Annotated in this window: 53 protein-coding genes, 1 tRNA gene and 4 pseudogenes (2 of these 58 running past the window's edge); 31 read left to right on the top strand and 27 right to left on the bottom strand. The window is 40.1% G+C overall.

Going from position 1 to position 57,671, the window contains the following annotated elements:
* From ACX27_RS08490 to ACX27_RS32810, 6 genes and pseudogenes are all read left to right on the top strand, one after another.
* On the top strand, positions 1–142 hold the 3' portion of the coding sequence (locus ACX27_RS08490) for an EF-hand domain-containing protein (protein ID WP_062290895.1). 86 nt of this gene lie to the left of the window's left edge; 142 of the gene's 228 nt are visible here — the last part of the coding sequence; the start codon falls outside the window, past its left edge; the stop codon is at positions 140–142.
* Between the two features lie 601 nt (positions 143–743).
* A complete protein-coding gene (locus ACX27_RS08485) occupies positions 744–1,304 on the top strand; it encodes a COP23 domain-containing protein (protein ID WP_062290891.1) in 561 nt (186 codons plus the stop codon).
* A 6-nt stretch (positions 1,305–1,310) separates the two neighbouring features.
* Entirely contained in the window at positions 1,311–2,102 is a 792-nt protein-coding gene (locus tag ACX27_RS08480) for a S1 family peptidase (RefSeq protein WP_083468699.1), read from the top strand.
* 36 nt (positions 2,103–2,138) lie between these two features.
* Positions 2,139–3,776: a WD40 domain-containing protein gene (locus ACX27_RS08475; protein WP_062290889.1), complete on the top strand. Its 1,638-nt coding sequence runs from the start codon at positions 2,139–2,141 to the stop codon at positions 3,774–3,776.
* A 158-nt stretch (positions 3,777–3,934) separates the two neighbouring features.
* Positions 3,935–4,477: pseudogene (locus tag ACX27_RS33535) on the top strand (S1 family peptidase); the annotation flags it as partial.
* 306 nt (positions 4,478–4,783) lie between these two features.
* Positions 4,784–5,477: pseudogene (locus ACX27_RS32810) on the top strand (WD40 repeat domain-containing protein); the annotation flags it as partial.
* A gap of 156 nt (positions 5,478–5,633) precedes the next feature.
* On the opposite strand, the gene ACX27_RS08460 reads toward ACX27_RS32810, so the two are convergent.
* Positions 5,634–7,067, bottom strand: a complete 1,434-nt coding sequence (locus tag ACX27_RS08460) for a serine/threonine-protein kinase (protein WP_062290880.1) — start codon at positions 7,065–7,067, stop codon at positions 5,634–5,636.
* A gap of 111 nt (positions 7,068–7,178) precedes the next feature.
* Between ACX27_RS08460 and ACX27_RS30755 the strand changes: the two genes are divergently transcribed.
* Both ACX27_RS30755 and ACX27_RS08455 read left to right on the top strand, forming a co-directional pair.
* Positions 7,179–7,340: a helicase-associated domain-containing protein gene (locus ACX27_RS30755; protein ID WP_235526556.1), complete on the top strand. Its 162-nt coding sequence runs from the start codon at positions 7,179–7,181 to the stop codon at positions 7,338–7,340.
* Complete coding sequence (locus ACX27_RS08455) at positions 7,337–7,519, top strand: DUF6887 family protein (RefSeq protein ID WP_062290878.1); 183 nt, start codon at positions 7,337–7,339, stop codon at positions 7,517–7,519. Before ACX27_RS30755 ends, ACX27_RS08455 begins: the two co-directional genes overlap by 4 nt.
* Positions 7,520–7,773: 254 nt before the next feature.
* Here ACX27_RS08455 and ACX27_RS08450 read toward each other — a convergent pair whose 3' ends face one another.
* Positions 7,774–8,277, bottom strand: coding sequence for a methylated-DNA--[protein]-cysteine S-methyltransferase (locus ACX27_RS08450; RefSeq protein WP_062290874.1), 504 nt, complete (start codon positions 8,275–8,277; stop codon positions 7,774–7,776).
* Positions 8,278–8,426: 149 nt separating this feature from the next.
* On the opposite strand from ACX27_RS08450, the gene ACX27_RS35200 reads away from it, so the two are divergent.
* Together ACX27_RS35200 and ACX27_RS35195 are read left to right on the top strand one after the other, a co-directional pair.
* A complete protein-coding gene (locus ACX27_RS35200) occupies positions 8,427–8,759 on the top strand; it encodes a Uma2 family endonuclease (RefSeq protein WP_335337772.1) in 333 nt (110 codons plus the stop codon).
* A gap of 13 nt (positions 8,760–8,772) precedes the next feature.
* On the top strand, positions 8,773–8,970 hold the full coding sequence (locus tag ACX27_RS35195) for a Uma2 family endonuclease (RefSeq protein WP_335337771.1): 198 nt from the start codon (positions 8,773–8,775) through the stop codon (positions 8,968–8,970).
* Between the two features lie 142 nt (positions 8,971–9,112).
* Here ACX27_RS35195 and ACX27_RS08440 read toward each other — a convergent pair whose 3' ends face one another.
* The 3 genes from ACX27_RS08440 to cysS all read right to left on the bottom strand — a co-directional run bounded on the left by ACX27_RS08440 (position 9,113) and on the right by cysS (position 14,188).
* Entirely contained in the window at positions 9,113–10,456 is a 1,344-nt protein-coding gene (locus tag ACX27_RS08440; RefSeq protein ID WP_062290871.1) for a TldD/PmbA family protein, read from the bottom strand.
* 97 nt (positions 10,457–10,553) lie between these two features.
* Positions 10,554–11,993, bottom strand: coding sequence for a TldD/PmbA family protein (locus ACX27_RS08435; protein ID WP_062290868.1), 1,440 nt, complete (start codon positions 11,991–11,993; stop codon positions 10,554–10,556).
* Positions 11,994–12,745: 752 nt separating this feature from the next.
* Complete coding sequence (gene cysS / locus ACX27_RS08430) at positions 12,746–14,188, bottom strand: cysteine--tRNA ligase (protein WP_062298229.1); 1,443 nt, start codon at positions 14,186–14,188, stop codon at positions 12,746–12,748.
* Between the two features lie 269 nt (positions 14,189–14,457).
* Between cysS and ACX27_RS08425 the strand changes: the two genes are divergently transcribed.
* The 7 genes from ACX27_RS08425 to ACX27_RS33515 all read left to right on the top strand — a co-directional run bounded on the left by ACX27_RS08425 (position 14,458) and on the right by ACX27_RS33515 (position 19,339).
* Complete coding sequence (locus tag ACX27_RS08425; protein WP_062298227.1) at positions 14,458–15,606, top strand: CobW family GTP-binding protein; 1,149 nt, start codon at positions 14,458–14,460, stop codon at positions 15,604–15,606.
* A gap of 66 nt (positions 15,607–15,672) precedes the next feature.
* Positions 15,673–16,125 (top strand): D-aminoacyl-tRNA deacylase, encoded by a 453-nt coding sequence (gene dtd, locus ACX27_RS08420; RefSeq protein WP_062290864.1) that lies wholly within the window; start codon positions 15,673–15,675, stop codon positions 16,123–16,125.
* 416 nt (positions 16,126–16,541) lie between these two features.
* Positions 16,542–16,877: a photosystem II reaction center protein Psb28 gene (gene psb28 / locus ACX27_RS08415; RefSeq protein WP_062290862.1), complete on the top strand. Its 336-nt coding sequence runs from the start codon at positions 16,542–16,544 to the stop codon at positions 16,875–16,877.
* 170 nt (positions 16,878–17,047) lie between these two features.
* Complete coding sequence (locus ACX27_RS08410) at positions 17,048–17,551, top strand: MogA/MoaB family molybdenum cofactor biosynthesis protein (RefSeq protein ID WP_062290859.1); 504 nt, start codon at positions 17,048–17,050, stop codon at positions 17,549–17,551.
* A 148-nt stretch (positions 17,552–17,699) separates the two neighbouring features.
* Positions 17,700–18,065, top strand: a complete 366-nt coding sequence (locus ACX27_RS34620; protein ID WP_250635695.1) for a caspase family protein — start codon at positions 17,700–17,702, stop codon at positions 18,063–18,065.
* A gap of 73 nt (positions 18,066–18,138) precedes the next feature.
* Positions 18,139–19,245 carry a GUN4 domain-containing protein gene (locus ACX27_RS33520; RefSeq protein WP_335337770.1) on the top strand — a complete coding sequence of 369 codons (1,107 nt, stop codon included), beginning with the start codon at positions 18,139–18,141 and terminating at the stop codon, positions 19,243–19,245.
* The gene (locus tag ACX27_RS33515) at positions 19,163–19,339 is read left to right on the top strand and encodes a hypothetical protein (protein WP_235526555.1); all 177 of its coding nucleotides are present in this window, start codon (positions 19,163–19,165) and stop codon (positions 19,337–19,339) included. Before ACX27_RS33520 ends, ACX27_RS33515 begins: the two co-directional genes overlap by 83 nt.
* Positions 19,340–19,498: 159 nt before the next feature.
* Here the strand turns inward: ACX27_RS33515 and ACX27_RS08400 are convergent, their stop codons facing one another.
* A complete protein-coding gene (locus ACX27_RS08400) occupies positions 19,499–19,729 on the bottom strand; it encodes a DUF433 domain-containing protein (RefSeq protein WP_062290857.1) in 231 nt (76 codons plus the stop codon).
* A 213-nt stretch (positions 19,730–19,942) separates the two neighbouring features.
* Positions 19,943–20,351: pseudogene (locus tag ACX27_RS08395) on the bottom strand (hypothetical protein).
* 908 nt (positions 20,352–21,259) lie between these two features.
* Here ACX27_RS08395 and ACX27_RS35190 point away from each other — a divergent pair.
* Positions 21,260–21,658, top strand: a complete 399-nt coding sequence (locus tag ACX27_RS35190) for a hypothetical protein (protein WP_335337769.1) — start codon at positions 21,260–21,262, stop codon at positions 21,656–21,658.
* A 1-nt stretch (position 21,659) separates the two neighbouring features.
* Here the strand turns inward: ACX27_RS35190 and ACX27_RS08385 are convergent, their stop codons facing one another.
* Together ACX27_RS08385 and ACX27_RS08380 are read right to left on the bottom strand one after the other, a co-directional pair.
* Entirely contained in the window at positions 21,660–22,514 is an 855-nt protein-coding gene (locus tag ACX27_RS08385) for an HIT family protein (protein ID WP_062290854.1), read from the bottom strand.
* Positions 22,515–22,733: 219 nt separating this feature from the next.
* Positions 22,734–23,144: a hypothetical protein gene (locus tag ACX27_RS08380; RefSeq protein ID WP_235526554.1), complete on the bottom strand. Its 411-nt coding sequence runs from the start codon at positions 23,142–23,144 to the stop codon at positions 22,734–22,736.
* 298 nt (positions 23,145–23,442) lie between these two features.
* On the opposite strand from ACX27_RS08380, the gene ACX27_RS08375 reads away from it, so the two are divergent.
* Complete coding sequence (locus ACX27_RS08375; protein WP_062290848.1) at positions 23,443–23,715, top strand: hypothetical protein; 273 nt, start codon at positions 23,443–23,445, stop codon at positions 23,713–23,715.
* Between the two features lie 111 nt (positions 23,716–23,826).
* On the opposite strand, the gene speB is transcribed toward ACX27_RS08375, so the two are convergent.
* The 4 genes from speB to ACX27_RS08355 form a co-directional block, all read right to left on the bottom strand.
* Positions 23,827–24,864 carry an agmatinase SpeB gene (gene speB, locus ACX27_RS08370; RefSeq protein ID WP_062290845.1) on the bottom strand — a complete coding sequence of 346 codons (1,038 nt, stop codon included), beginning with the start codon at positions 24,862–24,864 and terminating at the stop codon, positions 23,827–23,829.
* Positions 24,865–24,921: 57 nt separating this feature from the next.
* Positions 24,922–25,377 carry a response regulator gene (locus ACX27_RS08365; RefSeq protein WP_062290842.1) on the bottom strand — a complete coding sequence of 152 codons (456 nt, stop codon included), beginning with the start codon at positions 25,375–25,377 and terminating at the stop codon, positions 24,922–24,924.
* Between the two features lie 176 nt (positions 25,378–25,553).
* Positions 25,554–25,976 (bottom strand): hypothetical protein, encoded by a 423-nt coding sequence (locus ACX27_RS08360; RefSeq protein ID WP_062290840.1) that lies wholly within the window; start codon positions 25,974–25,976, stop codon positions 25,554–25,556.
* A gap of 107 nt (positions 25,977–26,083) precedes the next feature.
* On the bottom strand, positions 26,084–27,721 hold the full coding sequence (locus tag ACX27_RS08355; protein WP_062290834.1) for a CTP synthase: 1,638 nt from the start codon (positions 27,719–27,721) through the stop codon (positions 26,084–26,086).
* An 89-nt stretch (positions 27,722–27,810) separates the two neighbouring features.
* Here ACX27_RS08355 and ACX27_RS08350 point away from each other — a divergent pair, with 89 nt between their 5' ends.
* Complete coding sequence (locus ACX27_RS08350; RefSeq protein ID WP_062290832.1) at positions 27,811–29,646, top strand: N-acetylmuramoyl-L-alanine amidase; 1,836 nt, start codon at positions 27,811–27,813, stop codon at positions 29,644–29,646.
* Positions 29,647–29,777: 131 nt separating this feature from the next.
* On the opposite strand, the gene crtC is transcribed toward ACX27_RS08350, so the two are convergent.
* The 6 genes from crtC to argZ form a co-directional block, all read right to left on the bottom strand.
* Complete coding sequence (crtC, locus tag ACX27_RS08345; protein ID WP_062290828.1) at positions 29,778–30,644, bottom strand: cyanoexosortase C; 867 nt, start codon at positions 30,642–30,644, stop codon at positions 29,778–29,780.
* Between the two features lie 37 nt (positions 30,645–30,681).
* Positions 30,682–31,290 (bottom strand): hypothetical protein, encoded by a 609-nt coding sequence (locus ACX27_RS08340; RefSeq protein WP_144427422.1) that lies wholly within the window; start codon positions 31,288–31,290, stop codon positions 30,682–30,684.
* 715 nt (positions 31,291–32,005) lie between these two features.
* Positions 32,006–32,344: a XisI protein gene (locus ACX27_RS08335; RefSeq protein WP_062290822.1), complete on the bottom strand. Its 339-nt coding sequence runs from the start codon at positions 32,342–32,344 to the stop codon at positions 32,006–32,008.
* Complete coding sequence (locus ACX27_RS08330; protein WP_062290818.1) at positions 32,335–32,745, bottom strand: XisH family protein; 411 nt, start codon at positions 32,743–32,745, stop codon at positions 32,335–32,337. The genes ACX27_RS08335 and ACX27_RS08330 overlap by 10 nt, the downstream gene beginning before the upstream one ends.
* Before the next feature lie 18 nt (positions 32,746–32,763).
* On the bottom strand, positions 32,764–33,276 hold the full coding sequence (locus tag ACX27_RS08325; protein WP_062290815.1) for a DUF2085 domain-containing protein: 513 nt from the start codon (positions 33,274–33,276) through the stop codon (positions 32,764–32,766).
* Between the two features lie 35 nt (positions 33,277–33,311).
* Positions 33,312–35,423: a bifunctional arginine dihydrolase/ornithine cyclodeaminase gene (gene argZ, locus ACX27_RS08320; protein WP_062290812.1), complete on the bottom strand. Its 2,112-nt coding sequence runs from the start codon at positions 35,421–35,423 to the stop codon at positions 33,312–33,314.
* A gap of 214 nt (positions 35,424–35,637) precedes the next feature.
* Here argZ and ACX27_RS08315 point away from each other — a divergent pair, with 214 nt between their 5' ends.
* Complete coding sequence (locus ACX27_RS08315) at positions 35,638–36,024, top strand: GNAT family N-acetyltransferase (protein ID WP_062290809.1); 387 nt, start codon at positions 35,638–35,640, stop codon at positions 36,022–36,024.
* Between the two features lie 44 nt (positions 36,025–36,068).
* Here the strand turns inward: ACX27_RS08315 and ACX27_RS08310 are convergent, their stop codons facing one another.
* The 4 genes and pseudogenes from ACX27_RS08310 to infC all read right to left on the bottom strand — a co-directional run bounded on the left by ACX27_RS08310 (position 36,069) and on the right by infC (position 42,614).
* Entirely contained in the window at positions 36,069–38,105 is a 2,037-nt protein-coding gene (locus ACX27_RS08310; RefSeq protein WP_418006800.1) for a U32 family peptidase, read from the bottom strand.
* Complete coding sequence (locus ACX27_RS35655) at positions 38,095–38,670, bottom strand: peptidase U32 family protein (protein WP_418006799.1); 576 nt, start codon at positions 38,668–38,670, stop codon at positions 38,095–38,097. The genes ACX27_RS08310 and ACX27_RS35655 overlap by 11 nt, the downstream gene beginning before the upstream one ends.
* 45 nt (positions 38,671–38,715) lie before the next feature.
* On the bottom strand, positions 38,716–41,739 hold the full coding sequence (locus ACX27_RS08305) for a hypothetical protein (protein ID WP_062290807.1): 3,024 nt from the start codon (positions 41,737–41,739) through the stop codon (positions 38,716–38,718).
* 340 nt (positions 41,740–42,079) lie between these two features.
* Positions 42,080–42,614: pseudogene (infC, locus tag ACX27_RS08300) on the bottom strand (translation initiation factor IF-3).
* 437 nt (positions 42,615–43,051) lie between these two features.
* On the opposite strand from infC, the gene ACX27_RS08295 reads away from it, so the two are divergent.
* Positions 43,052–43,972: an alpha/beta fold hydrolase gene (locus ACX27_RS08295; RefSeq protein WP_062290799.1), complete on the top strand. Its 921-nt coding sequence runs from the start codon at positions 43,052–43,054 to the stop codon at positions 43,970–43,972.
* A 20-nt stretch (positions 43,973–43,992) separates the two neighbouring features.
* Here ACX27_RS08295 and ACX27_RS08290 read toward each other — a convergent pair whose 3' ends face one another.
* Positions 43,993–44,355 carry a BON domain-containing protein gene (locus ACX27_RS08290; RefSeq protein ID WP_062290796.1) on the bottom strand — a complete coding sequence of 121 codons (363 nt, stop codon included), beginning with the start codon at positions 44,353–44,355 and terminating at the stop codon, positions 43,993–43,995.
* A gap of 267 nt (positions 44,356–44,622) precedes the next feature.
* Here ACX27_RS08290 and ilvN point away from each other — a divergent pair, with 267 nt between their 5' ends.
* The 5 genes from ilvN (at position 44,623) to ACX27_RS08265 (ending at position 49,363) form a co-directional block, all read left to right on the top strand.
* Entirely contained in the window at positions 44,623–45,141 is a 519-nt protein-coding gene (ilvN, locus tag ACX27_RS08285) for an acetolactate synthase small subunit (protein WP_062290794.1), read from the top strand.
* 822 nt (positions 45,142–45,963) lie between these two features.
* Positions 45,964–46,356: a hypothetical protein gene (locus ACX27_RS08280; RefSeq protein WP_062290791.1), complete on the top strand. Its 393-nt coding sequence runs from the start codon at positions 45,964–45,966 to the stop codon at positions 46,354–46,356.
* 70 nt (positions 46,357–46,426) lie between these two features.
* Positions 46,427–47,830, top strand: coding sequence for a hypothetical protein (locus ACX27_RS08275; RefSeq protein ID WP_062290790.1), 1,404 nt, complete (start codon positions 46,427–46,429; stop codon positions 47,828–47,830).
* Positions 47,831–47,952: 122 nt separating this feature from the next.
* Positions 47,953–48,027, top strand: a tRNA-Gln gene (locus tag ACX27_RS08270).
* A 232-nt stretch (positions 48,028–48,259) separates the two neighbouring features.
* A complete protein-coding gene (locus ACX27_RS08265) occupies positions 48,260–49,363 on the top strand; it encodes a hypothetical protein (protein WP_062290787.1) in 1,104 nt (367 codons plus the stop codon).
* A 138-nt stretch (positions 49,364–49,501) separates the two neighbouring features.
* Here ACX27_RS08265 and ACX27_RS08260 read toward each other — a convergent pair whose 3' ends face one another.
* From ACX27_RS08260 to petN, 3 genes are all read right to left on the bottom strand, one after another.
* Positions 49,502–52,606 carry a GAF domain-containing sensor histidine kinase gene (locus ACX27_RS08260; protein WP_062290786.1) on the bottom strand — a complete coding sequence of 1,035 codons (3,105 nt, stop codon included), beginning with the start codon at positions 52,604–52,606 and terminating at the stop codon, positions 49,502–49,504.
* Between the two features lie 807 nt (positions 52,607–53,413).
* Positions 53,414–53,575, bottom strand: coding sequence for a hypothetical protein (locus tag ACX27_RS32805; protein ID WP_190590647.1), 162 nt, complete (start codon positions 53,573–53,575; stop codon positions 53,414–53,416).
* Positions 53,576–53,582: 7 nt separating this feature from the next.
* The gene (gene petN, locus ACX27_RS30750; protein ID WP_083468698.1) at positions 53,583–53,672 is read right to left on the bottom strand and encodes a cytochrome b6-f complex subunit PetN; all 90 of its coding nucleotides are present in this window, start codon (positions 53,670–53,672) and stop codon (positions 53,583–53,585) included.
* A 141-nt stretch (positions 53,673–53,813) separates the two neighbouring features.
* Between petN and ACX27_RS08255 the strand changes: the two genes are divergently transcribed.
* The 4 genes from ACX27_RS08255 to ACX27_RS08245 form a co-directional block, all read left to right on the top strand.
* On the top strand, positions 53,814–54,257 hold the full coding sequence (locus tag ACX27_RS08255) for a hypothetical protein (protein ID WP_235526553.1): 444 nt from the start codon (positions 53,814–53,816) through the stop codon (positions 54,255–54,257).
* A gap of 727 nt (positions 54,258–54,984) precedes the next feature.
* Positions 54,985–55,644 (top strand): GumC domain-containing protein, encoded by a 660-nt coding sequence (locus tag ACX27_RS33510; protein WP_235526552.1) that lies wholly within the window; start codon positions 54,985–54,987, stop codon positions 55,642–55,644.
* Positions 55,645–55,675: 31 nt separating this feature from the next.
* A complete protein-coding gene (locus ACX27_RS08250; RefSeq protein WP_235526551.1) occupies positions 55,676–57,163 on the top strand; it encodes a polysaccharide biosynthesis tyrosine autokinase in 1,488 nt (495 codons plus the stop codon).
* A 169-nt stretch (positions 57,164–57,332) separates the two neighbouring features.
* Positions 57,333–57,671: the 5' portion of a SpoIID/LytB domain-containing protein gene (locus ACX27_RS08245; protein ID WP_062290781.1), read on the top strand. Its footprint extends 807 nt past the window's final position; the window shows 339 of its 1,146 coding nt (coding positions 1–339); the start codon lies at positions 57,333–57,335; its stop codon lies off the right edge, out of view.

Below are 57,671 nucleotides of genomic sequence, written 5' to 3'. Positions count from 1 at the left end.
AAGTCCTGGCTTAAGTGCAGTCATTTCATCACAAACAAATACCACTAGCCCCCAAGAGTTGATAGTACAGTATGATTCAGACAAAGATGGTAGTATTACCTTTGAAGAGTTAAAGCAAGCAGTCCAAGAAGCAAGTATTTAACCTAGTAGTTCACCAACCCAACATTGCCGTGTATACCTAGTTCTTGTGCAGGACGCAAGGGGGAGAATCTTTCCCCTCCGCTTCCTGCTAAGTGTAACTAATGATGATAATGATTCAGCAAATAACTAATTGCTATTTCTGTTTTTTTATTTTTTAGTAATAATTAATCCCAAAAAACTGTAATTTGTAGATATTTAAATACCCAACTTGATAGCAGACCCATTAGGTTCATATTGATAGTCATATCGCTGTTTTTTCCTGCTTCAGCAGGCATTGGTTCAATTTTTTTCTGCGATTACTTGGATTCATTAAGTTCCAATTTTAATGACATTTTATTTTTAATTAAATTGAGATAATTACTACGAAATTTTACTTTCAAATGTTCGTATATTATATTGAGTTTTAATTTCAGATAAATTAATCATAGCTTCTACCAATGGCAAATATCGATTATAATGTTCAAGCTTTAGCAATTAAAATTGCTGGTTGCAAGCAGGTTCATATGTGACTTTGTGAAACAAAATAAAGCAAATGCGAAAAAACCGGATTAAATGTTGTAGCTTAATTGCATAGGTGTATTTTAGCAATTAGTAGTTGGTATATGCAGCTAAGGTTAGTGGCTCAATTATTACCAGGATTAGCAGCAGCATCCGTGACTTCGCTTCTATTTTTGGGGATTTCTATAACTGAACCAAGTTACGCAGACGGTAACAAATTCTTCTGTACTCAAGAAGGAAATGTACCTGTCACCAAAGTACGCACTGCACGGGGAAATCAAACGCTGATTCGTTGGGTTGCTAACGACTTTAAAAAAGTATCCTCAGCACAACGTTGTAGGATAGTCTCTGCCAGATTTCAACGCTACTACGATAACGGCGCACTTTTCATCACCAGCCGAGATAACTTTAACGGCTACCCAGTATTGTGTATTTCTAACCGCCGAGGCGTACCTTGCACAGCAGACAATATATTAGTCACCCTAAAACCTGGAACTGACACCGGTAGAGTTTTACAGCAAATGCTGAGTTTGCGCCGGGATGCAGGAGGAGAATCAATCATTAATTTAAGTGGATGTCAAGCTTTTACTTATGACGAAGGTGATGTGTATGTTGATGTCAAGCAATTTTTAGACGGTCAAGAGTGTAGTTCATCGACTCCTTAATATTGCATGAACTGGCGGCTCAAACACAAAATTATTTATCTGGTGTGCTTGCTGATTTGTCTTGGTGGTGTTTCCTTTGCACTCTCAAAACAGCAAGGCGTTTCTGGCAAGTCTACCAGAGTGGAGCGATCTAATCGTCTTTCTGTCGAGCAATTGCAAAAATTAGCTCAGACTATCACCGTCAAAATTACCACATCAGAGTTACTAGGTTCAGGAACTTTACTACAACGCCAAGGTCAAATTTATACAGTAATTACCAATGCTCACGTTTTGAGAGCCGCTAAACCACCCTATCAAATTCAAACTCCAGATGGGCGTATATATCAAGCTACTGTCTTGCAGATTTCCCAGTTGCAGCAGGATGATTTAGCTGTGTTGCAATTTCGTAGTCCCGATATAGTTTATCCAGTCGCTAACCTCCCTAATGCGTCTCGTTTACGAGTTGGGGATGAGGTGTTTGTGGGTGGATTTATAGACAATTTAGCAACTCAAAAGCAGTCTACGCTGACTAAAACTCAGTTTGTCTTTACATCTGGGAAAGTCACCCTATTGTTAGACAAAGCATTAGAGCAAGGCTACCAGATTGGATACACCAATGATGTGCGAAAAGGGATGAGTGGCGCGCCATTGCTGAATATACATGGTGAAGTGATTGGGATTAATAGCTTACATCAAGATCCACTGTGGGAGACACCGGCAGTTTATCAAGATGGTTCGCAACCAGAACCCCACTTGCAGGAACTAATTACCCGTTCTAGTATGGCTGTACCGATTAAATCAGTGAACAGTGAACAGTGAACAGTTATCAATGTTGATGTGTGAGGGGAATCAATCATGAAGGTGGCTGGTGTACTATCGGCATTATTATTTGGTACAGCAATAGTCATAGTGCAGCCAGCCGCTACAGCCTTGACACCCTCAGAAATTGCTAATATCGCTCAACAAATCACCGTACGCATTGATGGCGCAAATACTGGCTCTGGAGTAATTATTGAGCATCAAGGTAATGTTTATACTGTTGTTACTTGTTGGCACGTAGTCCAACTCGAAGGTAGCTACACAGTACAAGCACCAGATGGTCGAAGATATACATTCAATCACAGCCAAGTAAAACAACTTCCAGGTGTTGATTTAGCTATATTTCAGTTTACTAGTAATCAAAATTACCGTATCGCCGAAAAGGGTAATTCTGACCAAGTAGCATTAGGGACAAATATTGCTGTAGCGGGGTATCCTCAAGGAACATCAGACATTGATTTTCGTAGGGGTGCAATTTCCCGTCTGGTGTCAAACCCAAAGGATGGTTATGCTTTTGTGTATGACATCGGTGGTTTTCCGGGGATGAGTGGGGGAGCGATACTCGATGAGCAGGGTAAATTAGTCGGGATTCACGGACGTGCTACAACTCGCCCAGATACGAATGCTACTACTGTGTTAGGGATTCCGTTGAGGACTTATTTAAGTCTTGCACCATCTGCACCAGCACCAAAGCTACCCAATCCGCCAGTTGTAACTGTGCCATCAGCTGCTAAGTTTACTCTAGCGAAGACTCTGATTGGTGATTCGCAAAGGGTGGTGTTTTATGAATTTGCTGGTATTCAAGGGCAATACACAGAAGGATCAGTTAATTCAGTTGCATTGAGTCCAGATGGCAGAACTTTAGCTAGTGGTAGTGAAGACAAGACTATCAAAATTTGGAACCTCACCACAGGGCAAGTAATTCGTACCCTCAATGGTCATTCTAAGTCGGTTAATTCAGTTGCATTTAGTGCAGATGGCAGAACTTTAGCTAGTGATAGTTACGACAAGACTATTAAAATCTGGAATGTCGCCACAGGGCAAGAAATTCGTACCCTCAATGGTCATTCTAAGTCGTTTCTTTCAGTTGCATTGAGTCCAGATGGCGGAACTTTAGCTAGTGGTAGTTTGGACGACAAAACTATCAAAATTTGGAACCTCACTACAGGGCAAGTAATTCGTACCCTCAATGGTCATTCTAAGTCGGTTAATTCAGTCGCATTTAGTGCAGATGGCAGAACTTTAGCTAGTGGTAGTTACGATAAGACTATTAAAATCTGGAATGTCGCCACAGGGCAAAAAATTCGTACCCTCAATGGTCATTCTGATTCGGTTCTTTCAGTTGCATTGAGTCCAGATGGCAAAACTTTAGCTAGTGGTAGTGAAGACAAGACTGTCAAAATCTGGAATATCGCTACAGGGCAAGAGATTCGTACCCTCAATGGTCATTCTCATTGGGTTGTTTCAGTCGCATTGAGTCCAGATGGCAAAACTTTAGCTAGTGGTAGTTGGGACGATACTATCAAAATCTGGAATGTTGCCATAGGGCAAGAGATTACCACCCTCAAAGGTCATTCTGAGTCGGTTAATTCAGTCACATTTAGTCCAGATGGCAAAACTTTAGCTAGTGGTAGCAATGACGCGACTATCAAAATTTGGCGGCTATCTGATTAGCTATTTAATTTGAGATTTTGGATGTTATCCCAATTAAACCAACCTTGTATTTTCAAATTTTCTAGTAATTTAATAAGGCATACAATCAGTTACATTTACTCTCGTATGGCTGTACCAATTAGACAAAAACCATTACAAAATCATCAGGGGAATCAATCATGAGGGTGGCTGGTGTACTTTCGGCATTATTATTCGGTACAGCAATAGTCATAATCCAACCAGTAGCCACAGCGTTGACACCCTCAGAAATTGCTGAAATTGCTCAACAAATTACAGTCCGCATTGATGGTGCAAATACTGGCTCAGGGGTAATTATTGAGCGTCAAAGTAATATTTACACTGTGGTGACAAATTGGCACGTAGTCCAACTCGAAGGTAACTACACAGTACACACACCAGACGGCAAAAAATACACTTTCAACCACAGCCAAGTCAAACAATTTCGCGGTGTTGATTTAGCTATATTTCAGTTCACTAGTAATCAAAATTACCGTGTCGCCGAAAAGGGTAATTCTGACCTAATAACATTAGGTATAAATATTTCTGTAGCAGGTTATCCCCAAGGAACATCAGACATCAAGTTTATCAGAGGTGCAATTTCCAGCCGAGTGTCAAACCCAAAAGATGGTTATGCCTTTGTGTATGACATTGGTGGTTTTCCAGGGATGAGTGGGGGAGCGATACTAGATGAGCAGGGTAAATTAGTAGGCATTCACGGAAGGGCTACAACTCGCCCTGATACAAATGCTACTACTGTGTATGGGATTCCGTTGAAGACTTATTTAAGTCTTGCGCCATCTGTGCAGCCAGTGGCTGGTGCGCCAGCACCAAGCCCACAAAATCGACTTGTTGCACCTGTGCCAGCACCAAGGAGAGCAAATCGACCTGTTGCAAATGTATCATCAACAGCTAACTTTACTCTAGCGAAGACGCTGATTGGGCATTCGCAACAACAGGGTTTATTAGCCGGCGTAGAAAGTTTTAATTCAGTCGCCTTTAGTCCAGATGGCAGAACTTTAGCTAATGGTAGTGGTGACAAGACTATTAAAATCTGGAATGTCTCTACAGGGCAAGAAATTCGTACCCTCAATGGTCATTATGATTTGGTTTTCTCAGTCGCATATAGTCCAGATGGCAGAACTTTAGCTAGTGGTAGTTGGGACAGTACTATCAAAATCTGGAATGTCTCTACAGGGCAAGAAATTCGTACCCTCAATGGTCATTCTTATGGGGTTTCTTCAGTCGCATTATAGTCCAGATGGCAGAACTTTAGCCAGTGGTAGTAATGACAAGACTATCAAAATCTGGAATGTCTCTACAGGGCAAGAAATTCGTACCCTCAATGGTCATTATTATGGGGTTTCTTCAGTCGCATTTAGTCCAGATGGCAGAACTTTAGCTAGTGGTAGTCAGGACAAAACTATCAAAATCTGGAATATCTCTACAGGGAAAGAAATTCGTATCCTCAATGGTAATTCTCGTGAGGTTTCTTCAGTCGCCTTTAGCCCAAATGGCAAAACTTTAGCTAGTGGTAGTAATGACAATACTATCAAAATCTGGAATGTCGCCACAGGAAAACAAATTTATACCCTCGATGGTCATTCTTCTTGGGTTAGTTCAGTCGCATTTAGTCCAGATGGCAGAACTTTAGCTAGTGGTAGTTGGGACAAGACTATCAAAATTTGGCGGCTGTCTAAGTAGCCATTTTATTCCATTTCTTTAATAAGTAGGTCAACGTTGAAAAAAGTAAAATAGAGACTCTGCGATTACATGGTTTCAGTAAGTTCCGCTTGTAATGACCTTTCACTTTTAATTTGAGCTACTTACTACAACCATTTTACTTTCAAATGTTCGCATTTATTGATTTTTAATTTCAAATGAATTAATCATTTTTTCAACCAATGGCAAATATCGATTATATTCTTTTTGTTCTGCTATATAAGTAATATAGTAAGCATTGCCTTCTCTGACTGTTCCAATTTCTAGAACTTGAAATTGACATTGATATTCTTGACGGGAATAAGTTAATCTGTAGGCATTGTATTGAGATAATGTAGTTGTTGAGTTGGTTGTATCAGTAATTTTTGTCTGAGAAGAATCTTGCTTAATTCGTTCTAAAATTATGTTTTTATATTCATTGAGAGATAAGACTTGTGATAATTCGGTTTTATTGACAGTAACTTCTGGGTTACAAGAATTTTCTTGTTGTAGATTTTGGGGGATTAATTGAATTAATTCACCACCAAAATCACCTGGCTTTTTGGTTATCCAGTTGTCTGGATATTTAATTTTGATATCAGATTGAGAATATTCGTTAGTTAAAGGCTGAGGTTGGGGGCGAATAGTTGAAAATCCTAGCCATAGAATGGCAGAGGTGATAGTTGCAAATATTCCCACACCCAGCCATTTTTTCTGTGAAATTTTTCTGCTTGGTGGCGTAGGCTGTGTTATGTCGGGAGGTAAAATAAGTGCATTCACCGCTTGTAGTGCTTCTGCTGCTGATGGATAACGCTGGTTGTAGTCGCGACGCACCATTTTGTCTATGATGTTAGCTAATTCTGGGCTAACTTGAGCGCGATCGCGCCAAACAATTTCCCCATTGTGTGGAGTAAAAATTGCTGAATTAGGGGGAAAAATCCCCGTTAAAGCTTGAATAGCAATTACACCAACTGCATATATATCACTGCTTAATACTGGATGACCATAACATTGTTCAATAGGTGCATAACCCTTACTACCTATAATAGTGGCGGAATTTAGCTGTCCTTGAAGATTAGCTATTTGAGTAGTGAGTTCTTTAACTGCACCAAAATCAATCAAGAAAATTTTATTATCAGATGCACGTCTTAAGATATTTGAAGGTTTGATATCCCGATGAATTAAATAACGTTTGTGAACAAAACTTAATACTTCTAAAATATCGTGTAAAAGTTGAATTACATCAGTTTCACTCAGTTGTTTACCATATACTAATTCCTGAGACAGATCATGACCTTGAATATATTCTTGTACCAAATAAAATTCTTGATTTTCTGTCAAGTAAGCAAGAATGCGAGGAATTTGTTGGTGATTTATTAACTCTTGTAGCTTTTGTAGTTGCTCTGCTTCCCGTTCAAATAATCTTTTTCCAACTTCCCAATTATCTGGATTTTGAGGTTTAAACTGCTTGACAACACATAAAGGATTTCCAGGTAATTGTCTGTCAACAGCTTTGAAAGTAATCCCAAATCCCCCTTGTCCAAGTTTTTCAACAATTTGGTAACGTCCACCAATCAGATTTTGCGATGTCATACCAGTTGCTTATTTACCTTATGTTCTTTTTATACTATTGCTCAACAGGATTACTATTGAGATTACAAAGAATTACTAAATTATATTTCGTAGGATTTAGCTGACAAAATTATGTCTTACATCCCAGAAAATGCGCTGATTGTGCAGAGCGATCGCACTATTCTTTTAGAGGTACATTCTCCCACAGCCGCGAAAGCCAGAGAAGCGATCGCACATTTCGCCGAACTAATCAAAAGTCCCGAACATATCCACACTTACCTGAGGTATTTATGAACAGCAAACCTAATTATAAAGCAATGTCTCCAGAGGAATTAAGGAAGTATATTTTAGAACATCGTGATGATGATGATGCTATACACGAAGCTGTTTTACGCATTCAACAAGACGGCACAACAGTAAATACTGATGAGTTTATTGAAATAGTAAAACAACGCTTAGAAATTCAACAATGAGTCAATCATACCTGTTTGCTAGAGTAATTGTTGGGTTCCACTTCGTTTCACCCAACCTTGTTTATATTAGTGGAATGCAAAATAAAAAACCTCCACAAATAGCACGGACAATATCATTTATTTCTCGTTTCCAGGCATTTTTATACTGCTTTTTTCCCACTACTAATACTTACCTAATTATTTTGTTGTTAGATTTATATGTGTTGTCATATTTCTCATAAACTAGAGATTCTCCGCATCTATCTTAGGTTACGCTAAATCAATTTCACGCCTTCATGATGAAGCAACCAACGCTTGCGTTCTAAACCTCCTGCATAACCAGTCAGTGCAGCATTCGCCCCTACAACTCGATGACAAGGAAGCACAATTGCAATGGGATTAAGTGAACTCGCCATCCCAACAGCGCGATAGGCTGTCGGCTTACCAATTCTTGCGGCTAACTCAGCATAAGCAATAGTTGTACCCCAAGGAATCGTTAGCAATGCAAGCCACACTTGCTGCTGAAACACAGTCCCACCAGTGTTGAGGGGAATATTATTTAAACTGGTGAGATCGCCTGCAAAATAAGCTTGAATTTTATTACTAATACCTTGGGGATTTTTTATATATTCAAAATTAAAGTTCCCATAACGCTTGTGCAGTAACTTCAGCATTCTTGACTCATAATCTGCAAAGTCCAGAGCGCAGAGTTTTTCACCATCAGTCACAATTAAAATTGTGCCGATTTCTGAATTGATTTTATCAATGAGTAATTTCATAATGTAATGCTGATTTTCAAAATTTCATCTTGTTGTATGATTCCAGCTATCAAAAGGCTCATATCCCTGACTTATTGAAGAATTCGGGGATATTTTTGTTGATAAAATCTACAATATACTCAAGTATGACAACAGAGTAAAATTCTGCAATGAAGACGCTGGCTAAATGGTCTGTTGATGATTACCATTGTATGATTCAAGCAGGAATTCTGCGCGATCGCCATGTGGAGTTACTGGCGGGTGAAATTGTTGAAATGAGCCCAGAAACACCAATTCATTATAGTACTGCCAAAAGAGGAGCGAAATACTTAGAAAACTTATTGACAGGTCAAGCTGATATCCGTTTCAACGGCCCAATTACCTTATCTAACTCAGAACCTGAACCGGATATTGCAATTGTGCGATTACCAGAGTCTAACTATAGCGATCGCCATCCTGCACCTGATGATATTTTTTTTTATTATAGAAGTCGCTCATACTAGTTTAAAGAAAGACTTGGAACTTAAAACATCAATTTATGCAGATGCTAATATTCCAGAATATTGGATTTTAAGCTTGTCAACCAAGGAAATAGTTGTTTTCCGCTATCCTCAAAACGGTCAGTATACTTCAGTAGAAACTATTGCGGAAGGAATAATTACGCCATTAGCATTTCCTGATATTCAAGTATCAGTTAAACAGCTTTTGGGCTAAATTTTGTCCACGATAGTAGTCATGTTTAATATGTGAATAAAAGAGATAAGATGACTTCCTGAAGGTGAAGACAAGAATTTATAAGAGTTTGAGAGAGTTTATACATAAGTCCTAAACGCTTAGAGATTCACAAATGATTAATCTACAAAGTGTAAGTAAAATCATTGACTAACATCCCAGGAACTAAACTACCGCCTAATTTACGGTTTTCATAAGTGTCAACTTCGGGAATAAATTCTTGGAAATTAGTGAAATCAACTAAATTTTCTCCCCAAAAACGATAGAGGCTTTCGTCAAAGCGGAGATTTTCGATAGGTGCAACGATTTCACCTTTTTCTACCCAAAAACAGGCGTAACGGGTCATACCTGTAATTCTACCCGTGGGGCGATCGCTCCAATTTAAATAATGCAAATTTGAGACGTATAACCCTGTATCTAAGTTGGATAAAATCTGCTCAAATTTTAAGTTTCCTGGACTGATTTCTGGTGTGCGTAAGGTTTCCGAACGGTTAGCACCATTCGCATCTTTTTGATATTCTTTGGCAGTCCGCGAGTTAACTAAGCTATTTACTAATACACCATTTTCAATGATTGCTAACTCTGGTGCTGCCATTTCACCTAGTTCATTAAAGCGCGGTACTAAGCCTAATTGGAAGTTTTCTTTTAAACTAAATTTGGCAGATAACTGTTTTTCTTTGCGAGATAAAGCGGCTAAAGCACTATTTCCTTGTTGGATATCTGCTTCACTTACAGCACCCCAAGAAAGCATTTGTAATAAATCAGCTACAGCCGCAGGTGCAAAATAAGTTTTATACTGACCTCTAGGTAATTCTTTGGCTGGATGCGACAGCAAATTTAGTTGTTTTTTGGCTTCGTTGATTTTTGCGGCGTAACTTGCTACATCCCAATTGCTGCCTGCAAATGTCCCTTTCACGGCTTTACCCGAACTAATAAACAAGGAATAATCTAAGGTAAAAGTATCAGTAGCAAACCAATGTTTTTGTCCGCTCGAATCACCATAGGCTTTAATTACTATACCCCCTGCATAAATGCCTGTAAAATCGAGTGCTGCTACTTCGGCTAAGATGCTAGAAACTACGTCATCTTGCGCTAATACATTACTATGATGAACTTCTCTACTCGTATTATTGCCGGAAGGCAAAACTAAATAAGGGTCAATTGGTAATATCGTTATTTCATCGCGTAATTCTTGTAAGGCTTGATGCGCCTTTTGCCAATCTTTTTCCCAATTTCCGGTAAAGGGAAACTGTCTAGAACTACTGCGTTGCTCTGCCATTAAAGTTAGTTCAATCGACCCATCAGCTACACAGCCAGTTTGTCTAACTTTCGCATGATTAAACCGCGTAAATTGACTTTGTTCACTGCTGAGTTTGAGGGTAAATTCCTCATGCTCTAATTTTTTGATGAGCAGAGTTTCTAACAACTGATTAAAGCTAGATTCTAAAGCAGTTAATTCTTGTTTCATTGGTATGACACACTCGACAAGGAAGATGAGATGGAAGCAAGGGCGATAATAAATAACTCAGCACTCAGCACTCAGTACTCAGTACTCAGCACTTTTTTCAACTCCCTCCCCCAAAGACTTCAACATTAGCAAATACACAAACGGGTGAACCATGTCCTACCCAAATTGCTTGATTTGGTTCGCCTTTACCGCAGTATGGAGTGCCGTACATTTGCCAGCTATCTTGATTACCGATTTTGATTAAGCTGCGCCAAAATTCTGGGGTTGTAGCTCGATAGTTGGGGTTGCGGAGAGTTTTTGTGAGTTTGCCATTCTCAATTAATTTGGCATATTCGCAGCCAAATTGGAATTTATAACGGCGATCGTCAATTGACCAAGAACGATTTGACTCCATGTAAACGCCATGTTCTATGTCGCCGATGATTTCTGCAAAGGAGGCGTTTCCTGGCTCTAGGTTTAAGTTAGCCATGCGGTCAATTGCTGGTCGATTCCAGGAACAAGCACGGGCGCAAGCTACTCCAGGCACTCCGGCTCTGGCTTGACTTTCTAAACTGCCTAAACCCCTTTGTAATACGCCTTCTTTAATCACATATTCCCTTGTGGCGACTGCGCCAGTATCATCAAAAGCATAGCTGGCATATTCACCCGGTACTGTGGGATCAAAGGTAATATTCATTAATGGTGAACCGTAGATTAGCTGTCCAAAGTCTTCGGTTGTGACAAAGCTACCGCCAGCATAGTTGCGCTCATCGCCTAAAATCCGGTCGATTTCTAGGGGATGCCCGACGCTTTCATGAATTTGCAGCATCATTTGGTCTGGGGCTAAGACCAAGTTAGTGCAGGTATTTGGGCATTCCTCGGCGGTTAACAGTTCTAGGGCTTGTTCTCCTACTTGCTGTACCCGTTGCCATAAATTTTCTTGTTTTAAAACTTCCCATCCACCTTGATAGCAGTGAGCTTGCCAACCGTTGTTGGTACGTTGTTGGACAATTGCGCCATCTTGAGCGATCGCACCATAATTAGTCCCCAAGGAGATAAACTTTTGATATACTTCGGAACCGTTGCTGCTGACAAACCAGCTTTCTCTCTCGCTTGTATTGATGCTGGCTGTGGTTTGCACAATTTTGTCATGTACTTTTAGTGTCCGGCACATCCGCACCAGTAAATCATTAATTTCTCCCGGACTCAGCGCGTCTAAGGGTTCCAAAAATGGTGAGTTGTATTCACCAACAACTTTCGGACGTTCGGTTTCTTTAAATGGATATATCAACCATTTACTAGCCGCAAGTGCTTGTTTATAAGCGATTTCCGCAGCAGATTCTAAAGATTCTAGTTGTAATGAGTTGGTAGCCGCATAACCAAGACAGCCATTCACTAAAACTTCGATCATGGCTCCCTCGGTGGTAGATTTACCGTTAGCTTGGGGAATACCATCGCGCACATAACGATTTGCGGCTGTTTCTCGGACGACTCTGATCCCAATCCAATCAGCCGGAATATGAAAACTAGCGATCGCTTTTGTTAGTTCAGACCACATAATAATTGAAAGGTAAATTTCCTGATTTTATGATTGACAATTTCGTTTTTTTATGAGTGTTTTTTCTTTTTCACTAATTCTGTATTAGCTATCAACTAACCAGATATTAGACAAGTTCTGTAATATACTCTGCTTTTATCGACAGCCTACAAAATTTTATGTTTTTTAACAAAATTGGTTGTATTTGATACTAATTTGTATCCTTTAACTTTTATCCTAATCGATGTAAATTATCAGACATGACTTGGTTTTTCAAGACTGTTCTGACCACCCAGTCTTAAAGTTAAATTTAGTGCAATAATGCAGAAACCAGCAATTAATCAAGAAACTGGGAAATTCCAGAAAAAATTGTTTGGTAAGTAATGTCATGAAAACATAACCTTAGGCAAAAACATAAGTTTTTGGTGATGAAAGTTTACCAAAAGAATAGCTTTTGTCTTTGAGTTTTTGTCCTCAACAAATTGCAATGTGAAGTTGACAAAAATCGAAATACAGTAATTATCAAACAGAATTCAGGAGTCAGAATTAATAATTCAGAATTGAATTCTGTGTAAAGATGACTAGATAGATTGCTATCTAATTACTAAGTTGGTGTAAGGGGTGTAAGGGTTTTTCCTGAATACAACCCTAACACTGAAAGCTACTCACACCCCAGGTAGAGACGTTGTATACAACGTCTCTAATTGTTTGGCTTGGTATAGCAGTTAAAACATCAATGATGACTAGTCCCTACTCAGAACTCAGCACTCAAATTAACTCCTATGCCAGCGTGTACCTTCAGGACTATCAATTAAGGTAATACCTTTGGCTTGTAGTTCATTGCGTATACGGTCTGCTTCGGCAAAATTCCGGGCTTTTCTGGCGGCTTGGCGTTGCTGAATTAAATCCTCAATTTCCGCATCACTTAAACCATCATTTACAGGAGTTTCGGCTTCTGGCTGGGCGGTTAAACCTAAAACCTCTGCTAAAGTGACGAGTGTTTGCCATTGTTTTTGCAGTTCCTCTGCGGGTGTGTCAGTTTTGCCTTCATGAACGATGATATTTCCTTCACGGCGGAGTTCTTTGGCTAATTCAAACAACACCGATACCCCACCAGGGAAATTAAAGTCATCGTTGACAGCTTCTTTGAAACGTTCAACAAATTCAGGGAGTGGGGAAGAATTTACTTCCCAGCCGAGTTGTTTGGCGTATTGATGACCAAACAGTAAACCTTCTTTTAGGGTGTGCCAACCGTTGGTGGCGGCGGCGATCGCATCATCGGTAAAATCAAGAGGCTTACGATATTGCGCCATTAGGACAAACAAGCGTAATGCCATTGGGTCAACGCCACGATCAAGTAAGTCGCGGATGGTGGTAAAGTTGCCCAAAGACTTGGACATTTTCTCACCGTCCACCTTTACCATACCGTTGTGTAACCAGTAATTTGCTAAAGGTTTACCTGTGACGGCTTCCGATTGAGCAATTTCATTTTCGTGGTGGGGGAAAATTAAGTCAGCACCACCAGCATGAATATCTATTGTCTCACCCAAGCGATCGCGCACCATCGCCGAGCATTCAATATGCCATCCCGGACGACCAGCACCCCAAGGTGATTCCCAAGCGGGTTCGCCGGGTTTCGCCGCTTTCCACAAAGCAAAATCAAAGGGGTCTTTTTTCTTTTGATATTCTGGGTCTTCTATATTAACGCGATCGCTTGCTCCAGCCTGCATATCTTCCAACTTACGACCAGAAAGCTTACCATACTCACCAAACTGGCGCACAGCATAGTAAACATCCCCATCAGAAGGGTAAGCAAAACCTTTATTTTCCAACTCGTGAATCAATCGCTGAATCCCGTTCATTGTATGTGTGGCGCGGGGATATTCATCAGCTTCTTTAATTCCCAGCCGTGCCATATCTTCAAAATAAGCCTTGATGAAACGTTCAGCTACAGCCTCCATTGAAGAGTGTTCTTGTCGTGCGCGGTTGAGAATTTTGTCATCAACATCAGTAAAATTCTGCACATAGCGCACTTCATAACCGATAAACTGGAGATAGCGGCGCACAACATCCCAAACAATGCAAGCTCTAGCATGACCCAAATGACAGTAGTCATAAACCGTCACGCCGCAGTAATACATCTTAACCTTGCCTGGTTCGACTGTTTCAAACGGTTCTTGACGACGGGTGAGGGTATTGTAAACAGTTAGGGTCATAACAGAGTAATGCGGCAATAGAGGGATACGCAATAATAGGGTTAAACAACTGGTAAGTTTATCCAGCATCCCTATGCTAGTGTTTTCTGGACTATCTGCGCTACCCTTTGTAAATGTAATAGAAATTATGAGTCAAAAGAGTTTGGATAAGCGGGAATAAGGGTGTGAGGATTTTAAACACCTACACCCTTATTCCCTTACACCCAACCCAACGGGTAGCCGCAACTTAAAGAAGTTTTCTATTTTTTGATTTGTTTGATAACCGCGTTATGCAATCAGCAGTGAATTCTGAATCTCAATCAATGGATGCGCCAAAACAAGGTTTACCAGTCACAATTATTACTGGATTTCTTGGTAGCGGCAAAACGACCTTACTAAATCATATTCTTACAAACCAACAAGGTTTAAAAACTGCCGTGTTGGTGAATGAATTTGGTGAAATTGGCATTGACAACGAGTTAATTATTGCCACCGATGATAATAACAATATGGTGGAGTTAAGTAACGGTTGTATCTGCTGCACCATTAATAATGATTTAGTGGATGCCGTTTATAAAGTATTAGAACGGGAAGAAAAACTAGATTATCTAGTAGTAGAAACCACCGGACTAGCAGATCCGCTACCAGTTGCCTTAACATTTTTAGGTACAGAACTGCGAGATTTAACTCGTCTAGATTCGATTATCACTGTCGTAGATGCAGCGAATTACAGCTTAGATTTATTCAACTCCCAAGCAGCTTACAGCCAAATTGCTTACGGCGATGTGATTTTGTTGAATAAAACAGATTTGGTTGATGAAGCAACTTTGACTCAGTTAGAGCAGAAAATCAACGAAGTCAAAGAAGGTGCGAGAATTTTGCGTACCCAGCGATCGCAAGTACCACTCGCTTTAATTCTCAGTGTAGGATTATTTGAGTCTGATAAGTATTTTGATACCGTTGATGAGCATGATCATCATGATCATGACCATCACGACCACGACCACGACCATTCAACCTGCGGTCACGACCACCACGACCATGACCACGACCATTCAACCTGCGGTCACGACCACCACGACCACGACCATCATCACCACCATCATTCCGACCACTTAGAAAATGATGGCTTCACTTCCATATCCTTCCAAAGCGACAAGCCATTTTCTATTAGGAAGTTCCAATATTTCCTAGATAACCAACTACCCACCAACATTTTCCGCGCTAAGGGTGTGATGTGGTTTGACGAAAGTCCCAAACGCCACATTTTCCACCTCTGCGGTAAACGCTTCACCTTAGATGATGATGAGTGGAAAGGCGAACCCAAAAACCAGCTTGTGCTAATTGGTCAAAATCTCGACCGCGAGACTTTAATTGCACAAATAGAAAACTGCGTTTGTCTACCTTCTGTCAGTCGTGGTAAAGGCTTCAAAAAGTAAAAAGTTAAAAGTCAAAAGTCAAAAACATTTCTTTTTACTTTTTCCCTTTTACTTTTTACTTTATTTATGCGCGTTATCATCCAGCGAGTGAAATCATCTCAAGTAACCGTTAACGGTGAAATCATTGGCAAAATCGGCCGAGGCTTAAACCTACTTGTAGGTATTGCTGATACAGATACAGATGCAGAACTCGACTGGATGGCGCGTAAATGCTTAGAATTGCGGCTGTTTCCCGATGATGAAGGTGGAGACAGATGGCAAAAAACTGTACAGGAAATTCATGGTGAGTTGTTGGTTGTAAGTCAATTCACCCTTTATGGTGACTGTCGCAAAGGTCGCCGTCCGTCTTTTGACCGTTCTGCATCACCTCAAACCGCAGAAGATTTATACAACAGCTTTGTTAACAAGTTACGCGCCAGTGGTTTAAGTGTCGAAACAGGCAAATTTGGCGCAATGATGCAAGTTTCCATCGAAAACGACGGCCCAGTGACTTTATTATTAGAACGGGAAGCAACGTAAAGAGGCAGGAGGCAGATGGCAGGAGGGACAAGATTGAAATTCAAACTTGTCCAATATGAGGGTACATATTAGGAGTATGGAGAATTTTAAAGCAGTTACGATATTAAGTCCGATAATACCATTTCACGAAAAATTTGATACAGATGTAAACCCTAAAAGCTTTGCTGTATCTAAGTTTTTTAATTGCGTTAGCGTAGCGGTAGCGAGCCTGCGAGCGTCATTGCGAATTGCGAATTGTGAATTGGTATAACAGCCTTAGAATTAGGACTAACCTAGAATTAAGACTAAAGCCCATTGTATAAATAAAGCCTTCTTCCCTTCTGCCTCCTGCCTCCTGCCTTTTTAAATAGACTACTGAGTTCTAAATGATGAGAGAATATTAAATCAATGATCACAAAACTTTAAATTCTTTCATCATGGCAAAAATCCAGTTTTCTAGAGGTGTTAACGAAGAAGTAGTACCAGATGTACGTTTAACGCGATCGCGTACTGGTGATACTGGTACAGCAACCTTTATTTTTACAAATCCCACAATTTTAGAGCAAGGCAATACAGATGAAGTCACTGGGATGTATCTGCTTGACGAAGAAGGCGAAATCGTTACCCGCGAAGTTAAGGTAAAATTCATCAACGGTAGAGCAGAAGCATTAGAAGCTGTTTACATTATGAAATCTTCTGACGAGTGGGATCGCTTTATGCGCTTTATGGAGCGATATGCTGAAGAAAATGGTTTGGGATTGAGTAAATCTTAAGCAACCGACTGAAGTGTGAAGTATGAAGTGTGTAGGCACCCTTTGGGTTACTTCCCGTTCGCGTAGCGTCTCCTTTTGGGAGAAGGGTAGTGTGAAGTCTGAAATAAACGCTTTAGCCTTCATTCTTCATCTTTTTTTACTAGTGAAACTCATTCAAAATGTCAACTCGGATGATCCAAACACCCCATCCAGATACAGCAGCAATGACGATAACTTGCGCTATAGTTACCGTCAGCGATACACGCACCCCAGAAACAGACAAAAGTGGACAACTAATCAAGCAATTATTGTTAGGTGCAAATCATAATATTGCAGCCTATGCAATTATCAAAGATGAACCAACACAGATTCAAGAACAAATAGAATCGCTGGGTAAAAATGCTAATTTAGACGCAATAATTTTTAATGGTGGTACAGGTATTGCACCGAGAGATACCACTTATGACGCTATTGAACAATTATTAGAAAAAACTCTACCAGGATTCGGAGAGATATTTAGATTTTTAAGTTATCAAGAAATTGGTTCCCGTGCGATCGCATCTCGCGCCGTCGCTGGTATTTACCAAAATAAATTAATCTTCTCTCTACCTGGTTCTAGTAATGCGGTGCGGCTAGGTCTGGAAAAATTGATATTACCTGAAATCGTTCATTTAGTCAGCCAGATGCGGAAATAGGGACTTATACAAATTTAAGTAGACTATCTTTTTTTTATACGAAATCGTAGAATTTTACTGTGTAGCATATTGCGGTGTGTATAACGCGACTCTGGAGCTTAAGATGACAGAAAAACCTACGATTCAATTTTTTTAGGCGATCGCAGCAATGGCTAAGAAGATAGCACTACTAATTGGAGTCAGTCAGTACGGCGAAGGTATCCCTTCCCTCTCAGCAGCACTCAATGATGTAGCAGCTATGGAGCGAGTTTTGCAAAACCCCAACCTGGGAGGTTTTGAGCAAGTTGAACGGCTGCTGAATCCTGATGCGATCGCTATGCGAACAGCAATTGAAAAGCTGTTTAAAGAAGCGAGTAGAGATGACTTAGTATTATTCTTCTTTTCTGGTCATGGTATTACTAATGATGAAGGTCATCTCTATTTAACAACTCGAAATACAGTTAAAGATTATTTTAAATCTACTTCTGTAGACGCAAATTTTATCCAACAAGAATCAAAAAAATTGCCGTGCTAAACGGCAAGTTCTCATTTTAGATGCTTGCTACAGTGGTGCTTTTGCCCAAGGTTGGCGAGCAAAAAGTGTTGGTGTGGATCTCAAACAGCAGCTAGGCGCAGAAGGGCGAGTTGTTCTCACATCTTCCAGCGCAACTCAAAAATCTTTTGAACAAGAAGGTTCAATACTGTCGCTTTACACTCAATATTTAGTAGAGGGAATTGAAACTGGCGCAGCAGATAAAGACAACAGTGGTTCTATCTTTATCCATGAACTGCATGATTATGCCAAGGCAAAAGTTCAAGCAGCCAAGCCGAACATGACACCAAGCATCATTCTGGATAGGGAAGGCTTTAATATTATCATTGCCAATGCACCAAAGAGTTCAGAGGCAGAGTATCGCAAGCTTGTTGAAAAATATGCTCAAAATGGTGTGCTTAGTGAATTTGCCTACCTAGTCTTAAAACCAAAACGCAAAACATTTGGAATTACAGATGAAACAGCCGAGCAAATAGAAACCGAAGTTTTAGAGCCGTTTCGTAGGCGTGTAGCAAATATCGAACTTTACAAACAAGCTTTTGCCAAGGCTGTTGAGCAAAAATATCCCCTGGATGAACATATTGTAAAGATACTGAAAGATTACCAGCAGGATATTTTAGGATTAAGGGATGAGGATGTAGTGCCGATTGAGTTAGAAATTACATCTGTTAAAGAAATAGAATATCAAAAACATATTGAGCAGATACAGAAACAAGAAGAACAAGCAAAAAAAGAATTTGTTGATGCTTTTCTTAAAGAAGTAGAAGAATCGGAGAAGCTGCAACAACAAAATGAATTAGCCTCTGATAGAGGTGTAGACTATGGGCGGTTGCGTGATTTCCTCAAAGCTGGACAATGGAAAGAAGCAGATGAAGAAACTCTAAAATTAATGCTAAAAGTTGTTGGTAGAGAACAAGAAGGCTGGCTTGATACTGGCTCAAGCGACAAATTTCCCTGCACTGATTTACGCACCATTGACAAACTGTGGGTAAAATACAGCAATGGGCGTTTTGGATTTAGTGTGCAGAAAAAAAATCTGGCTAGAAGTTGGGAAAAAATGGGTTGCTTTCTGCGATCGTGTGGGATGGCAGGTATCCACACAATGGTATTTTGGGGGATGGGTAAAAGAAAAAAGTATAAAATACAGCTTAACATCTCCTGAAGGACACTTGCCAGGAACCTGTAAAACCAGATCAATAGAAGAAACTCAACAATTGCGAGGTATCTTATCTCGCGTCCAGACTTGTAAACTGTAAAATATAAGGGCTTACACAAAATTGTCAAGATTTCCAAATAGGTCATTTCCTACGAAGTCTTGCAGTCTCTCCGTTTCCGATACCTAACACGGCGTTTTGCAACCAAAATATAGTACGTAGTGAAATTCCCATATCTGCCAAGAACTTCATAACTATTGGTTACGCACTTTTGAAGGGATAAACTTGCTCTTGAGTCAACCATGCTGCGTAAAGTAGAGATTCACGGATATCCTCTGGTTCTAAATCTGGATATTCTTCTAAAATTTCTTCTAAAGGTTTGCCATTAGCTACTAAATTAACAACAAGAGAAACCGGAATCCGCATACCACGAATACAAGCTTGTCCTGCCATAATGTTACGGTCAAATGTAATTCTGCTCAGATTTAACATAAAATTACTTACATTCTTTCTAATGGCATTTCTTTAATTAAATATAACTTCTATAGGGCATTTCCAAAGGAGAGCCAAACAAATCTCTTCCCTGCTCTTACCACAAAATGACTTGTTCAGCAAAGCATAACTAGTACAATCGGCGAAAATCAAGCACCCATTATAAATGCTCACTAGAAAGGTTTATCCACTTCAGACTTCATGCTTTTTGTACTAGTTAATCAGATAACTCCGCCAAACAGGTTGAGATTCTTTACTAGTTTTATCGGGTAGCAATAAGCGCCAAGTTTTACCTTCTTGTTGAATTTGCAAGTAAAGCTCAAAAGGCTGTTGCAGTTGCTTCAACTGTCGCTGTGGTAGGTTGATAATTAAATCGTATTTTCCTTTGATGCGGAAAGCCGGTAAATTTTTAATTGTCAGTGGCTTTTCTTCTGCAATTTTGAGCTGCTTAATTTCAAATCCCTGAAAATCTATATCTAATTTCTGGCTGAGGTCTTTTTTTGGTTTGCTCTAGCTCAAGTGCGATCGCTTTTTCTACTAACTCGCTAGTAGGCAGCAGTCCAATAGTACCACAAGCCGTTAACAACACCAACAAAACCATTGCAACAAACAATCGCACCATCACCATCTTTAGATATTCTACTCTTCAGGGCTAGTATAGCGGCATATATCTAAGATTTCGCTATTTACCATGTTAAATAGCGTGAATGTATTCAATTTTACCTGTCTAGCTAATGATGGCATTGAACTTATAACTAAAGTCAGACATCCTCTTAGCATTAATTCAATATCTTGATGAAGAGTCTTATCCAGCTTTGGATTCTGAGATATCTTCATCTAAACTCATCATAACTTTATAGATTTGTACATTTTTTCGAGCTTATTTAGGATAAGCATTTTCAGGGTAATTTGTATCTACCTCGAATATAGTAACTAATACACTCTTACAGATAGCTATATTTTGGAGCAATCACATTGATTCTTATATCTGGGTTATCTGTAATTTTCATGCCATCAATTAACTAGAAAATATATGCACTTGCTATTACCAAAATTCCAAAAAAGAATTCTAAAAAAAAATTTATCAATTTCCTCTAGTTAGATATAAAAATGATATCGCTTATCAAGAGGCAGTCAATCAACATCAACCCAACTTACCTGCAATTTCAAAAGATGATTTAGAATTAGTTGAAAAAATTCATCATGAAGGTGTTGCAATTACTTCGTTAGATGCTTTAGGAATTACACCTAATAATCCAATTCTGCAAACAGCAAAACATTTAGCTTCTCAAATCAAACCCGATATTAATAATGTTCATAATCAATATGTTATTCATGCTAGTCCACAACAAATAATGCAACATCACGAAATTTTTTTTATGGGGATTAGAACAACGTTTACTTAATATTATCGAACATTATCTTGGTTTACCAGTAGCCTATCACGGTACATATTTTCGCAGAGATATAGCCAACAAATTAGAACAAGGTTCTCGACGCTGGCATCTAGATCCCGAAGACCGCAAAGTATTGAAAATTATCATTTATGTTAATGATGTTTCTGAGAGCCAAGGGCCTTTTCAATATATACCCATATCTTTTACAGAAAATATAGTTCAATATTTGAAATATAACTACGGCTATATTTCAAATCAAACGATGCAAGGAATTATTTCACCAGATAATTATAAATCTTGTATAGGAAGTGCTGGTACAGTCATTTTTGCAGGGACAGGTAGCATTTTCCATCGAGGTAAACCGCCAGAAACTTCCGATAGATTTACGATATTCTTTGATTACACTTCTCGCAGAAAACGAGAGCTATTTTACATTAATAATACTTTGCCACATCAAGATTTACTGCAACTCTCGCAAAACCTGAATATGCGACAAAAACAATCTCTATTTTGGCAAGATTACTTATCTTAGATTACTGCCTTTTAGTGATCACATTCCTAATGCCACTTTTAGAACCCATATTATCACCTTGATAACGAGGTATGATATGAATACTGGCGTGCATAATATTTTGTCCAGCTTCTCGGTTAATATTCATACCTACATTAAAACCATCAGGTGTAAATTCTGTTTTGAGCATCTCTTGAACCTTGTTCACCATCCACCAACAAGCAGATTGTTCTTTAAAGGGTAGTTCAAAATAATTACTTACATGGCGTTTGGGAATAACTAAAACATGACCTTTGCTTACAGGATAACCATCGAATATTGCATAAGCTGTTGCTGATTCTGTTAATAGGTTTAAATTTTTATAGGGATTGCAGAATATACAATTATTCGATGAATTTCTTTGGTAGTTGTAGTGGTTATATTTATATATTTCTCGGCTTTCATCTAAATAAATAGAATGAAACGGTAGCTTAACTATACATTGATATGTTGGTTTTTTATGAACATAATGTTCTCTAAAGCCTTGTTTTTTAATATCTCGTCTGACGACATAATAAGCTTTACCACCTGGCTTTAACAGATGAGATACTTCCATTAAAACATTAGCTTGTTCTTCCGCAAACAAGACATTTAACACATAAAAACAAATTATTGTGTCAAATTTTCCATAAGGGTAATCAGGCAAATAATAAGGATCATATCCTGTAATATCAAAACCTTGTTCGCGTAACAATTTCACATCGTTACCAAAACCACAACCAAAATCTAGTATTTTCCCTCGTAGTAGCTTTTGATTTAAGAGAAATTTTGCTGGAAATGACAGGTATGTTCTTTCTATGGCTGTGAGATGACTAAATTGATTCTTTTGCTGCTGCATGAAATGACGATTTTTAGGTCATCCCTGTCTTAACACAACTAATATCATTTTGTGTTTTGAAGTAGTTTATTTGTTGGGTTTTACTACCCTGCGGGAAGCCACCCTTCAGGTGTCTACGTTTCACCCAACCTACTTATTTTCAATAATCTTAGATAAACAATAAAAAAGGATATGTATAGTAAAGTAATTTTACTATACATATCCTCTACTTTGCTTTATTTACTTAATAGCTAAAAGTTCTGAGACTACTGCATGTGCTAATACAACACTTGGTTCACTTTGAAGAGCAGCATAGTATTTTCTGGCAAACTCATTACCAACCTCAGAAGGTACAATTAAACTGCGAGCATTGGCAATTAAATTCTGCACATCTTCTAATGATATGGGTTGATCAGATGTTAGAGTTTCATCAATCTGCACGACTAATTCAGAAATTCGATGTAGCCAAGCAAATTGCTCATGTGCAATTACAAGTTGAAAGAGTTCACTAGTTGATACTCTGCCATGAATTTGCTCATAGTTAATGCGTTCTGTATCTAGTAACATCCGGTGAAGATGGAGTAATTTATTTCGCAAATCACGCAGATATTGATGTTGGTTGATTCGTTCGAGAAGTGTGTTTACTGTCAATTTAATCTATCCTCTTGTTAAGATATTTTAAGGAGCTAAAGTACTAGAGCCGCAGTTTGAGAATAGGTATAAAAGTTAAGATGAGTCAGATAGCTAGACGTAGACAGCAATCATACTAGTTTTGTGAATTTAGAAGTTAGTTTCTGCAAGCTGTCATGGAATTTACACTACTAGATATATTTCATATATGGTTAATCATAGATCAAATACCTGAAGCATAACAAATAGAGCTTACACTACTTTTATTTCGGGAAACCCTCGGTAGATTAAATAGGACGGTTTTTTGTCAAGCTTGCAAATGAATATGGGAATAATCGAGCCTTACAGTAGCGGGTTTTTAGAAATTTTACCAGAGGGTGAATGCAGCGACTATTGGTTGATTGCAGGGATACACATCAATGGCGAAGTTTTCTGTCCGAGTCCAAGGCTGTATCGTTCTGAACAGGTAGCACTAGCAAGAGCCGCACAACTGTATGATTGGATAGTTGACCACAAGCAGCAAATCGTTGCAGGAGATTACTTTTGTTCACAGTTGAATTTATCTTTGTGGTATCAACCAAAAGTATCGTAATGTTTGCTGAAGTTTGATGGCAATATCTATTATGGCAGGAGGCAGGAAGTAAGAGTCGACTATACTCGACGTTCGTGCTTTTTAAATATCCTCACCTATACTTCGACTGCATTATCGCTGAGATAATTCTATGAAATTGGCGAGTTTATAGACTACTCTCGCACCTACGTTGCCATCCCACTCTGCATCACCCACTTCACAAACATCAAAGCCAATAATTTTTCTACCGCTATTGACTAGTTCACGCAATATACAGAATGCTTGTTCTAATTCCAACCCACCAGCCACAGGTGTACCTGTGTTGGGGCAAAGTTTTGGATCTAAACCATCGATATCAAAGCTAATGTAGACATATTCTGGCAAATGGTTGATAATTTCGCGGCATATTTCTATCCAGGTGATGCCAGCATAAAGTTTTTGCTTGATGGCTGGGTCATAATAGGCAACTATACGACCATGAGATTGATCAATCATTTGCACTTCATCATGACTGATATCACGTAAACCTACCTGGACTAATTTAGAGATTTGCGGTAGTTTCACAGCGTTAAACATGATGGAAGCATGAGAAAATTCAAATCCTTCATAGGCATCGCGTAAGTCTGCATGTGCGTCAATGTGCAGAATGCCGTAGTCAGAATATTTAGTTGCCAGTGCTTGAAGAAAACCTAATGGAGAACTGTGATCTCCACCAATAACTGCAACTTGCTTACCCTGATTGATGGCTGCTTGAGACTGGGTAAATAACCACTGATTTACTTGTAAAGAAGCCTGATTAATTTCTGTGAGGATGGGAGTTAAATCGGGTACGTCTGTGAGGGGTTTACCTTCTGCCAGCCTTTCGATGATTTGGGCGGCTAGGGTGCGATAGTAATTATTTTTTTCTAAAATATCTTGAGGAATTTCAACCAAGAAAATTCCCTGTTTCCAGCCATCTGGGTTATCAAAGTCAAATAAATCTAGTTGTGTTGAAGCATCGAGGATTCTTTGGGGGCCGTTGGCTGTACCTGCACCATAAGAAACGGTGACTTCCCAAGGTACGGCAAAGACAATTAAGTTGGCTGACTCATAATCAAAGGGCAAACCAAAGAGGTTGCCGTTAATTTCACCGACACCACTGGGATTATAGTCTGGGAGTTGGTTTGTCATCGATCGCCTGCGAGATTTACCTGGGTTGTCTGTATGTATTTTAGCGATCGCTTTCAATCATTCACCATTTTCTCCTGGCGAAATTCCTAAAACTTTTGTAATTTCAGCGATTAACACACCAGCTTCAACAGGTTTAGGAACATAGCCTTGAAAACCAGATAACAATGCTATATTGTAACTTTCTTCCGCAGTCAGAGAAGTTAAAGCGATCGCAGGTGTATGCCGTTTTTGCCAGAGTAACATTTGTCTGGCTTTGCGAATTAAAGAATATCCATCTACTTTGGGCATCATAATATCAAAAATGAAAATATCAAATCTCTGATTTTTGATTAACTTGAGTGCTTCTAAAGCTGATGTTGCTGTTGTGACTTGCATACCATAAGTTTCTAAAATAAAAGTTGTCAAAATCAAACTATCGTCGCTATCATCTACTACAAGAATTTGCAACCCGTCTAAAGATTGGTTATTGTTTATCTCGTCTTGGAGATGTGAATCTTCGTAATTATTTGTCATGATTAGCTGTGCCTCCCTAGTTGGCCTGATCAATTACGGAGGATTTCCCAGTAGTAGTCAGCCGCAAACTGACACTACTGGGCAACTTTAATCAAGCTACCATGACATCACAGCACAAACCAAGATAGTCTGCACTTCTGAGTTTTGTATTCTGAATACTGACGATTATTTTTGGATTAAGACAAAGAATATCCTGTGGTATTTTTTACAAACTGCAAAACTTTCTGATAAGAATCTGGGTTATTGGAGGGGTTGATCACGATCGGGATAGTGCCATCTGGCAGCCAAAAAGTTATCCTGCCATTGGGTTCTTGACAGAAAGAACTAATACAATGCAGGTTAACGACATATTCATTTTTGCCGTCGATAATTTTTACCCAGTGACCACTGTCTACTTCGACATCGGTAACTTGTTCGAGATATTTGAGAACTTTTTGATAATCTTCTAAATTGTTTTGAGGATTAATGACAATTGGAATGGCGCTATCAGGCAACCAAAAAGTAACTCGGCCGTTCTTTTCATAGCAAAAAGCATTTACACGGTCAAAATTAATCACATATTCTTTCCTCTCGTAAAAGATTTTCATCCAGTACGGCACAACATCTCCTTAAGTCCAATGTGGAAAAATGATGCTAACCCTGTATAACAAAATATCTCTGTCCTAAGTCAATGTTGGTTTGGGTAAATTCAAAACTCAAGTTTGAGTTAAGAAACTTCTACAGGTGTTTGTAGATTAGTATTGGGGTAGTTAAGAGCGATCGCAGCCTGCATAAATCCCTCAAATAAAGGATGAGGATTGCTAGGACGCGATTGAAACTCTGGGTGAAATTGACAAGCGATAAAGAACGGATGATTGGGAAATTCGACAATTTCCACTAAGCGGCCATCGGGAGAAGTACCACTAATCACATAGCCAGATTCTAACAGCAGCTTACGATAAGCATTGTTGAATTCATATCTATGTCGGTGCCGTTCATAAATCACATCATCTTGATAAAGCTTTGCAGCTAAAGTATTGGGCAGAATTTGGCAAGGATATAGACCCAAGCGCATTGTCCCGCCTAAATCAACTACGTCCTGCTGTTCTGGCAAGAGGTTAATGACTGGATTAGTCGTATCAGGGTCAAATTCAGCACTGTTAGCATCTGAAAAACCACCGATGTTTCTAGCCCATTCAATGACAGCACATTGCATTCCTAAGCATAAACCCAAAAATGGGATATGGCGATCGCGGGCATACTTGATAGCAGCAATTTTACCATCTACTCCCCGCGTTCCAAAACCACCAGGGACTAGTACACCGTCCACGCCTTCCAAATAATTTTCGGCTGGTTCCGTTTCTAAGATTTCTGAGTTTATCCATCGCAGGCGCAAATCAGCATGGGTGGCGATAGCTGCATGGCGTAACGCTTCTACCACTGACAAATAAGCATCACTTAACCGCACATATTTACCCACAATGGCAATTTCTAAAGTCCGCTTTGGACTATATAGCCGTTCTACCATTGTCCGCCACTGAGTTAAATCAGGTATGCGTTGTTCCATTTGCAGTAGTGCTAATGCTTGTTCTGCCAAGCCTTCCCGTTCTAAAATCAGTGGCACTTCATAGATACTCAAAGCATCTTGGGAAGTAATCACACATTTTTCTGGTACATCACAGAACTCAGATAATTTTTGCTTTAATCCTGCGGGGATCGGGCGATCGCTCCGACAAACTAAAATATCTGGTTGAATGCCAATGGATCTCAATTCCTTCACAGAATGCTGTGTTGGCTTGGTTTTCATTTCCCCAGCCGAAGCAATGTAAGGCAATAAAGTGACGTGCATATACAACACATTCTGCCGTCCCACTTGCTTCCGCAACTGGCGAATTGCTTCCATAAACGGCAGAGATTCAATATCTCCTACCGTACCACCAATTTCCGTAATTAATACATCAGGGTTAGTGTCTTTAGCAACCAATGTAATCCGGTCTTTAATTTCGTTGGTAATATGGGGAATTACCTGGACTGTGCCGCCATTGTAGTCACCGCGTCGTTCTCTATTAATTACTGCTTGGTAAATTGAGCCTGTCGTCACACTGTTGAGACGTGACATTAAAGTATCGGTGAAGCGTTCGTAATGACCCAAATCTAAATCTGTTTCCGCCCCATCTTGGGTAACAAAAACTTCCCCGTGCTGAAAAGGACTCATCGTACCGGGATCGATATTAATATAGGGGTCTAATTTTAAGATTGACACCGAATAATCCCGTGATTTAAGCAAACGTCCTAGACTTGCTGCTACAATTCCCTTGCCGATACTGGAAACTACACCTCCAGTTACGAAGATAAACTTAGTCATAGTAATTTTGTATTTCTCTCTTGCGCCTTCTCAAAATACATCCCGTAATTGTGCCACAGGCACTGTCGTGAAATCTTCTGTGATTTGTTGTGAAAAAATTTATTGCATTAGTCTTATTCGGTTTAATTGCTACCTCCTCTGTTGCATTAGCAGATTCATCTCTTATTGTTGTTTTTCCACCACCTAACCACCAAACCAGTACGGAAAAAATATTTTTTTTGGGTACAGCCCCAAATAATGGACAAGTACTAATTAATGGTAAGGTAATTAACCGCAGTCAATCCGGGCATTTTGCTCCGAGTTTCCCGTTACAGTTGGGAGAAAATCTTTTTACAGTCCGTCACAACAATCAAACTGTTCAGATTAAAGTGACAAGGCAGGTAACTGCGCCTGTTGTCCCACAAGGCTTAGAATTTGCTCCAGGTTCTCTGACTCCACCAGGGGATATTGCTAGACTACCAGGGGAACTAATTTGTTTTAGTGCTGTTGCCCCATCTAATGCTAACGTCTCTGTAAACCTCGCTAATCAAACTATTGCCTTAGCACCACAACCCCAACAAGTACAACTACCTAGTAATTTGGCAGCACTTACGGGCAGAAACCAACCTACTTCTCAGCCAATTGCTGGTAAGTATGCAGGTTGCACTACGGTGCAGAAACCTGATTCTGAATCTTTCAGCCTACTTTACGGTAACAACATCATTTCTGGTGCTGTTGTCCGAGATGCTAATCAAGAGATAGATTTAGGTCAACCTCAGTTTAAACTGACGCTGAATGGTCAGACAATTACTCAACCAGGAACTGGCAAAATAGCCATTCTCTCCCCAGCACAGTTACCTGTGGCTGAAGTGATAGTAGATGCAGGTGTAGCCCGCACTGGTCCCAGTACCGATTATTCTCGCCTGACACCACTACCAAAAGGAACACAAGCTACAGTTACAGGTAAAGAAGGTGAGTGGTTGCGCTTAGACTACGGTGCTTGGATTAATAGCAAGGAGACTCGCATTTTACCGGGTGCAATTCCGCCACGCACAATTATTCGGAGTGTCGGATATCGTAGGCTGATTGATGCTACAGAGATAGTTTTTCCCTTACAATTTCCTGTACCTGTGAGCGTGCAGCAAAGTGATCAGACTTTGACTCTGATACTTTACAATACCACTGCCCAAACAGATATTGTTCGTTTAGATGATGACCCTGTGATTTCTCGCCTTGATTGGCAACAGCTGATTCCGGGACAGGTACAGTACACCTTTAACCTCAAACAATCGCAACAGTGGGGATATCAACTGAGATATGAAGGTACGACCCTGGTTTTAGGTTTACGCCATCCGCCTGCCGTTGAAAATCGGCGACGCAAGCCTTTATCTGGTATCAAGATTCTACTTGATCCAGGACATGGTGGTAAAGAATCTGGTGCATCTGGCCCGACAGGATATCTGGAAAAAGATGTGAATTTGGCGGTAGGGAAGTTGCTGCGCGAGAATTTGCTCGAACTTGGTGCAACAGTGGTGATGACAAGAGATGTTGACAAAGATGTATCTTTACCAGAGCGTCAAGCAATTATCACTCAAGAAAAACCTGCGATCGCACTTTCTATTCATTACAACTCTTTACCCGATGACGGTGACGCAGAAAATACCAAAGGAGTTGGGATGTTTTGGTATCATCCCCAAGCTCATAACCTAGCAGTATTCATGCACAACTATCTAGTTAAAAAACTCAATAGACCTTCTTACGGAGTGTTTTGGAATAACTTGGCCTTAACTCGACCAGCCGCCGCACCATCAATACTCATGGAATTAGGTTTTATGAGTAATCCCAATGAATTTGAATGGGTGACAAATCCGCAAGAACAGGAAAAATTAACCAAAGTTTTATCCGAGGGAATTGTTGAATGGTTTAAGAGTGTTAAACAGAAATAGGACTTACACACCAAGATTTGTTGTAGAGACTTGGTGTATGGGGTTAAGGGTAAAGGGAAGAATTTTGAATACTTACACCTTTAAACTCCTACACCCTTATACCCATTCTTGAAAGACGTAAGTCCTACTTACTAGTATGAGATTTGTGAGCAAAATCTAGTAGACGCATTTGCATCAACAGATAATAAAATGCTGTAAACATAGCTAAAGAAAAAAATTTGTCCGCCCCAGCCACTATGCCAAAAATCAAATGATTGTCCATCCCAATAAGCAACGGAAATTGCCAGCAATGTAATGCGGGCAGTGTTGAAGACAAAAGCAATCATACACCCCAATAAACTTATAATTAATATCTGTGAGGCTTTTAGTCTGTAAGCTATACCTATTAGCAGACTAGTCATCAACATTAAGACCATCAAATCAAATCCGTTACAGCCCCATCCTATATTGACGCTACCTGTAGGCAAGTTCACCCATGTTCCATCAATATTGCTAGGATAACCCATAGCGTGAAGTGCTAAATTCACACTCCAAGCTTGAATTTTATCCATTGTTCTTTCGGGAGTCAAGGCTTGCCATACATATCCCGGTAAAACATTAATACCGGGATAGATACTGAAAATTATCAAGAAAATTGGACGTAAATAGTATCTAAAGAACTTTATTCCCCAAGTGCTAATTACAATACCTATTAAAATTACTAACCAAAATAATGCTTGTTTCCACCCTTTATGAAGACTGAAAGGGAAAAATAAAACTCCACATACTATCAAAATATGACCTAATCTTCGTTGAATAGGTGTAGCAATGAATTTCGCAATTTTAATTTTATTCTGCCATAACTCTTGTAATGCTAAATAAACGGCAGTAATAGTCAATAATGGAAATGTGCTACCACCAATCAAAAACTTTACTAGTGTTTTTAACCAAAAAAACGAATAATAGTAAAAACCCACAATCAAACCACACCAAACAATGAGATTATGTTTTTTACTCATCTTGATAACTATTGACTTTTATAGGTAATCAATTCATCTATTGCATCTTTATTTGTTTCTGCTCTTGGCGATGTTTGCGGATTAACCCTAATCCAAAAGCAGTTAGTCCTGGTATTAATAAGGGAACAGGAACTTCTTTATAATTAGATGGGTGGTTTGTATTGTTTGACGTGTGTATATTGGAGCCACCTGTATTTATTGGTATTGGATGATTTGGGTGATTTGTGTCATTGTTAGATGAGTGGTTTGTACCGTTTGGTGTGTGTATGTTTGAGCCACCTGTATTTGTTTGTATTGGATGATGTGGGCGATTTACGTTATGGTTAGATGAGTGGTTTGTACCGTTTGATGTGTGTCTATTTGAGCCACCTATATTTGTTTGTATCGGATGACTTGGGTTATTTGCATAGGTAGCATCATCAATAACATTCTGGCTTCTGGGATGCTTAGAATGTGTATTCCATGTTGGCCAAGGTATAAATCCTAAAAGCCATTGAATTTCTAAAGACTTTGAACCTTGTGAACGGCTTTGTTCGGTTTGGGTTGCGCTGGTTTGAGCTAGGGCATTATCTGGCGTAACAGATATCATACCTGTAGCAATCAATGTAGCGATCGCCATACTTGCATATACAGTTGTAACTTTCATAGAATTATTATTCTCATAACAAATGTTTACAGAATAAATCTCTGCCATTTGTGATAATTGCAGCAATTATGCACCAGCTATAAGTCATCCATTTGATTTGGAAAACTCATAGTTGGCAATTATTTTTATTAGAGGAACACAAAATATTTTTTGCTTAGACTTAAGAGCTAATTCATCAATAGAATCTTAAGTAAATTCAAATAGTTACTAGCATTGAGTTTTAGGGAATAAATTACTTAATTTAAACCCTTACTAGACAATTACTGAACTTGAAGTTTACGAACTAGCTCTAACCTTATGGATGAATTTTAACTCCGCAAAGTTCCCATATCATAAGTCAAGTCTAAAGTATTTTGGGTAATGTTTATTAGTTTTTTTACTAACGTTCAACATTTCTCTACAAATTTTTACCTAAATATGAATGGAACTTCATCCATCTGTAGATATAAGGTGATACCTATTCTCTAGAGATACTTTTGTAGATGCTAATAGTTAACGCTTGAGTCAAGCAATTACTCGCTCATCATCAATTAACGCTGATATTTGCTAACTACTACAGCCATCAATTTTATTGAGAAGAACTTTTATGAATCAGCAGTATGCTGGCTGATTGATGGCTTGCTGAACTTGCTAAACCGACAAACTCAAAAGTTCTGCTATCTGTTCCACAATCAAAAATTACAAGTTTGGTTGATGCTCAAATCTAGAGTATTTCCTAACTGCCAAACCCAGTGAATTGACGTATATATGGTTCATGAAATGCCAAAATAATATCTTGTTTAGGAACTCCCATTTCCACCAATCTATTTGCAATTCCTTCTTCAGTACCATCATGTTGAATCCAAATTTTCCCATCTTTAATATCAAGATGTAAAATGCAGCCAAAATAGCGTTTATTGCCTCGCCAACCAACATAAAGTAATTGATAATGGTCTTGCTGTTCGTCAAAGATTGTCTGTACTTCATACTCTTCGACATTGCGTTTAATTGAGGCTCGTTGTTGCCGTTCTGTAAGAAGATGTCGAATATACTGCCTATATTTTTCTATAGCCATTGACGAATCACCTCTTCTTTTACATCGTAAATCATCAATCGCAATTGATATTTAGTAACTGCCGAGGCAATAAATTTTCTTTGGAAGAAACTTTCATAAATCGGGACGCGAACCGCTAAATAAAGTTGGCGTTCTGGTTCAATTTTATCTAACGCATCTCGATAGTTTAAAAATTGTCCCAAGGAAGTATGGAACTCTGAAACATTCGATGGACTAATAAAACTTTTAATTTCCACCGCTATTTTTCTGCCTTCTTGCTCTGCCGCTAACAATTCCTCTGCTGCTAAATCAATTTCAAAATCGACATCATCCACATTAATTTCATAAGGATCAGCCGTAACCTTCCAGCCATCTTTTTCTAAAGCGTTTCTGACAACATGATGAAATCTATCCTTTGCCATAGAAGACTCATATTTAATTCAACAAACCTTATCACGCTGCCCACCATGCAAAATTGGCATTGTAAACAACCCCCAAGCCAAGCCAGTAATTAACCCAAAAGGCGTAACCAGATAATTATTAAAATCCCATAAGCCAAAAACTTGTGCTGCTAATTCTAACGGATAAGCCATCATCAACACACTGGCGAACGCAGCACCATTCCAACCATATTGACTTAACCAATAAAAGCCTTTACCGCCAGTCACCGCATACAGCAGGCGGGTAACTAACAAACCTGTAACCGTACCATAACAGCGCATACACACAGCCATGATAAATGGGGGTGCTAAATCTAAGCCCATTTCTGGTTGCGGACATACATGATTTCCCATGAAATAGATGATGTTCGCAATACCCCCAAGTAACCATACTCCAGACGCAGCTAAGAAAGGAGCGACTGGCGGGCCAAAAACCATCCCCGCCAAGAGAAAATCAGCAATAAAACTGACCCAGTTAACTTGCAACTCTCTTGTGAAAGCTACTCTTGCCATTTCCTTTCTTTGCGTCTTTGCGAGAAACTATTCTTTTAACCTACCACCGCACGATAAGGACTTGTCAACTTATCAAGCTGCTGAATCAACAAACTGAGGAATAATCCCACATCTGTAACTACACCAACTGATTCAATCGAACCGCGATCGCTCAATTTAGTCACCACAGCCGGGTTAATATCCACACAAACCATTTTTACACCAGATGGGGTCATATTCCCCACGCCAATGGAGTGCAACATCGATGACAACATTAAAATCATCTCTGCACCTTCAAGATGTTTGGCATACTCTTCCTGCGCTTTAATCAAATCCATTTGGGTATCAGGCAAAGGCCCGTCATCCCGAATGGAACCAGCCAAGACAAACGGTACGTTATTGCGGACGCATTCATACATCACGCCGCTATTAATTGCCCCCGCCTCTACAGCCTTGGCAATGCTGCCATGACGACGAACGCTATTAATTACCTTCAGGTGATGGCGATGTCCACCCCGGACTGCGACACCCCGCTTCATGTCTACACCGAGAGATGTCCCCATGATATTCTGCTCGATGTCGTGGACTGCGATCGCATTTCCGCCCAGTAAAGCTTGTACATAACCTTCTCGAATCAAGCGGGAAAGATGTTCACCGCCGCCAGTGTGAATCACCACAGGCCCAGCCGTGACAACTACTTTACCACCAGCATCACGGATTTTACGTAATTCCCAAGCGACTTGTTCCACCACTAACTCAACGCGGCGTTCGCTGGAAACACCCGCCGACATAAAGCTGAATTCTTGGGCGTTGCGTTGTTCCCGTGATTCGGTTTTGCGGATGGTGCGGATACCAAGTACATCAACAACTACTTGTTCCCCAACTTCCAAATCCCGCAGAATTTTACATCTTGCTAGGATACCATTGGCTGTTTGAGTAATGGCGATCGCACCGTCCATCCGTTGATTTTCTACCTTCACCCATTGCCCATTAATCCGCACCTCTGTGGGATAAATTGTGCTGACGTAGAAATCATCAGGGGCGACACCAGCCAAAGTCACAGGTTCCAGTTTGGCATCCCGTTCATCTTGGGGCAAGTCTACCGCACCCAAATCAATTAACAACGAGATGATTTCTTCCATCACCTCGTGAGATGGTGCAGATACCTTCACCTCAGCCGCCGATGTACTTTGGCGCTGTTCTCCCAAATTGAAATTCAATACTTGGAAACTTCCACCTGTATCTACAATTAAATCTAGGGCGCGGTTAATTAAACCAGAATCTAACAAATGTCCTTCTAAACGAATAATCCGACTTTCGACAGAAACATTGGCATGAACTTCGTCGCGGACTGGTTCTGTTACCCGTAAAGTGAGACATTTAGCTGCACCACCAGCTTTGAGAAATTCGGTGAGGGGTGTTTCTAGAACTTGAAAACCAACTTCAGCCAACCGAGATTTTAAAGCATCGCTGGCTTTGTTCATAATCACGATACTCTCAACATTCACCGCATTGCAAGCGAAGTTGACAGCATCGGCTTCAGCAAGGGCTATGCGCTTTTCTGCGGCGACGCGCATTTCAATTAAGCGGTTGGAGTAAGAATCAAACGCGCCGGGATAATACAGTAAATAGCCGTTCGCTAACGGACAAAAGCAAGTATCTAAGTGATAGAACCTTTCATCAATTAAACGCAGAGATAACACTTCAATATCCAGCCACTTAGCCAGATATGGGTGCGAATCTAATTCAGAACGGAAACCATATCCCGCCCATAACCAGCGTCCTTCTCTATCTAGAAGTGCATCACCCGCGCCTTCAAATGGTAAATCTTTTGGTAGTTCATATACTGTATAACCATTTTCTTCAAACCATTGTTTGAAATATGGTTCTTCTCCCTGGCGTTCTTTGTGTAAGAAGCGGCTGAGAACGACGTTTTCCCCCAGAACTAAACCAGCATTAGCTGTAAAAACTAAATCAGGCCAGCCTTTTTGCGGTGTAACTAAATCTACAATGGCATGTTCTTTGAGAATTTGATATAAACCCTGCCACTGTTCAACAGCGCGATCGCGTGAGGATTTGTGAATATTCCCTTCCATCCAAGGATTAATCACATAATCTACATCATAGTGGTCAGGAGGACACATTAAAAAGCGAATCCGGGAATTCATAAAAATCTTACTAGCGTTATAGATGCTACAAACCTAATTTGGGTATAGTGTCAAATCCGCTACAAAACCTCTACCTTGAGATAGTTGAAGGATTTACAAAGGCTTTACACGGAAAGACAAAAGTTACGGCAGTGCGATTCCGTGTTATTCTAGCGCCATTTAGTACGAATGATTCAGATGAGTGATCTAAAAATTACAATCGATCATCAACCCGATGCAAAAAAATATTCGTACTGTCATCAACCATCTGGTGGAATATAACAACAGTCAGACACAGCCAGATGTACATGAGCCTTTGGCTATTTGGGTGCGAGATGCTGACAGTACTATTGTGGCTGGATTAGTTGGTAAAACAAATTGGGAATGGCTGTATATTTCGCATCTTTGGGTATCCGAAACACTGCGCGGTCAAGGATATGGTAGCAAAATGATGCTAGAGGCTGAGAACTTAGGTAAACAACGCGGTTGTGGACACGCATACCTAGATACCTTTAGTTTTCAAGCCTTGGGATTCTACCAACGTCTCGGTTATCAAATCTTTGGTGTTCTAGAAGATTTTCCCCCCGGTCATCAGCGATATTTTTTAGCAAAAAAACTCTAAAGCCATCACTAGTGTGACTTTGAACTCCTGCCTTCTGCCTCCTACTACAACTTCCTCCCACCGCCGACTGTAGATAACCCCAAGGGGCCGCGAGTGACACCCAACTGATTTTGTAATTGCAACTCTCGCCAAAGTTGGGAACCGGAAATTTCGCCTTGGAGTAGCTGACGGTAACGTTGTATAGTTTTTGTCACTTGTTCTGGTGTTTCATTGACAAACTCAATGCGGAAGTGGCATAAACCCAGTTCTAGTAGACGCTGTACGTACTCTGCTCCGGTTTGGGCTGTACCATTAAATACAGTGTTACGACAACCGGCATCGGCTTGGAGGACGTGTTCACTACCAACGCGATCGCGTAATTTCACTTCATGTTGCTCACAAGGTCTGCCACAGTTGGTATAATCAGTACCTTCAGAAAGAAAGGCACAAAAAACACAATGTTCCATGTGAAACATTGGTATGCGCTGGTGAATTGTCACCTCAAACCATTGCGGTGGACAACTGCTGAGTAAGTCTTCTAATTGATTAATATTTAAATCGTAGGATGCAGTTAGTCGTTCTAAACCAAAATGCTGCTGATAATAATCTGCGGTTAAAGGGTTGGCAACATTGAGAGAAAAATCACCAACGCATTTCTCTGCACCAAAGAATTGTAACTGATCATAATTCCGCACCAGATAACCGTCGGCATTTGCCGCCCGTACTTGTTGTAAAATCCAGTTTTCTCCAGGTTTGGTAATGCGGGGAGGTGCAACCCATATCTGAGGGAGTGGGGAGTGGGGAGTGGGGAGTGGGGAAGTTCTGTGTTGATGTACTAGTTGTACGGCTTGGCGGTAGGTGCGGGGGTCTTCAAATTCACAGTAGAGAGTTTCCACACCAGTATTCAAGGCTGCTTGGAGTTGCTTGAGGTTGCGGACTAGAACTATGAGTGAAGGAGATGTGGAAGATGGAGGAGAAACAGATGGAAGTAAATCTTTTAAGGAAACATCAGAGCGTAATTTCCAGCGTTTGGGTTGACTGCGTAACTCTTCTAACTGGGCGACAATTTCTCGACGCATCCGGTTTAACTCACTGACGGGAACCATTACAGAACCCTGTAAATGATTAGTTAAAGTTCCTAAACAAAAGGGAGTATTCCCCAGACGACCGAATTGTTCTCGCAAACGGTCGGTATCTAAAGGTTTAGTGTGCGCCTGGGCTAGTGCGATCGCAGATTCTACTTGTACGATGTTACCAAGTTCATCGCGGGCGATCGCTATCAACAATTCCCCAACTTCGCCATAAATTTCCAACGATATCGGACGCTGAAATTGGGGGTTATCGCCAGCAAAACTCTGACGCAGTTGTTTATCCAGTTCTGGGTCACTGGTTTTCCACACCTGATCACCCACATGCACCCGCCGGAAATTCAGGCTATCTTTGCCAAAAGTGAGTACAACTTCCTGACCTTTAGGTGTCACCGTGTAAACCCGACCGCCTTCTTCCTTCGCCTCTGGATGACCGCAGTCAAATACAATTCCGTCTCCTGGTTTGACTGGTGCTTCTAACTTAATCGTCACCTGTTCGTTACGAATGCGAGTAACTTCACCCAAATAAACCCCGCGCTTCTTCCCAAACCGCGCATGAACTAATTCTTGATTATTAATTCCGTTAAACCAACCAGTGTATAGTCCACGGGAAAACGCCATTTCTAAGTTGTATTGTTCTTGACCTCTCCCCCAACCCCTCTCCGAAGCGGAGAGGGGAGTTTTAATTCCCCCTTCCCTACGAGGGAAGGGGGTTAGGGGGTTAGGTCTTTCCAACTCCGCCATTACCCTATCTAATGCTTCTCGATAAACGCGGGTGACATTCGCCACATACTCCGGCGCTTTCAACCGCCCTTCAATCTTGAGACTAGTTACCCCAGCCTTGACCAAATCTGGTAATACTTCTAACCCCGCCAAATCTTGGGGACTGAGTAAATATTTGCGTTCTTGTAAATCAACAATTTCACCATCAACGATTAAATTGTATGGCATCCGACAAGCTTGAGCGCATTCACCCCGGTTTGCCGAACGTCCACCCAAAGCTTCACTCGTCAAACACTGACCAGAATAGGCGACACACAAAGCACCGTGAACAAAAAACTTCTAATGGTAAAGTGGTGGCTTGCTGAATTTTTTGAATTTCTTTAATAGAACATTCCCGCGCCAAAACCACCAACTGACAGCCGAGAGATTTGGCAAAATCCACACCAGCCGCACTGGTGATAGTCATTTGAGTGGAAGCATGGATAGGAAAATTTGGTGAGAGGTGACGAATGAGACGACAAATACCAACATCTTGCACAATTACTGCATCTACACCAGCCGCAATAATGGTGCGGAGATATTGCTGTGCTTCGGCTAGTTCTTGCGGAAAGATCAGGGTATTTACAGTAACATAGCCTTTTACACCCCGCAGGTGTAAAAACTTCATCAATTGCGGTAAATCAGCTTCAGTAAAATTTTGCGCCCGCATTCTGGCGTTAAATCTATCCAAACCAAAATAAATCGCATCAGCCCCGTTTTCAACAGCAGCTTTAGCACATTCCCAGTTACCTGCTGGCGCAAGTAGTTCAGGACGTTGAACAGAAATTTGTGGGTTGTGTGTGCGATCGCTTTTCATCAGACTGAGATAGATTTAAATATCACCATAGTGATTCTATCTAAGTTAATGGGGGATGGTAGCCGAAGGACGACGAGTCGAGTATTTTTTCATTAATTCTTTGACTTGAGTGGCTACTAATGGATGTGTATCTTGTTGTAATTTTGGCAGGAGTTCTAAAAGCACGCGATGGGAAACTGCATTTAAATATGCGATCGCAGCTTCTCTTACAAAGCCTGTAGGATGACGTAAAGCTAGTAAAATTTCCTGACTAGTTAAGCGGATACGGCTAATTTGCGCCAGATGAAAACAGCAGGCTAAACACCAATCAGACAAGAAATTATCTAAACTCAGCATTCTCCGCAATCTTTCACTGACTTGCATTGGTTCATATTCGACCAATTCGGCTTCTACTAAATAATGCAGTTTTTCTTGGTGCGATCGCTTATCTAAAATATTCAACAATAAAGATTTGACTGGCAGTGTCACTGTATGCTCTAAAATTTCTAAACCCCGTGCAATGTTCACCCCAGAATTAGACCTTAAATTAAAAGCGGCTGCTTGCATTTTTTCTGCTGAATAAAGCAATTTTAACAGCAACAGTAACCGTTCTCGTCCATCAATTTCTAGTTCTAATAACGCTTTTTGTAATAAATCACAAACAATGGCGGCTCTTTGGGATGTGGCATAATTATCGAGAGTTTGTGGTTTTTGTAAGTCCAAATACGCGGCGTAAATTTCTCCTAAAAACTTTAATTCTTGGTCAATTAAAGTTTCAACTCGCGTTTGATAAAAGCGGTCTACTCGACTGTTAGTTTCTGGTTGTTTCTGTACTTTGAGTAAACTACGCAAAATTTGATATCTAGTAGCACCCCAAGATTTTTCTAAATGTAACCATAGGGCTTCTGTTGCTTGTAAGGTAGGAATTTGGGCAATGGTTCGCCACGCATACATTCGTACTATTTCTGGCTTATAAGTATCCGTAGCCAACTGTAACAGCATATCCAAAGCATCATTTTCCAGTTTGGCTAAGGCACGCATCGCCGTGATGCGAGTTGATTTATAGTAGAGTGCGGCAATTAAGGCAGAATAGTAATCTTCTAAGCGAGTGGCTGCAATCATTTCCAATACAGCACAGCGCACCCGCAAAGATTCATCCTGCAACAAATTCGGGATATGAATCCGCAAAGCTTGGAGGTATATTGTTTCTCTGAGAGCTTTGACTCCATTAATGCGTTCTCTTTCTTGTTTATGGGTCAACATTCTTTGCAGCGTTTTGGTGGCTGCTACCTTTTGGATTGGTGTTCCTTGACGCAAAATTAAAGCGGCGGCGGTGGCGCGAATTAAAGAATGGTGTCGTGCCTGCAAATATTCTTCTAATTGACTCAAGTTAGGATTTTCTTCCGCCAGCCACACATAACGCAAAGCCAAAGCCAGCACTTCTGGATCAATTTTTTCTGGGGGTTGGTCAATTAACAACCGCACATCCCCAGCATAAGCCGGATTCGCCCCACCAATAAACATCACTTCTAAACTTTGGCGCTGCAATTCCGGCGGTAACTTTAACAGCAGTGGGGCTAAAACTTCGGCGGCTCCATGCGGATCAATTTGTGCTAGAAGTTCAATACAAGAATGTTTATCTGTGGTACTACCTTTTTCGCCTAAAGCTTTGACTACTCCTTGTTTAAAGACACGTAAACCGACATTAGAAGCACTGAGTTCGCCCCGTTCGGCACTTAAAACTAATAAATCAACATAACGCGATCGCAGTACCCAAACCACCCTTAAACAAGTAGCAGCCGCCAATACAGTTTCGCCGACAAATACCCATTCTTGTAATCCAGGGGGAACAAATCGATTACATACAAACAAAGTCGCCAAAATCAGTAATCCCGCCCCTCCTGTCGCAATTGCTTCGGCTGTTCCCCCAGATAATGCTTGCATGTGGCTGCGTAGCCGTTCGGGGATGGGTTGGTATAACACTGGCCCACTACTAACAACAAAGGTGTAGCGCAGCAATTCATCGCAAAATTTTAACCCCACCAATCCCCAAAAAATGCCATAGGAATGCAAAGCCGGGAATAAATTTAATAAAGCGATCGCAGCTGGGACAACAAAGCCAACACTAATCGGTAAAAGTGCGGCGGTGAAAAATACACCAATTCTTTCAATCAGGCGGCTGGAAACAAACCATTGAGTTCCCAACTCACACAAACCGACAATTCCGCCAAATAGACCTAAAAAACTCGCTAGATCGCGATCGCCTAAATTAGATTTCAGTTCGCGGAGATATTGAAAATCGACTAACAATCCAATAACTTGTAACAGCCCCACAAACGCAAATAACTGCCATGTGTAACGGCGTAGGGGCGCTTGAATCCGCCGATATCGAGAAGCTTGTTCATGGGGTACTTGACGTTGGGGTGCATCTGGAAAGGCAGCACGATATTGGTTACTTAAATAAGCTAAGATAGCTGATCCTAAAACAATCAATGCACAAGCAATCAAGATCACTTTCTCTAGTTTGACGAATTGCAAAATCCACGGCAAACTAAAGCCACTCATAACATCTGCTACTAATAAGCCACTGCTAACTAGCGGGTAAGTACGTTTAATTTCGCGGATGTTGAAAATTTGGTTAGCAACAATAGAGGTGTTGAGGTCATTGACTACATAAAGTGCATCGACCCACAGTCGCAGGATGAATACCAAAATTACTGCTAGGTAAGAAACATGCAATCCTTCACGTAATAATACCAAGAACATTAGTGGCACAACCATACAAGGTGCGATCGCCACTACTACCCAGCGCAACGGAAAAATCTTTTGTAACCAAGAATAAACAAAAACTAACCCTGCACCCATCGCTGCACTAGCAATGTACATCCAAGGTAACGGCCCCGCACCATATTGATCTAAAAACAGTGCTACCGTACTATCCTCAGCCCATCGCAACCCAATAGATACAGTTGTGTAAAAGGCAAACATGATCAAAGTCCGTTCGCCTTCCTCTGGCCGCAGATTTACCCACTGTAGCAGTCGTGAAACAACACCTTTATTGACAACCAACGAGTAATTTTTCAGTTCCATGCAGTTTAGCTTTCTGATATCACCCTGCAAAAGACTGCTCAGAGATAGAGGGAGACAAGGGAAATGAGGGAGACCTGGAAAACCATCGAGATCAGTAAGATTTGAGAGACAACAAAAATATAATTTTTATCCCTCTTATCTTCCTTGTCTCCCTTCCCCACGTTTATACCCTCTCTCCTCATCCACCTTGGCTCTAAAAAAGCAAGAGTCCTGAGCAACTGAGTATTATGTTTCCCACTCAGCTCTCAGGACTATCAATTTTTGATAAACTTCTGTGACCTTTAGGTCTTTATGCTATTTTTAGCAGTGAATTGTCCGTTGTGTTTCGCAAAGTTAAAGGTTACTTTTTGGGCGAAATCAGCATCATCATATTTCTACCCTCTTTTTTCGGTGCTTGTTGCACTTCACCAAAGGGTTCTAGGTCTGTCGCCATGCGCTTGAGTAAATCTTCTGCTAAGTCACTGTGTTGAATTTCTCGACCCCGAAACATGACAGTCGCTTTAACTTTATCACCGTCCTTCAAGAAACGCTCTGCTTGTTTCACACGCACGTTATAGTCGTGTTCCTCAATTTTGTAGCGCATCTTTACTTCCTTGACATCGGCCGTGTGCTGCTTCTTCCGGGCTTCCCGCGCCTTTTTCTCTTGTTCAAACTTGTATTTCCCGTAGTCCATAATTCGGCAAACTGGCGGGTCAGCCTTATCACTCAGCAGCACTAAATCTAGCTCTTTTTCTTCAGCTAATTGCAGTGCTTCCTGAGGAGTGATAATTCCTAATTGGGAGCCATCAGTATCAATGACTCTAATTTTAGGGAAGCGGATTCTTTCGTTGATTTGGGGCAGATCGCGAGTTCTTTTTTTTCTCAATCACAGGCATTATGATTTTTGGAAGCTCTCTTTTTAGAATATAGTTTGGTTTTGCTTGGTATGCCTCAGAAGCACAATACTTAAATAACTGAGGACTTAACAACGAGTCTTGATAGTAACTAATCTATAGCCTAGTTACTAATGGCTGTATTTGTCATTCTACTCATAATGAAGAGAATTTCTCTGCAATAGTTAACTTAAATTACACAATCAAGAACAGTGTTATCTATTTTAACAATTATTTTCTAGATTATTGACAAATTGGTATAAATATACATTTGTTAGAGTTAGGGAGTAGGGAGTCGGGAATTGGGGGTTTAAGCGTGTAAGGGGATAGGGGTGTAAATTGTGTAGGGATTGATGGGACTATTATCTGGTTAAAAACCTATACTCATAAGCCACTCCCTACTCCCCAATCCCCACTCACTAATTTCTCTGGAGGTAAACTTGACGACAGCGATACACTGGCAGCAACGAGTTGGTAATCAACGAGATTGGGTTTGGCGAGGTTGGCAAACGCGTTATACCTATATCCGCCCTAGTGACACAGACCTTAATTCCACGCCTTTGATTTTGCTACATGGATTTGGTGCTTCTATTGGGCATTGGCGGCATAATTTAGAAATTTTGGGTGAATATCATACGGTTTATGCTTTAGATATGCTGGGTTTTGGCGCTTCCGAAAAAGCCCCAGCCAATTACAGCATCGAACTCTGGGTTGAGCAGGTGTATGAGTTTTGGAAAGCATTTATCAGACAACCTGCTGTATTGATAGGTAATTCTAATGGTTCATTAATTTCTTTGGCGGCGGCGGCGGCGCATCCTGATATGGTGCAGGGAATTGTGATGATGAGTTTACCTGACCCATCATTAGAAGAAGAAGCCATACCCCTGATTTTGCGACCAATTGTCAAAACCATCAAAAATTTTGTGGCTTCCCCATTGATATTACAGCCAGTATTTAAATTCGTGCGTCAACCCAGCGTCTTGCGGCGCTGGGCGAGTTTGGCTTATGCAAATCCCGAAGCTATTACCGATGAACTGATAGAAATTTTGGCAGGGCCTCCCCAAGATAGAGGTTCGGCGCGGGCTTTTAGTGCCTTATTTAAAGCGGCGATCGGTGTTAATTTTAGTCCTAGTGTCAAAGCTGTATTGCCAACATTAACAATTCCAATGCTGTTAATTTGGGGACAAAAAGACCGATTTGTACCGCCTATATTGGCTAGTCAATTTGCTCAATACAACGAAAAACTGGAACTACTCAACCTAGAGAATGTCGGGCATTGTCCCCATGATGAGTGTCCCGAACAAGTTAACCAAGTCATTTTAGATTGGATGAGCCGTTGTTTTGGCGATCGCCAGCCATAAAATTAAGGCAGCATATTTAGTTAGCCTATTTGGACTTGGGTAGTGTCCACATTTGTTGCTCCATTCACAGAACGGGCTACAGAAACCATTTTGTTGAGAATATCTTGACTGGGAACTTTGCCTTTGAGAACTACAGTACCACCAGTCTGAGCGACCCATAAGGTATCTACATCATCAAGCTGCTGATCTTGATCAAAAGCTAATGCTACACGCTTGGCTAAACCACTTTGGTCATATTCTCCATTCAATCCGATTCTTTCTGGTGGGATAGATTGAGTCGCTGTAGGTGCAGCAGTCGCAGCTTGCGGTACTGCTTGGGGAGCAGGGTTTACTTGGGCATTTTGTGGTTTTTCTAAACCAAATAATCTTTTTAACCAACCCATAAATGCTAATCTCCAATGAATATTCCATAACATTATGAAGATAAAGGTTTTGACTAATCATCTTCATCTGTCAAGGAAAAGATTTGTCTTGATTAGGCTTTCCACTTTGGGGATGATTTGCTGAAAACTTCTGTGTAGAGAGTGTAGGTATAAGTTTAAAATAGAAAATCACACTTATCAAAACATTTAGTTTAACAGTACGTGTAGGGTAGTCATTAGCTAGTGTTTGCGTTAGTCATAATGCTACCTGAGCCTGTGTTGGCAAAGATGAAACATACCCTTTCTGTTCTGGTAGAAGACGAAGCGGGTGTTCTTTCCCGCATTTCTAGTTTGTTTGCCCGCCGTGGCTATAACATAGAAAGCCTTGCTGTTGGCCAAGCTGAACAGGGAGGAGTCTCCCGTATTACAATGGTTGTCGCTGGTGACGATCGCATAATCGAGCAAATCACCAAGCAACTATATAAGCTGGTCAACGTCCTCAAAGTTCAGGATATTACGGAAATTCCTTGTGTAGAGCGAGAGTTGATGCTTTTGAAGGTGAATGCTACTAGTACTAACCGTTCTGAAGTCATTGAACTGGCTCAGATTTTCCGAGCGCGAGTTGTAGATGTCGCAGAAGATTCCCTCACTTTAGAAGTGGTGGGAGACCCTGGAAAAATGGTAGCAATTGTCCAAGTGCTACAAAAATTTGGTCTCAAGGAAATAGCCCGGACTGGTAAAATCTCCCTGACTCGTGAATCTGGTGTGAATACTGAGTTACTCAAGTCTTTGGAAGCCAAGGTCTAATTTTCTGCGATCGCATTGCTGTGTGCTAGGTAGCTTAAATAATTAAACTACCCCAAAAATTATCGCAGCTATTACCCCCGCAATTTGACGGGGTTTTTTCATAGTTTAGGTCAAAAGAGGCAGGGGTGCAGGGGGCAGAGAGAATTGGGGAAATATTCTCCCCCTTTCTCCCCGCTCCCTGCTCCTTGTCCTCTTCATCTCTGCCACAATATTATTCAGTGTGTTTTCTACTGAAGTATCTGGACTATGAATCTTTTTTTGATAGTTGCTCACGGAATTTTTTTCGCAAATAGCCTTGTGTTTAAGATAACTTTTTTATAAAAAAAAATACTTAAGCTAGTATACTTGAATTAATAAAAGCTAGTATTAATACTTAAATTAGTCTTAATACAAACACATAAAGTTCACACAATCAATACAAATTTACGGTAGCCATTGATGAAATTTTCACTAAACTCCGTCTGTAAAGACTGTGATGACGAATGAATCCAAAGCAGTTAAACTGTTTCCCAAGAGATTAGAGATTAGGTAAAGAGCTGAAGTTGTAAGATATCAGCTTTTCAAATAGGGTTAGAGTTCAGTAATATACATAGAAAACCGTAGCAGTTCCCCTACGGTTTTTTTATTATGTGAAATATTGCGTAAAAAGACTTAATTTTGCCGGATTTTAGATGTATCAGAAAAGAAAATTTAGCAGATAGAAACAGCGCGATTTTGCATACAAATAGATTTATATCAGCAAATTTTCCAGTGATTTTACCGCACCAAAAATCAAGAAAATATGAATAAAAAAGAATATATAGTTCAACAAATTTACAGCCTATGTTTTTAAAGAGCTTTGGTGGCGTTGTAGTAGCAATGACTTTGTTAGTAGGTAATACAGCTATTGCTCAAACTACTGAGACCCAGTTAGCGTTTCATATACAAGTAGGCTCTGATAATGATGGTAATCCGATTATTTTAGATGCAGGATCGGTGCAAGGAAGTGAATATACGATTTTACAAAAACAAGGTAATGGCTTAACTAAAACTACTTTTCGTGCGTCTTGTGCTGAGGGGCGCTTGTTTTCTGAAACGGCTGCTAACTACAGTGCAGACGGCCAGTTAATTAGTGAGAAACCCACTCAGCAAGAAATTACACCCCAACCTGGAACTCCCGAAGCTAATTCGATGGAGATTGTTTGTCAAACTGCCAGTAAAGAAGGTAATCAGTAAGCATCTATAAAATGAAACTTTTCCGAGATTTCATCAGTCTGAGGTTTCAAATTCTGTAATAAAAATATCAATGTCATCTTCTAATCAGGGTATTCCTGGATTACCTGATCTGACTCATCCAATAGAACTACTCCAGTTTGGCAACCAACTGCTCAAAGCCTCAATTTTATTAGTTTTTTTAGTCATAGCTTTGGGTGTGGCGATCGCACTAATGAGTTTTGCCTTGCGTCGCCATCAGCAAGAAAATGTAATTTTTCTTGATCAGTGGGTTGTGCATTACTCCCAAATTTTACGGGGTTTACAGCACCTAACCTTGGTATTAGTTCTATTGGTAGTCGGATTTTTTCTTTGTTCGACTTTAGGTAATCGCTATCATCACTGGGAACAAGCAAAGGTGGTGCAAGTTGTCCAAACAGTCGACGGCGATAAATTAGAGCAAGCCGCACCGCAAGTCCGCTATGTGATTCAAGAGCCATTCACCTATAACAACCAAGTCAACGGCAAAATAGTCAAGGTCAATGACACAAGGGAAGTTACGCGGTTTCTGGCCTTAGCAGGGTCGCAGATTCAGGTCAAACTTGAGCAGAACACCGATGTGCAAGGTCGTAGTGCCGTTTATCGCATAGATTACAGTGCAGATTACAAAGTCGTCAATCGACTTAAAGATAATCAAAGTTTTTTCTTTGAAGCACCACCACCCGACGGCTATTCACTGCTGGCTAACTACAAAGTGGAACGTTCTGGGACTCGACTGGAACCGCCTAACCCTGGAGATTATGGATTTCCCTTTCGTTTGTCGCCAGGAGAGACTGCGAACTTTCGCGTCACCTATCAAGCTCAAAGCGGGCCACGCTGGGTTTACAATGCTACAGGACAAATGCTGACCAATTTCCGCCTGACAGCAACGGCTAATTTTGCGCCTGTGGAATTTGCGAGTGGGATTGTACCAAACGAAATTAAAGCTGATGGCCGCAGTACTAAGTATAGTTGGATATTCAATGACAATGTTTCGGTGAAAAATCCCTTTGGAGTTTTTACCAACACTGCACCTATCCGTAATACGGGGATTCTACCCAGGTTATTATTATTAGCACCAGCAATATTTCTTTGGTGGATATTGCTGTTGTATTTGTCAGTACCCATGAGCTTGAAAAATGTAGCGATCGCATCTGGGATATTCTTTGCCTGTATTTTAACCTTGACCTATCTGGCTCGCTTCATGAATCCTGAACTAGCCTGGACAATGATTTCCCTGATTTTCCTCACATTGAGTTGGGGATTAGGTTCAAACCGCATCGCTGCTATTGCTGTGATCATTTGTTCGATTGCTGGGGCGGTGTTACCTGTGTTTGGCTTGTTAGTTCCATTTAGTGGTTTAACCTTAAGTGGAGCAGCTTTACTCTCAGCAGTGTGGTTAGCAGTCCGTCACTGGTATAGCTGGTACAGTTTTCCTCTAGAAGACCGGGTGAAGTAACTGCAAACAGTTTGCTAGAACCATTGCTATTCAATAGCATTTCCAACGTTTTTCCAAAATTTCCTAGCAAAACACTTGACACTCACCCACCTCGGACTGCTATATTAACAGAGGTGAAGCGATGGGGCGTCGCCAAGTGGTAAGGCAGCGGGTTTTGGTCCCGCCATCCCTAGGTTCGAATCCTAGCGCCCCAGCCATTAGAAAGGTAGGTTTTTCTACCTTTTTTTTATGTTTAAAATTGCTGGCTGATTTTATTCAGTCGAAGATTTTTTGTTGATGTGATGGTTTTCAGCAACTTTAGCTTTCATAGTTTTACCATCAACTGCTCGCCATTCTCCTGTATTTTTAGATATTTTTAACTTGATTCAAATCAGTTCTTAAATATCTGCTGTCATCCTGAGTTTAATTGATCATCCAGGGTGAGAACAGATGATTTGGAAAAAAGTTTTGCTGATGGCGCTTGGGATGACGGTAGCAATTGCCCTTGGTACTTTAACAGAGTTGAAAGGAATTGCCCAAACTCCCACAGATTTAGATTTAGCGGCTTATCACGCGCCAATTCACTATCAAGATACGGATAGTACCAAATATAGCAGTGACTATATTACACGGTTTAACTATGACGGAGATTGGCGAGGAACAAATAATTGGGATAATCTGACGGCTTATCCCTTAAATGCTTATGCTTACTATTCTGTGGCTGAGACTTGTACTCACAGATTTATCACCTATTCTTTTTTTCATCCCCAAGATTGGACTGATACTCCCTTCGACCAAGAACACGAAAATGATCTAGAAGGTTTACTGGCGATCGTGCGTAAGGATGGTTCTACTTATGGCAAACTCGAAGGTGTTGTTACTGTCTTCCATACCGACTTTTATTCCTTTACGCCAAGTACTAGTCCTTTGACCAATGGTTCCGAAAGTATTGATGGAACCCTGACTCTGAGTAGTTATAACGGTTCTCTGCATCCGTTGACGACTCAGGAAGCTAAGGGACATGGCTTAAAAGCTTGGCCTTACGCCGGCAATTTTGATGGAAACAGCAGTGCAGATGGCATTATCTACTATCCTTCTACAACTACTGCGGAAGTACCCGCATCGGGTAATGATCGCAGTGTATTGTATTCCTTAATTGATGTCTTTGCCTCTGGTGGTTTGTGGCAAAATCAATTAAACCAAGCCTCTAGTTCTACAGGGATAACTTATGCCAACTGGGGAACCTTCAGAGGAGATTCTAGCGGTGGCTGTGGTGCTGGTTTACCAACTTGTAGCAACAATTCTGCCAATACACCTTGGGGTTGGGATGATTCCAATGATGGTGCAGTTTACAGAGGTGAGATGGCTTTAGATCCGGCTCACTTAACAGATGTGTATTTTAATGGTTTGGGTAACTTTGATACTACCTATATTCGTAATCGCTATATCCAAGATTTACGCGATCGCGGATACAATTCCAGTAATCTTCCTCTAGGCTGGCCTAGCCAAATCAATCTCAATACCTTGAGTGGTAAGCTCAAAACTCAATGTTGATTTGACAGTATGAAACCCAACATGATTAAAAATTTGTTGGGTTCCCACATCTATTGTATTTTTCAATTATAAATTAATTACCAATGACCAAGGACAAATGACGACCATAACTATTTAGCCTAATTTTTACCAACATACTTACAAAGGAATTTCGATTAACATTTCACAACCCTTTCCTGATGAAGAAACACACTTGATGTTCCCACCATGTTTATCTACAACAATTTGGTAGCTGATGGATAAACCTAAACCTGTACCTTGGCCTGGTTGTTTAGTGGTAAAGAACGGTTCAAAAATGCGCGATCGCAGATTATGGGGAATACCACAACCATTGTCGGCAATTTTTATTTGAATAGTATTTTCTTCTGTAACTTTTGTCCGAATCCAAACTTTCGGCGGGTCTATGATTTTGCCATTCTTTACCGCATCTTCTAACGCATCAATAGCATTATTGAGAATATTCATAAATACCTGATTCATCTGCGCCGCGTAGCAAACTACACTTGGTAATTCACTATATTCCTTAATAACTTCAATTCCTGAAGAATGATCATTTGCTTGCAGTCGATGTTGCAGAATCAACAAAGTACTTTCAATTCCTTCATGTAAATCCACAGGTTTTTTTTCTGCTTCATCCAATCGAGCAAAGGTGCGTAAAGATAAAACTAATTGCGAAATTCTATCCGCTCCCATTGTCATAGAATGAAGCATTTTCGGCAAATCATTAGTAATAAAATCTACATCTATTTTTTCGGCAAATTCTCGAATTTCAGCTTTAGCTCTGGGATAATGTTTCTGATACATCCTTAGCAAGGTGAGTAAATCTTCAGTATAGTCATGTAAATAAGTAATATTGCCAAAAATAAAACTAATTGGGTTATTAATTTCGTGGGCTATGCCTGCAACTAATTGCCCTAAGCCAGCCATTTTTTCACTTTGAATTAATTGGCTTTGAGTTTGCTGTAATTCTTCGAGAGTTTGCCGGAGTTCTTCTTTTTGCGTTTGAGTTTGTTCTAATAATTCTGCTTGCTGGAGTCCGACACCTAATTGATTACCAATCTGCACTAATAAATCGATTTCATCTTCTTTCCAATTGCGGGCTGCGGTGTTGTGATAAGCCGCTAGTAATCCCCAAAGTTTATCACCTTGGAAAATCGGCACAATCATATATGATCGCGCTTCCATCAATTGGCTCAAAGATATATATTTATGCGCCTCTTGATTGTTATAAATATCTCTGACTACCAGAGTGTGTCCCTTAGCAAAATCTCCGCCTTGGGTTGCTTGTAAGTAGTCATTGGCAATGACACTCAAAAGTTTGCGGACTGAAGCCCAGCCTGGGGCTGCTGACTCAGCCACAAATTCGCCACTCCAATCAGGACGAAAACGATAAATTGTCACCTGATCTACTTCTAACAACCGCTGCACTTCTTTGGTACTGGTGACAAAAATTGTATTTAAGTCCAGAGATTGGCGGATTTTCTCAACTGTAGCAGCTAAGGCTTTTTCTCTTTCTGCGGCTTTGCGTTCGCGTTCAGCGGCTTTTGCTAGTTGTTCAGCTTGCAACTGCACTTGTTTTAAAGCTTCTGCTTGCTGTAATGCGACTCCTAACTGTATACCAACCTGCGCGAGTAAGTTGATTTCTTCATCTTGCCAATAACGAGGCTGGGAGTTTTGATAAGCTACCAACAATCCCCATAACTTTTCGCCTTGGGATATTGGCACAAACACTTCGTGACGGGGATATTTACCAGCTTGGGTTTCTTTTAATAAGACACGTTCTGTCACTGGCTGGGGTTTAACAATTGGTGTCCAACCATCCACAATGGAATCAGCGACAAATTCACCACTCCAGTCAGGATAGAAGCGATAAATTGCGACTCTTTCCACATCCAAAAATCTTCTCACTTCTTGGGTAGTGGTTTTAAAAATCGCGTCAATATCTAGGGATTGGCGAATTTTTTCAACGGTATTTGCCAGCGCCCTTTGACGTTCAGCAGCTTTACTCAGTTCTGCTGCTTGCAGCTGCATTTGTTGTAAAAATTCTGCTTGTTGTAAAGCTACACCTAGTTGAGTACTAACTTGGGTAAGTAAATAAACTTCATCTTCTTGCCAATCGCGGCGACCGGAGTTTTGATACACTGCCAATAAACCCCATAGCTTTTGACCGTGGTAAATGGCAATAATCACATAAGCTCTGGCTTGATAGCTTTCTAATAGTTTGATGTAACAGTCAGTAAAACCATAATCATAAATATCACAACAAATACGATATACTTCACTTCTGGCAAACATCCCCCCTTCTGTATCTTGTAAATACGTATCCATGATGGGGGTTTCAGCTAAATCTTTGACGCTACACTCGCTGACATTTTCTTTTAATTGTGGTTGATTTGACTGTTCATCAATCAGCGAAATCCAACCTTCTGCTACTGATTCAAAGATAAATTCACCACTCCAATCAGGATTAAAGCGATAAATCGCGACGCGATCCGCATTTAACAGTTGTCTGATTTCCACGGTACTGGTGCGGAAAATGCTGTCTAAATCTAGAGATTGGCGAATTTTTTCCACAGTGATGGCAATGGTTTTTTGCCATTCGGCTGCTTTTGCCCTGGCTTGTGCTTGTGCTAGTTGTGTTGATTGGATTTTTACTTGTTCGAGATAATCAGCTTGCTGTAAAGCAACTCCTAAATGTGCTGCGATCAGTTGCACAAACTCAATTTCTGATTCTTCCCATTGGCGAGGGTTACTACATTGATGAATACATAACAACCCCCATAATTCTTTTCCTTTCATCAAGGAGGCTGCGACGTTAGCTCGGACTTGGAATCGCTCTAAAATTTCGACATGGCAATCACTGACACTAGCTTGATATATATCTGCTATTGCATGAATTCGTCCTTCTTGATATAGTCCGGCAAATTCCGCAGCAAAGCAATGATCGCGTAGTTTAGCCGATAGTGCTGAAACCCATTCGGAACCGACATCTTCATAGATGAATTCCCCTTCCCATCCCAATTCAGGATAAAAACGAAACACACCCACGCGATCAGTTTTGAGTAATTGTCGGACTTCTGTAACTGTAATTTTAAATATGGTATCTATGTCTAAAGTTTCTCGAATCCGGGCAATGACTCCAGATAAGGCCTTTTGCTTCTCACTCTGAACTGAGAAGAATGGGTTTTCTGATGGATATTCTGTTTGTTTTGAATCTGATTTTATGGTGTAAGAGTTTTCCATTCCTGGTAGGACTTTAAATATTGAAAGTCTTCTATTGTAGAGTTCCCTAATTTCTCAAAAAGATAACATTCAAAGATTTGATTTATAGATAAATTAATTTATGATGATTTACGTGAATTAAAAGTTACTCAGTAAGAATAAAATTGATCATTTTAGATTTGATTATCCAATCTTATATTGCTCAGGATTTTTTGGTGCGTTACCCATTGCTACAACACACACGAAAATTTAAGGGTTACTTAATAAATCATCTCTAAGTTGAATTTATTAGAGGATGTTTTAAAAGTCATGACTGATGTATCAAATATTTTTTACCCCACCCTAACCCTCCCCTTTACAAGGGGAGGGAACTTAGATTTTCTTGTTTCCTCCCTTTTCAACGGGGGACTAAGGGGGGTAAAAATGTTATTTTAATCACAGCCTATCACTTTTAAAACAACATCTTATAGAACTCTGATTTTTTATAAAAAAATAAATTTGTATCCCAAAAAGTAATCTTTACAAGTTCCTCATCCTAGACTATACAAATAATTTAAACAATCAAAACAAATTCTGAAAGATTTTATGTAAATTTAACAAATTGATTAATAAGTAATGTGATGAACAAGTAATGAGAGTAAGTTAAGCATAAAAATTAAGATTTATATTAGTCGATTTTGTTGCTAATTCAGCAGTTTTGATTGATATCAAAATAGTACAAAAAATTTTGTTTGCGATCGCTATTGTCTTTGAAATAAATACAAACAAGACAGGAATGCGATCGCTAATATCGCATTCCTGTAAGAAAATAATTCAACTGCGATCGCATTATCGCTTTTTGGGCGATGCGCGGCGCTGTTCTCGTTTTTCGACTTCCCGAAGACGGCGATCGCGCCAATCCGCCAAGGTTAAGTAACCAACGCCACCAGTAACTGCGATTAACAGTACTAACGCCAGTAATGCCAGAATACTCAGAAATGGACTTTCCACGATTCTCCTACAGTCCGTTGCGTCCCCAAACTACCATTGCGATCGACCAAGTGAACACAACTAACAATGATACCCATCCCAATGTCAAAATTCCCATAGTTTTAAATTTTGCAAATCATTACAAAAGGTCTCTAATATTTATCATACCTGGAACTGGATACGAGGAAGTCTGAAGTGTGAAGTCTGAATCAGATTGTTCCTACTCCCCATTCTCCACTCACTACTCCCCATTTCGACCATGAAAATTTCCGATCCACTACTGATGGCTGAACGCTTGGAGTCTCTCAAAGCAGGGATAATTGGCGGTTTATCGCTGGGTGTTATCTGCTTGATAACAAGTTTACTTAATACTCTGGTGTTGGCAAGATATTTTGAGATACTGATTAGTTTACAAGTGAAGTGGGATTGGCAGTTGTTGATCAGTTGGGCGATCGCCACTTTCTCTGGTTTACTGTTTGGTGTCACTTACCGTTATATCATTCGCCAAGACCAAAATCCGCAACTCAACGCTGGTGGGGTGATGGCTTTTGCTTTAGTGCGGGGGTTAGCACAGCTAGAACTTGACTGGAGTTTGGCGGGTGTTGTGTTAGCTGGTGAAAGTGTGCTGTGGTTTATTGTAGCTGCGATCGTTTTGGATAAAGCTCTTCAATCAGGTTGGGTTAAACCTTTCCCATCGATATAAGCATATCCAACTGTGAACAACTTGGGATAAGCCAAATTTTGTCCATACGCGCTACCTCAGCGTTTACCAGGAAGAATCTCGTAAGTTTATAAATTTTTTCACTTAACTTATTTATTACAACAGCTAAAAAATAACTTTTTTTTATTCATTGCCAGTAAAAAATAGAATACACGGTTATTAACTAGTTATATTTTTTCGAGATAATTACTATATTGTTCTATACAAATAATTGTGATTTTCAATTCTGGCTGACAGATATTTTTCCAACATTTTACATAAAATATTTTCGTTAATTTACTTAGCCAAACTAAGTCTGATATTAGATAGTGAGCTTATTTTACTCATGTTTTATTGAAACATCTAAGTATTGTTCTTTACTTGGGTTAATTCAAACTGCCAGCAATATATCTTTCTACTGTAATACCAGCATTATTTATCACTACTAGGATATTGTGATTTAAATTATCTTGGTTGTAACAAAATTTTCATTAGTAGCATCTAATGAAGATTTATCGAGAGTATTGACTATTGCTTTTGAATTATTTACGCTCAAAAAATATTTTTATTGAATCAATAGATTCATAAGTGGCGAAAACTCTACCAAATTAAATTGCATAATTTGATTTTCTAATTTATAAAAATCAAATATTTTTGTAATTACTAAAAATATTCCTGGATTTGATTATAGTGAATCGATTAAATAAGTAAATATTTCGTAGAGGCTAAGATGATTTTTAATCAACAACAAGTTACTCTAAACTTACCATTTCACAAATTTAATATTAAACAAATATCTGCTATTTTGCGTCGTCGGCGCTATTTAGTATTAGGTGTTTCTTTTGCGGCGATGTCTGTGATTAGTTTAGTTGCAATTAATAATAAAACTAATTACCAAAGTTCTATGCAGTTACTTGTGACTGCTGATGCAAATGCAGGCAACACAGCTAGTAATATGATGAATTTTGCTGGTAGTGAAATTGTGGGATTAAACTCACCAGTTGTAGATTACACAGCACAGATGAAAATGCTTTTGAGTCCCCAACTCATTGCAGAAGCTGTATCTTTACTAAAGCCAGAATATCCAGATATTACAGTCGAAGAAATTCATGGCGAGCAAGCCAAGCTGTCTATAACTAGGTTAGACGAAAAAATCATCTCTAATAATCTGCCCTTACAAATATTAGAAGTGACCTTCAGTGATGAAGATCCAGTTAGAAGCCAAAAAGTTTTACAAGCACTACAGCAAGTTTATCAAAATTATCAGCTTCAACAGCAAAAAGAACGTTTAAATAAAGGTTTGGCTTTTATTAATGCTCGTATACCGCAAATGAAAAAAGAGGTGAATCAAGCGGAAAAAAAATTTAGAGCATTTTCGCCGGAAACATAATCTACTTGATCCGGAAGTACAAAGCAAAATTTTGATTGAATCGTTGGCGGCGGTGCAACAACAACTACAAATCACCCGCGCTCAAATTCAAGATGTCCAAGCCCGCTATAATAACTTACAACAAGAAGTTGCTGCTTCATCTCACAAAGCCAGAATGGCGGCTCGTTTAGACCAATCAAGTAGCTACCAAACAATATTGGATGATTTTGAAAAGACAGAACTTGCTTTAGCTAAAGAGCAGAAACGCTATACAGATGAGTCTCCTATAATCCAACAACTCAAAGAGCAACGCCAAAATCAGTTAATACTTTTAAAAAGAGAGTCAAATCAATTATTAGAAGATATTAAACCATCTACTGATAATGAAATACAAACAGAAGGCGCTGATCCGCAATTATTACAAGAATTAATTCAAGTTCAAACTACAGCTTTAGGACTAATTGCTAACGAAAAAAGTCTAGCTGAAACTGAACAAAAACTCAGGTTAGAATTTAGCCGATATCCAAGTGTATTGGCACAATATAACCGTTTATTGCCAGAGGTACAAGCTAAACGTAAACAACTGGAACAATTATTGCAAACACAACAATCTTTAGGTTTAAAAATTGCCCAAGGCGGGTTGGCATGGGAGGTGTTAGAAGAACCGAGTTTAGGCAAACTAACAGGAATTAACAGATTATCACTGTTGTTAGGAGGTGTAGTACTGAGTCCAATTTTAGGGATTGCGATCGCCTTAAGTTGGGGCATGTTTACCCGTACTATTTATTCTACAAAAGAATTACAGCAGTCAACAAATTTACGGTTACTAGGTTCTGTCCCGAAACTAGCACCCAGAGGCTTGAAAAAATGGCTGCCAAACATTTCAGGTCATAAACAAAATAATATAGCTTCTACTTTTGCCGAAACTGACAGTTGGTTACCTTGTCATGAAACCTTAGATATTCTCTATCAAAATCTGCAAATATCTAAGTCTCCTTTACCTTTTAAATCTTTGATGTTTACTTCTGCTTTATCAGGCGAAGGAAAGACGACTGTGTTATTGGGATTGGCGGCTAGTGCAGCCAGAATGCACCGACGCATTCTCTTAATTGATGCCAATCTGCGGTATCCCCATTTACATAAAATGCTGCAATTATCCAATGATTGGGGTTTATCTCTCTTATTACTGGATGAAACAAGCAACCACATTCATAATTACATCCAGCCTGTTCACCCGTTAATTGATGTTTTGACTGCTGGGCCAAAACCAGAGGATACTATCAGGTTACTCAGTTCTCAGAGGATGAAAGAACTGATCAAGGGATTTGAGCAAAGCTATGACTTAGTGTTAGTTGATGCGCCGCCAATTTTGGGTACAGCCGATGCGAGAATTTTAGCTGGATATTGCCATGAAATTGTCATGGTAGGGCGAATGGGTCAACTAACTCAAGGTGATTTAATGCAAGCTCAAGAAATTTTGAGCCATTTAAATTTAATTGGTATTATCGCTAATGGCGTAAGGAGCCACCAGCAGGTTTAATTATAGTCATTTACCATTAATTTTCTGCTCTGTGCTTTTTTGGTTGCCTACTAAAAATACATTGCATAATTGATAGGAGGCGGCAACCTCCTATGTTGGAGAACTGTCTCATCTTGAGTGGTAGATGCCAAAAGCGTCAAGCAGATACTAGTACGATTAGATGATCAGCATGAAATTCCAACTGTTTTTAGGCTCTTTATTTTCTCAGGTTAAATTCCGGCATTGGTGGATGGGTATCCTCTTGTGGATTGCTTTGGTTGCTCCAGCTCAAGCATCGGTGATTTTACGCGTGGCGATTGAGAGGGGAGTTAATCAAGTTAAGGTCGGTAGTTCTACGGCTGCGTTGGTAAAGGATAGTACCGGAAAAACTCTAGGACAATTGCCAGCCATGAGTGCCTATTACGCCCAATCAGTTCCAGGCGGAGTGGCTTTAGATAAGTGGCAATCTGGTTTATTTTGGATTGAGCCAACGGGTAAAGGATTTGTATATATTGGCGATCGCTGGTAT

It is taken from the genome of Nostoc piscinale CENA21, from assembly GCF_001298445.1.
Lineage (GTDB): Bacteria > Cyanobacteriota > Cyanobacteriia > Cyanobacteriales > Nostocaceae > Nostoc_B > Nostoc_B piscinale_A.
Note: the sequence above shows the minus strand (reverse complement) of the source record. Positions and strands in the feature narration are given on the sequence as shown.

What these genes read in the sequence shown, in the direction of transcription:
- ACX27_RS08425 (WP_062298227.1), top strand. Translation starts at nt 14,458, where the DNA reads ATGCAATCAGCAGTGAATTCTGAATCTCAATCAATGGATGCGCCAAAA.
- cysS (WP_062298229.1), bottom strand. Translation starts at nt 14,188, where the DNA reads ATGACCCTAACTGTTTACAATACCCTCACCCGTCGTCAAGAACCGTTT.
- ACX27_RS08325 (WP_062290815.1), bottom strand. Translation starts at nt 33,276, where the DNA reads ATGGCAAGAGTAGCTTTCACAAGAGAGTTGCAAGTTAACTGGGTCAGT.
- ACX27_RS08485 (WP_062290891.1), top strand. Translation starts at nt 744, where the DNA reads ATGCAGCTAAGGTTAGTGGCTCAATTATTACCAGGATTAGCAGCAGCA.
- ACX27_RS08330 (WP_062290818.1), bottom strand. Translation starts at nt 32,745, where the DNA reads ATGGCAAAGGATAGATTTCATCATGTTGTCAGAAACGCTTTAGAAAAA.
- ACX27_RS08440 (WP_062290871.1), bottom strand. Translation starts at nt 10,456, where the DNA reads ATGAAACAAGAATTAACTGCTTTAGAATCTAGCTTTAATCAGTTGTTA.
- ACX27_RS08255 (WP_235526553.1), top strand. Translation starts at nt 53,814, where the DNA reads ATGAAAATTTCCGATCCACTACTGATGGCTGAACGCTTGGAGTCTCTC.
- argZ (WP_062290812.1), bottom strand. Translation starts at nt 35,423, where the DNA reads ATGAATTCCCGGATTCGCTTTTTAATGTGTCCTCCTGACCACTATGAT.
- ACX27_RS08335 (WP_062290822.1), bottom strand. Translation starts at nt 32,344, where the DNA reads ATGGCTATAGAAAAATATAGGCAGTATATTCGACATCTTCTTACAGAA.
- ACX27_RS08355 (WP_062290834.1), bottom strand. Translation starts at nt 27,721, where the DNA reads ATGACTAAGTTTATCTTCGTAACTGGAGGTGTAGTTTCCAGTATCGGC.
- ACX27_RS08400 (WP_062290857.1), bottom strand. Translation starts at nt 19,729, where the DNA reads ATGTTAAATCTGAGCAGAATTACATTTGACCGTAACATTATGGCAGGA.
- crtC (WP_062290828.1), bottom strand. Translation starts at nt 30,644, where the DNA reads ATGAGTAAAAAACATAATCTCATTGTTTGGTGTGGTTTGATTGTGGGT.
- petN (WP_083468698.1), bottom strand. Translation starts at nt 53,672, where the DNA reads ATGGGAATTTTGACATTGGGATGGGTATCATTGTTAGTTGTGTTCACT.
- ACX27_RS08305 (WP_062290807.1), bottom strand. Translation starts at nt 41,739, where the DNA reads ATGGAACTGAAAAATTACTCGTTGGTTGTCAATAAAGGTGTTGTTTCA.
- ACX27_RS08450 (WP_062290874.1), bottom strand. Translation starts at nt 8,277, where the DNA reads ATGAAATTACTCATTGATAAAATCAATTCAGAAATCGGCACAATTTTA.
- ACX27_RS08260 (WP_062290786.1), bottom strand. Translation starts at nt 52,606, where the DNA reads ATGGAAAACTCTTACACCATAAAATCAGATTCAAAACAAACAGAATAT.
- ACX27_RS08290 (WP_062290796.1), bottom strand. Translation starts at nt 44,355, where the DNA reads ATGGGTTGGTTAAAAAGATTATTTGGTTTAGAAAAACCACAAAATGCC.
- ACX27_RS08460 (WP_062290880.1), bottom strand. Translation starts at nt 7,067, where the DNA reads ATGACATCGCAAAATCTGATTGGTGGACGTTACCAAATTGTTGAAAAA.
- ACX27_RS34620 (WP_250635695.1), top strand. Translation starts at nt 17,700, where the DNA reads ATGGCTAAGAAGATAGCACTACTAATTGGAGTCAGTCAGTACGGCGAA.
- ACX27_RS08340 (WP_144427422.1), bottom strand. Translation starts at nt 31,290, where the DNA reads ATGAAAGTTACAACTGTATATGCAAGTATGGCGATCGCTACATTGATT.
- psb28 (WP_062290862.1), top strand. Translation starts at nt 16,542, where the DNA reads ATGGCAAAAATCCAGTTTTCTAGAGGTGTTAACGAAGAAGTAGTACCA.
- ACX27_RS08275 (WP_062290790.1), top strand. Translation starts at nt 46,427, where the DNA reads ATGTCATCTTCTAATCAGGGTATTCCTGGATTACCTGATCTGACTCAT.
- ACX27_RS08435 (WP_062290868.1), bottom strand. Translation starts at nt 11,993, where the DNA reads ATGTGGTCTGAACTAACAAAAGCGATCGCTAGTTTTCATATTCCGGCT.
- ACX27_RS08455 (WP_062290878.1), top strand. Translation starts at nt 7,337, where the DNA reads ATGAACAGCAAACCTAATTATAAAGCAATGTCTCCAGAGGAATTAAGG.
- ACX27_RS08265 (WP_062290787.1), top strand. Translation starts at nt 48,260, where the DNA reads ATGATTTGGAAAAAAGTTTTGCTGATGGCGCTTGGGATGACGGTAGCA.
- ACX27_RS08480 (WP_083468699.1), top strand. Translation starts at nt 1,311, where the DNA reads ATGAACTGGCGGCTCAAACACAAAATTATTTATCTGGTGTGCTTGCTG.
- ACX27_RS08365 (WP_062290842.1), bottom strand. Translation starts at nt 25,377, where the DNA reads ATGACAAATAATTACGAAGATTCACATCTCCAAGACGAGATAAACAAT.
- ACX27_RS08280 (WP_062290791.1), top strand. Translation starts at nt 45,964, where the DNA reads ATGTTTTTAAAGAGCTTTGGTGGCGTTGTAGTAGCAATGACTTTGTTA.
- ACX27_RS35200 (WP_335337772.1), top strand. Translation starts at nt 8,427, where the DNA reads ATGAAGACGCTGGCTAAATGGTCTGTTGATGATTACCATTGTATGATT.
- ACX27_RS35655 (WP_418006799.1), bottom strand. Translation starts at nt 38,670, where the DNA reads ATGAAAAGCGATCGCACACACAACCCACAAATTTCTGTTCAACGTCCT.
- ACX27_RS08375 (WP_062290848.1), top strand. Translation starts at nt 23,443, where the DNA reads ATGAATATGGGAATAATCGAGCCTTACAGTAGCGGGTTTTTAGAAATT.
- ACX27_RS08410 (WP_062290859.1), top strand. Translation starts at nt 17,048, where the DNA reads ATGATCCAAACACCCCATCCAGATACAGCAGCAATGACGATAACTTGC.
- dtd (WP_062290864.1), top strand. Translation starts at nt 15,673, where the DNA reads ATGCGCGTTATCATCCAGCGAGTGAAATCATCTCAAGTAACCGTTAAC.
- ACX27_RS33510 (WP_235526552.1), top strand. Translation starts at nt 54,985, where the DNA reads ATGATTTTTAATCAACAACAAGTTACTCTAAACTTACCATTTCACAAA.
- ACX27_RS08315 (WP_062290809.1), top strand. Translation starts at nt 35,638, where the DNA reads ATGCAAAAAAATATTCGTACTGTCATCAACCATCTGGTGGAATATAAC.
- speB (WP_062290845.1), bottom strand. Translation starts at nt 24,864, where the DNA reads ATGACAAACCAACTCCCAGACTATAATCCCAGTGGTGTCGGTGAAATT.
- ACX27_RS08475 (WP_062290889.1), top strand. Translation starts at nt 2,139, where the DNA reads ATGAAGGTGGCTGGTGTACTATCGGCATTATTATTTGGTACAGCAATA.
- ilvN (WP_062290794.1), top strand. Translation starts at nt 44,623, where the DNA reads ATGAAACATACCCTTTCTGTTCTGGTAGAAGACGAAGCGGGTGTTCTT.
- ACX27_RS08385 (WP_062290854.1), bottom strand. Translation starts at nt 22,514, where the DNA reads ATGCAGCAGCAAAAGAATCAATTTAGTCATCTCACAGCCATAGAAAGA.
- ACX27_RS30755 (WP_235526556.1), top strand. Translation starts at nt 7,179, where the DNA reads ATGTCTTACATCCCAGAAAATGCGCTGATTGTGCAGAGCGATCGCACT.